Origin of the sequence: Streptomyces sp. NPDC006296 (assembly GCF_040613235.1) — a bacterium.
Lineage (GTDB): Bacteria > Actinomycetota > Actinomycetes > Streptomycetales > Streptomycetaceae > Streptomyces.
In genome coordinates, this window is record NZ_JBEXRT010000002.1 from 1 (window position 1) to 57,671 (window position 57,671).

Annotated in this window: 47 protein-coding genes, 1 tRNA gene and 3 pseudogenes (1 of these 51 running past the window's edge); 32 read left to right on the plus strand and 19 right to left on the minus strand. The window is 71.8% G+C overall.

Going from position 1 to position 57,671, the window contains the following annotated elements; all coding sequences use genetic code 11:
- Positions 1–51 precede the first annotated feature (51 nt).
- From ABZ172_RS01355 to ABZ172_RS01365, 3 genes are all read right to left on the minus strand, one after another.
- Positions 52–888: an aldo/keto reductase gene (locus ABZ172_RS01355; protein WP_356878908.1), complete on the minus strand. Its 837-nt coding sequence runs from the start codon at positions 886–888 to the stop codon at positions 52–54.
- Positions 889–1,020: 132 nt separating this feature from the next.
- On the minus strand, positions 1,021–2,820 hold the full coding sequence (locus ABZ172_RS01360; protein ID WP_356878910.1) for a long-chain fatty acid--CoA ligase: 1,800 nt from the start codon (positions 2,818–2,820) through the stop codon (positions 1,021–1,023).
- 228 nt (positions 2,821–3,048) lie between these two features.
- Positions 3,049–3,942, minus strand: a complete 894-nt coding sequence (locus ABZ172_RS01365; RefSeq protein ID WP_356878912.1) for a LysR substrate-binding domain-containing protein — start codon at positions 3,940–3,942, stop codon at positions 3,049–3,051.
- 114 nt (positions 3,943–4,056) lie between these two features.
- On the opposite strand from ABZ172_RS01365, the gene ABZ172_RS01370 reads away from it, so the two are divergent.
- Positions 4,057–5,094, plus strand: coding sequence for a bile acid:sodium symporter family protein (locus tag ABZ172_RS01370; RefSeq protein ID WP_356878914.1), 1,038 nt, complete (start codon positions 4,057–4,059; stop codon positions 5,092–5,094).
- 109 nt (positions 5,095–5,203) lie between these two features.
- Here the strand turns inward: ABZ172_RS01370 and ABZ172_RS01375 are convergent, their stop codons facing one another.
- Positions 5,204–6,049, minus strand: a complete 846-nt coding sequence (locus ABZ172_RS01375; protein ID WP_356878916.1) for a helix-turn-helix transcriptional regulator — start codon at positions 6,047–6,049, stop codon at positions 5,204–5,206.
- A gap of 134 nt (positions 6,050–6,183) precedes the next feature.
- Here ABZ172_RS01375 and ABZ172_RS01380 point away from each other — a divergent pair, with 134 nt between their 5' ends.
- On the plus strand, positions 6,184–6,630 hold the full coding sequence (locus ABZ172_RS01380; RefSeq protein ID WP_356878918.1) for a nuclear transport factor 2 family protein: 447 nt from the start codon (positions 6,184–6,186) through the stop codon (positions 6,628–6,630).
- Entirely contained in the window at positions 6,627–7,487 is an 861-nt protein-coding gene (locus ABZ172_RS01385) for an NAD(P)H-binding protein (protein ID WP_356878920.1), read from the plus strand. The genes ABZ172_RS01380 and ABZ172_RS01385 overlap by 4 nt, the downstream gene beginning before the upstream one ends.
- A gap of 330 nt (positions 7,488–7,817) precedes the next feature.
- On the opposite strand, the pseudogene ABZ172_RS01390 reads toward ABZ172_RS01385, so the two are convergent.
- Positions 7,818–8,093, minus strand: a pseudogene (locus ABZ172_RS01390) (hypothetical protein); the annotation flags it as partial.
- A 174-nt stretch (positions 8,094–8,267) separates the two neighbouring features.
- Here ABZ172_RS01390 and ABZ172_RS01395 point away from each other — a divergent pair.
- The 3 genes from ABZ172_RS01395 to ABZ172_RS01405 all read left to right on the plus strand — a co-directional run bounded on the left by ABZ172_RS01395 (position 8,268) and on the right by ABZ172_RS01405 (position 9,721).
- Complete coding sequence (locus tag ABZ172_RS01395; RefSeq protein WP_356878922.1) at positions 8,268–9,110, plus strand: helix-turn-helix transcriptional regulator; 843 nt, start codon at positions 8,268–8,270, stop codon at positions 9,108–9,110.
- The gene (locus ABZ172_RS01400) at positions 9,092–9,301 is read left to right on the plus strand and encodes a DUF397 domain-containing protein (protein ID WP_356878924.1); all 210 of its coding nucleotides are present in this window, start codon (positions 9,092–9,094) and stop codon (positions 9,299–9,301) included. Before ABZ172_RS01395 ends, ABZ172_RS01400 begins: the two co-directional genes overlap by 19 nt.
- A 210-nt stretch (positions 9,302–9,511) precedes the next feature.
- On the plus strand, positions 9,512–9,721 hold the full coding sequence (locus ABZ172_RS01405) for a DUF397 domain-containing protein (protein ID WP_356878926.1): 210 nt from the start codon (positions 9,512–9,514) through the stop codon (positions 9,719–9,721).
- A 60-nt stretch (positions 9,722–9,781) separates the two neighbouring features.
- Here the strand turns inward: ABZ172_RS01405 and fdhD are convergent, their stop codons facing one another.
- Positions 9,782–10,630, minus strand: coding sequence for a formate dehydrogenase accessory sulfurtransferase FdhD (fdhD, locus tag ABZ172_RS01410; RefSeq protein WP_356878928.1), 849 nt, complete (start codon positions 10,628–10,630; stop codon positions 9,782–9,784).
- A gap of 383 nt (positions 10,631–11,013) precedes the next feature.
- Between fdhD and ABZ172_RS01415 the strand changes: the two genes are divergently transcribed.
- From ABZ172_RS01415 to ABZ172_RS01495, 17 genes are all read left to right on the plus strand, one after another.
- Complete coding sequence (locus ABZ172_RS01415) at positions 11,014–11,964, plus strand: beta-ketoacyl-ACP synthase III (protein WP_356878930.1); 951 nt, start codon at positions 11,014–11,016, stop codon at positions 11,962–11,964.
- Between the two features lie 75 nt (positions 11,965–12,039).
- Complete coding sequence (locus ABZ172_RS01420) at positions 12,040–12,717, plus strand: GntR family transcriptional regulator (RefSeq protein WP_356878932.1); 678 nt, start codon at positions 12,040–12,042, stop codon at positions 12,715–12,717.
- A 508-nt stretch (positions 12,718–13,225) separates the two neighbouring features.
- Positions 13,226–14,407: an ROK family transcriptional regulator gene (locus ABZ172_RS01425; RefSeq protein ID WP_356878934.1), complete on the plus strand. Its 1,182-nt coding sequence runs from the start codon at positions 13,226–13,228 to the stop codon at positions 14,405–14,407.
- Positions 14,408–14,629: 222 nt separating this feature from the next.
- A complete protein-coding gene (locus tag ABZ172_RS01430; RefSeq protein WP_356878936.1) occupies positions 14,630–16,153 on the plus strand; it encodes a sugar ABC transporter ATP-binding protein in 1,524 nt (507 codons plus the stop codon).
- The gene (locus ABZ172_RS01435; RefSeq protein WP_356878938.1) at positions 16,150–17,202 is read left to right on the plus strand and encodes an ABC transporter permease; all 1,053 of its coding nucleotides are present in this window, start codon (positions 16,150–16,152) and stop codon (positions 17,200–17,202) included. Before ABZ172_RS01430 ends, ABZ172_RS01435 begins: the two co-directional genes overlap by 4 nt.
- An 86-nt stretch (positions 17,203–17,288) precedes the next feature.
- Complete coding sequence (locus ABZ172_RS01440; RefSeq protein ID WP_356878940.1) at positions 17,289–18,326, plus strand: substrate-binding domain-containing protein; 1,038 nt, start codon at positions 17,289–17,291, stop codon at positions 18,324–18,326.
- Between the two features lie 47 nt (positions 18,327–18,373).
- Entirely contained in the window at positions 18,374–19,594 is a 1,221-nt protein-coding gene (locus ABZ172_RS01445) for a Gfo/Idh/MocA family oxidoreductase (RefSeq protein WP_356878942.1), read from the plus strand.
- A gap of 12 nt (positions 19,595–19,606) precedes the next feature.
- Complete coding sequence (locus ABZ172_RS01450) at positions 19,607–20,611, plus strand: sugar phosphate isomerase/epimerase family protein (RefSeq protein ID WP_356878944.1); 1,005 nt, start codon at positions 19,607–19,609, stop codon at positions 20,609–20,611.
- A 324-nt stretch (positions 20,612–20,935) separates the two neighbouring features.
- The gene (locus tag ABZ172_RS01455; RefSeq protein ID WP_356878946.1) at positions 20,936–24,643 is read left to right on the plus strand and encodes a ThuA domain-containing protein; all 3,708 of its coding nucleotides are present in this window, start codon (positions 20,936–20,938) and stop codon (positions 24,641–24,643) included.
- Positions 24,644–24,743: 100 nt separating this feature from the next.
- A complete protein-coding gene (locus ABZ172_RS01460; protein WP_356878948.1) occupies positions 24,744–25,862 on the plus strand; it encodes an inositol-3-phosphate synthase in 1,119 nt (372 codons plus the stop codon).
- Positions 25,859–27,055 carry an SCO3242 family prenyltransferase gene (locus tag ABZ172_RS01465; protein WP_356878950.1) on the plus strand — a complete coding sequence of 399 codons (1,197 nt, stop codon included), beginning with the start codon at positions 25,859–25,861 and terminating at the stop codon, positions 27,053–27,055. The genes ABZ172_RS01460 and ABZ172_RS01465 overlap by 4 nt, the downstream gene beginning before the upstream one ends.
- Complete coding sequence (locus tag ABZ172_RS01470) at positions 27,052–27,915, plus strand: sugar phosphate isomerase/epimerase family protein (protein ID WP_356878952.1); 864 nt, start codon at positions 27,052–27,054, stop codon at positions 27,913–27,915. The genes ABZ172_RS01465 and ABZ172_RS01470 overlap by 4 nt, the downstream gene beginning before the upstream one ends.
- Positions 27,909–28,538, plus strand: a complete 630-nt coding sequence (locus ABZ172_RS01475; protein WP_356878954.1) for an EboA domain-containing protein — start codon at positions 27,909–27,911, stop codon at positions 28,536–28,538. Before ABZ172_RS01470 ends, ABZ172_RS01475 begins: the two co-directional genes overlap by 7 nt.
- Complete coding sequence (locus tag ABZ172_RS01480; RefSeq protein ID WP_356878956.1) at positions 28,538–29,386, plus strand: TatD family hydrolase; 849 nt, start codon at positions 28,538–28,540, stop codon at positions 29,384–29,386. The genes ABZ172_RS01475 and ABZ172_RS01480 overlap by 1 nt, the downstream gene beginning before the upstream one ends.
- A 3-nt stretch (positions 29,387–29,389) precedes the next feature.
- Positions 29,390–30,565 carry a metabolite traffic protein EboE gene (gene eboE / locus ABZ172_RS01485; protein ID WP_356878958.1) on the plus strand — a complete coding sequence of 392 codons (1,176 nt, stop codon included), beginning with the start codon at positions 29,390–29,392 and terminating at the stop codon, positions 30,563–30,565.
- Positions 30,562–31,947 (plus strand): nucleotide pyrophosphatase/phosphodiesterase family protein, encoded by a 1,386-nt coding sequence (locus tag ABZ172_RS01490; protein ID WP_356878960.1) that lies wholly within the window; start codon positions 30,562–30,564, stop codon positions 31,945–31,947. The genes eboE and ABZ172_RS01490 overlap by 4 nt, the downstream gene beginning before the upstream one ends.
- 41 nt (positions 31,948–31,988) lie before the next feature.
- On the plus strand, positions 31,989–33,065 hold the full coding sequence (locus ABZ172_RS01495) for a sugar phosphate isomerase/epimerase (RefSeq protein ID WP_356878962.1): 1,077 nt from the start codon (positions 31,989–31,991) through the stop codon (positions 33,063–33,065).
- Positions 33,066–33,247: 182 nt separating this feature from the next.
- Here ABZ172_RS01495 and ABZ172_RS01500 read toward each other — a convergent pair whose 3' ends face one another.
- The gene (locus ABZ172_RS01500) at positions 33,248–34,585 is read right to left on the minus strand and encodes a DUF2254 domain-containing protein (RefSeq protein ID WP_356878964.1); all 1,338 of its coding nucleotides are present in this window, start codon (positions 34,583–34,585) and stop codon (positions 33,248–33,250) included.
- A 188-nt stretch (positions 34,586–34,773) separates the two neighbouring features.
- On the opposite strand from ABZ172_RS01500, the gene ABZ172_RS01505 reads away from it, so the two are divergent.
- Positions 34,774–34,861: transfer RNA gene (locus ABZ172_RS01505), tRNA-Leu, on the plus strand.
- Positions 34,862–35,060: 199 nt separating this feature from the next.
- On the plus strand, positions 35,061–35,465 hold the full coding sequence (locus ABZ172_RS01510) for a hypothetical protein (protein ID WP_356878966.1): 405 nt from the start codon (positions 35,061–35,063) through the stop codon (positions 35,463–35,465).
- Between the two features lie 373 nt (positions 35,466–35,838).
- Here ABZ172_RS01510 and ABZ172_RS01515 read toward each other — a convergent pair whose 3' ends face one another.
- The 5 genes and pseudogenes from ABZ172_RS01515 to ABZ172_RS01535 all read right to left on the minus strand — a co-directional run bounded on the left by ABZ172_RS01515 (position 35,839) and on the right by ABZ172_RS01535 (position 42,736).
- Positions 35,839–36,576 carry a hypothetical protein gene (locus tag ABZ172_RS01515; RefSeq protein WP_356878968.1) on the minus strand — a complete coding sequence of 246 codons (738 nt, stop codon included), beginning with the start codon at positions 36,574–36,576 and terminating at the stop codon, positions 35,839–35,841.
- 37 nt (positions 36,577–36,613) lie between these two features.
- Positions 36,614–38,914, minus strand: a complete 2,301-nt coding sequence (locus tag ABZ172_RS01520; RefSeq protein WP_356878970.1) for a hypothetical protein — start codon at positions 38,912–38,914, stop codon at positions 36,614–36,616.
- Positions 38,915–38,965: 51 nt separating this feature from the next.
- Entirely contained in the window at positions 38,966–39,511 is a 546-nt protein-coding gene (locus tag ABZ172_RS01525; protein ID WP_356878972.1) for a hypothetical protein, read from the minus strand.
- Positions 39,512–40,151: 640 nt separating this feature from the next.
- Positions 40,152–40,463: pseudogene (locus ABZ172_RS01530) on the minus strand (IS3 family transposase); the annotation flags it as partial.
- 518 nt (positions 40,464–40,981) lie between these two features.
- Entirely contained in the window at positions 40,982–42,736 is a 1,755-nt protein-coding gene (locus tag ABZ172_RS01535; RefSeq protein WP_356878974.1) for a hypothetical protein, read from the minus strand.
- Positions 42,737–43,022: 286 nt separating this feature from the next.
- Between ABZ172_RS01535 and ABZ172_RS01540 the strand changes: the two genes are divergently transcribed.
- The 5 genes from ABZ172_RS01540 to rbsD are packed head-to-tail and all read left to right on the plus strand — an operon-like array spanning position 43,023 to position 48,861.
- On the plus strand, positions 43,023–44,039 hold the full coding sequence (locus ABZ172_RS01540) for a LacI family DNA-binding transcriptional regulator (protein ID WP_356878976.1): 1,017 nt from the start codon (positions 43,023–43,025) through the stop codon (positions 44,037–44,039).
- Positions 44,036–45,574: a sugar ABC transporter ATP-binding protein gene (locus tag ABZ172_RS01545; protein WP_356878978.1), complete on the plus strand. Its 1,539-nt coding sequence runs from the start codon at positions 44,036–44,038 to the stop codon at positions 45,572–45,574. Before ABZ172_RS01540 ends, ABZ172_RS01545 begins: the two co-directional genes overlap by 4 nt.
- On the plus strand, positions 45,564–47,528 hold the full coding sequence (locus ABZ172_RS01550; protein WP_356878980.1) for a substrate-binding domain-containing protein: 1,965 nt from the start codon (positions 45,564–45,566) through the stop codon (positions 47,526–47,528). Before ABZ172_RS01545 ends, ABZ172_RS01550 begins: the two co-directional genes overlap by 11 nt.
- 20 nt (positions 47,529–47,548) lie before the next feature.
- On the plus strand, positions 47,549–48,475 hold the full coding sequence (locus ABZ172_RS01555) for a ribokinase (protein ID WP_356878982.1): 927 nt from the start codon (positions 47,549–47,551) through the stop codon (positions 48,473–48,475).
- Positions 48,472–48,861, plus strand: a complete 390-nt coding sequence (gene rbsD, locus ABZ172_RS01560) for a D-ribose pyranase (RefSeq protein WP_356878984.1) — start codon at positions 48,472–48,474, stop codon at positions 48,859–48,861. The genes ABZ172_RS01555 and rbsD overlap by 4 nt, the downstream gene beginning before the upstream one ends.
- 81 nt (positions 48,862–48,942) lie before the next feature.
- Here rbsD and ABZ172_RS01565 read toward each other — a convergent pair whose 3' ends face one another.
- Positions 48,943–49,746 (minus strand): N-formylglutamate amidohydrolase, encoded by an 804-nt coding sequence (locus ABZ172_RS01565; protein WP_356878986.1) that lies wholly within the window; start codon positions 49,744–49,746, stop codon positions 48,943–48,945.
- A gap of 184 nt (positions 49,747–49,930) precedes the next feature.
- Positions 49,931–50,797 (minus strand): septum formation family protein, encoded by an 867-nt coding sequence (locus tag ABZ172_RS01570; protein WP_356878988.1) that lies wholly within the window; start codon positions 50,795–50,797, stop codon positions 49,931–49,933.
- A 355-nt stretch (positions 50,798–51,152) separates the two neighbouring features.
- Between ABZ172_RS01570 and ABZ172_RS01575 the strand changes: the two genes are divergently transcribed.
- Entirely contained in the window at positions 51,153–52,667 is a 1,515-nt protein-coding gene (locus ABZ172_RS01575; protein ID WP_356878990.1) for a hypothetical protein, read from the plus strand.
- Positions 52,668–52,985: 318 nt separating this feature from the next.
- Here the strand turns inward: ABZ172_RS01575 and ABZ172_RS01580 are convergent, their stop codons facing one another.
- From ABZ172_RS01580 to ABZ172_RS01590, 3 genes are all read right to left on the minus strand, one after another.
- Complete coding sequence (locus ABZ172_RS01580; RefSeq protein ID WP_356878992.1) at positions 52,986–53,141, minus strand: hypothetical protein; 156 nt, start codon at positions 53,139–53,141, stop codon at positions 52,986–52,988.
- Positions 53,142–53,392: 251 nt separating this feature from the next.
- Positions 53,393–54,091, minus strand: coding sequence for a pyridoxamine 5'-phosphate oxidase family protein (locus tag ABZ172_RS01585; RefSeq protein ID WP_356878994.1), 699 nt, complete (start codon positions 54,089–54,091; stop codon positions 53,393–53,395).
- Positions 54,088–55,272, minus strand: a complete 1,185-nt coding sequence (locus tag ABZ172_RS01590; protein WP_356878996.1) for a globin domain-containing protein — start codon at positions 55,270–55,272, stop codon at positions 54,088–54,090. The genes ABZ172_RS01585 and ABZ172_RS01590 overlap by 4 nt, the downstream gene beginning before the upstream one ends.
- A gap of 744 nt (positions 55,273–56,016) precedes the next feature.
- On the opposite strand from ABZ172_RS01590, the gene ABZ172_RS01595 reads away from it, so the two are divergent.
- The gene (locus ABZ172_RS01595; RefSeq protein WP_356878998.1) at positions 56,017–57,042 is read left to right on the plus strand and encodes an alpha/beta hydrolase; all 1,026 of its coding nucleotides are present in this window, start codon (positions 56,017–56,019) and stop codon (positions 57,040–57,042) included.
- A 227-nt stretch (positions 57,043–57,269) separates the two neighbouring features.
- On the opposite strand, the pseudogene ABZ172_RS01600 reads toward ABZ172_RS01595, so the two are convergent.
- Together ABZ172_RS01600 and ABZ172_RS01605 are read right to left on the minus strand one after the other, a co-directional pair.
- Positions 57,270–57,470 (minus strand): annotated as a pseudogene (locus ABZ172_RS01600) (SAM-dependent methyltransferase); the annotation flags it as partial.
- A 76-nt stretch (positions 57,471–57,546) separates the two neighbouring features.
- A protein-coding gene (locus ABZ172_RS01605; RefSeq protein WP_356879000.1) for a GNAT family N-acetyltransferase crosses the window boundary here: on the minus strand, positions 57,547–57,671 show its 3' end. The gene runs 379 nt beyond the window's last position; only the last 125 of its 504 coding nucleotides appear in the window; its start codon lies off the right edge, out of view — the gene reads right to left on this strand; the stop codon is at positions 57,547–57,549.

Sequence of the window (57,671 nt, forward strand, 5' to 3'; positions counted from 1 at the left end):
TGCCGGAGCCCCACCGCGATCGCGGTGGGGCTCCGGCACGTCCGGGGCGGCTCAGGCGCCGACGTTGAACTCGGCCGGGTCGGCGCCGGTGCGCTTGCCCTCGTCGAGCGCGGCGAACGCGGCCAGGTCGTCGGCGTCCAGCTCAAAGTCGAAGACGTCGATGTTCTCCGCGATCCGGGACGGCGTCACGGACTTGGGGATCACCACGTTTCCGGTCTGCAGGTGCCAGCGGAGCACCGCCTGGGCCGGGGTCCGGCCGTGCTTCTGCGCGACGGCGACCACCGTCGGGACCTCGAGGAGGCCCTTGCCCGAGCCGAGCGGGGACCAGGCCTCGGTGGCGATGCCGCGCTCGGCGTGGAAGGCGCGGAGCGTGGACTGCTGGAGCTGCGGGTGCAGCTCGATCTGGTTGAGCGCCGGGACGACGGACGTCTCGCCCAGCAGGCGCTCCAGGTGCTCCGGGTGGAAGTTGGACACCCCGATGGCCTTCGCCCGGCCGTCGGCGAGGATCCGCTCGAAGGCCTTGTAGGTGTCGACGTAGGCGTCCTTGACCGGGACCGGCCAGTGGATGAGATAGAGGTCGACGTGGTCCAGACCCAGCTTGTCCAGCGACGCGTCGAACGCGCGCAGGGTGGAGTCGTAGCCCTGGTCGCTGTTCCAGAGCTTCGTGGTGACGAACAGCTCCTCGCGGGGCACACCGGACGCGGCGATCGCCTTGCCCGTGCCTGACTCGTTGCCGTAGACCGCGGCGGTGTCGATGCTGCGGTACCCGGCCTCCAGGGCCGTGGCCACGGCGGTCGTCGCCTCGTCGTCCGGCACCTGCCAGACACCGAAGCCGAGCTGCGGCATCTCGATGCCGTTGTTGAGCGTGATGGTGGGGACCTGGCTCACGAGCGGTCGATCCTTACGTCGTCGGTCGGTACTCATCCTGGAACGAACGGAGAGCGCCGAGCATTCCCGCTGACCGGATCAGGTGTCCCATCGTGCACCTGTGCGAAAGGCGGCCGGGACCGGAGGCCGCGTTCACCGGTAGAGGGCGTCGACCTCGGCCGCGTACGCCGTCTCGATCGCCTTCCGCTTCAGCTTGAGCGACGGGGTCAGCAGGCCGTGCTCCTCGGTGAACTGGTGCGCGAGGATCCGGAAGGTGCGGATGGACTCCGCCTGCGAGACCGCCGTGTTCGCCGCCACCACCGCCCGCCGCACCTCCATCTCCAGGTCGGGGTCGCGCACCAGGTCCCCGGCCTTCATCGGGGCGCGGCCCTGCATGGCGAGCCAGTGCTCCACCGCCTCGTGGTCCACGGTGACCAGCGCCGCGATGTAGGGGCGGTCGTTGCCGACGACGATGCACTGCGCGACCAGGGGATGGGCGCGTACCCGTTCCTCCAGGCCGCTCGGGGCCACGCTCTTGCCCCCGGAGGTCACCAGGATCTCCTTCTTGCGCCCGGTGATGGTGAGGTAGCCGTCCTCGTCGAGGGACCCCAGGTCGCCGGTGGCCAGCCACCCGTCGTGCAGGACGGAGTCGGTGGCCTTGGGGTCGCCGAGGTAGCCGGAGAACACGTTGGCGCCGTGCACCCAGATCTCGCCGTCCTGCGCGATGTGCACCGTCGATCCCGGGATGGGCTGGCCGACGGTGCCGTAGCGGGTGCGCTCGGGCGGATTGGCCGTGGCCGCGGCGGTCGTCTCGGTGAGGCCGTAGCCCTCGAAGACCGCGACGCCCGCACCGGCGAAGAACAGCCCGAGCCGGCGGTCCATGCCGGAACCGCCCGACATGGCGTGCCGCACCCGCCCGCCCATCGCCTCACGGACCTTGCGGTACACGACCTTGTCGAAGAACTGGTGCTGCATCCGCAGCCCCGCGGACGGCCCCGGCCCCGTGCCGAAGGCCCGCTCCTCCAGCGCCTCCGCGTACTTCACCGCGATCTCGACGGCCTTGTCGAAGGCGCTGACGCGTCCCTCCGACTCCGCCTTGCGCCGGGCGCCGTTGAAGACCTTCTCGAAGATGTACGGCACCGCGAGGATGAAGCTCGGCCGGAAGGTCACGAGGTCCGGCATCAGGGCCTTCGCGGACAGCTCCGGCTGGTGCCCGAGCTTCACCCGGCCGCGCAGCGCGGCGATCTCCACCATGCGGCCGAAGACGTGGGCGAGCGGCAGGAAGAGCAGTGTCGCGGCCTCCTCGCCGGGCTTCGAGAGGAACACCGGATGCCACCGGGCGACCATGGTGTCCGCTTCGAACATGAAGCCCGCGTGGGTGATCACACAGCCCTTGGGGCGGCCCGTCGTGCCGGAGGTGTAGATCACGGTCGCCACCGAGTCGGGGGTCACCGCGCGCCGGTGCCGGTGGACGACCTGGTCGTCGACCAGGGCGCCGGCCTCCACCAGCTCCGTCACCGCGTCCGCGTCCAGCTGCCACAGCCGGTGCAGGTTCGGCAGCCGGTCGATCACCGAGCCGATCGTCATGGCGTGGTCCTCGTGCTCGACCATGACGGCCGCGACCTCGGCGTCGTGCAGCATCCACAGGACCTGCTCGGCCGACGACGTCGGGTAGATTGGCACGGACTGGGCGCCCACCGTCCAGAGGGCGAAGTCGAAGAGCGTCCACTCGTAGCGCGTGCGGGACATCAGGGCGACCCGGTCGCCGAACCGGACGCCCTGGGCGATCAGGCCCTTCGCGAGGGCCAGCACCTCGTCGCGGAAGGCCGCGGCCGTCACGTCGTGCCACCGGCCGTCCGCGTCCTTGCGCCCGAGGGCCGTCCGGTGGGGGTCCTCCTCCGCGAAGTCGAAGACGGTGTCGGCGAGACCGCCTGCCTGAGGGGCGGCCGCCATGGGTGGGACGGTGAACTCGCGCAATGACCTGCTCCTTGTGGCGCTCCGCACGGCGCCGCGACGCTACCTCACCGCACGCGGCTGCGGGAGGGCGCGAAGTGCCCGGAAAACGTGACATCCGGCCAGGCTGACCGTCGAAAACGGGCCAGATGGGCAAGGCTCGGGCGCACTTCCGACCGCGGGGTAAGTGGCTCGGGCGGGAATCTCCACCGAATCTGTACCCGGGACTTACGCCGGTCCCGGGTGCGAGGGCGGCACGGCGGCCCGGTGAAGACGGTCGCCGCCTGCCAGGATCGCCGCCGCGAGGGCGTCCGCGGCGTCCTGGGCGGCGTCCCGGCGGCGCCCGTGCAGCAGCACGAAGTCCACATCCCCCAGCTCCGGCAGACCGGCCCGGGCCGGCACCGGCACGAGCCCGGGCGGGATCAGCCCCCGGGTGTGCGCCATCACCCCCAGCCCGGCCCGCGCCGCCGCGACGAGCGCGCTCAGGCTGGCACTGGTGCACGCGAAGCGGAAGGGCCTGCCGTGCTCCTCCAGCACCTCCAGCGCCCTCGCCCTGGTGATGCCGGGCGGGGGGTAGGCGATCAGCGGGAGCGGGCGTTCGGGATCGATCCGCACCTGAGGCGCGCCGATCCAGCACAGGGTGTCGCGCCAGACCAGCTCGCCGTGGGTGTCCCCGGCGCGCCGCTTGGCCAGCACGAGATCGAGCCGCCCCGCCGCCAGCTGCCGGTGCAGCGTGCCGGACAGCTCCACCGTCAGCTCCAGCTCCACCTCGGGATGCTCGCGCCGGAAGGACTCCAGGATCTCCGGCAGCCGCGTCAGGACGAAGTCCTCGGACGCCCCGAACCGCAGCCGCCCGCGCAGCCGGGTGCCGGTGAAGAAGGCCGCCGCCCGCTCGTTGGCCTGGAGGATCGTCCGTGCGAAGCCCAGCATGGCCTCGCCGTCCTCGGTGAGATCGACCCGGTGCGTGTCCCGGGTGAACAGCTGCCGGCCGGCCTCCGACTCCAGCCGGCGGACGTGCTGGCTGACCGTGGACTGCCGGACGCCGAGCCGGCGTGCGGCCTGGGTGAAGCTCAGGGTCTGGGCGACGGCCAGGAAGGTGCGGAGCTGGACGGGATCGTACACAGGGCCAGGCTATCGCGATCCATGATGACAGTCAGTGTGGTGTACGGGATTCCCGATCGCCGACTCCGGGAGCAGGATGGAGGGCCACGACCCCACCGAGAGAGCACGGAGCACATGACCCGCCGCACCAGCCGCCGTATCCCCGCGCCGCCGTCCTGGCTGCCGGTCGACCCGTACATCCTGGCGCTGATCGGCACGGTGGCGCTGGCCGCGCTGCTGCCCGTCTCGGGGACCGGTGCGGACATCGCGGGCGGCGCGTCGACCGGAGCGGTGGCCCTGCTCTTCTTCCTCTACGGGGCGCGCCTCTCCACCGCGGAGGCGCTCGACGGCCTGAAGCACTGGCGGCTCCACCTCACGGTCCTGGCCTGCACCTTCCTGGTGTTCCCGCTGCTGGGGCTCGCCGGCCACGGACTGGTGCCCCATGTACTGACCCCGCAGCTCCAGGAGGGCTTCCTCTTCCTGTGCCTGGTGCCCTCGACCATCCAGTCGTCGATCGCCTTCACGTCGATGGCCCGCGGCAACGTGCCCGCCGCGATCTGCGCCGGCTCCTTCTCCAGCATCGCGGGGATCGTGCTCACCCCGCTGCTGGCGGCCCTGCTGCTCGGCGGGAGCGGAGGAGGTTTCTCGGCGGACTCCCTCGTGAAGATCGTCCTCCAGCTGCTGGTCCCCTTCCTCGCGGGGCAGCTGCTGCAACGCCGGATCGGCGGCTTCATCGGCCGCCACCGCGCGGTGCTGGGCCGCGTCGACCGCGGCTCGATCCTGCTCGTCGTCTACACGGCCTTCAGCGAGGGCATGGTCGCCGGGGTCTGGCACCAGGTCACCCCGCTCCGTCTGGGCGGGCTGCTCGCCGCCGAGGCCGTGCTGCTCGCGCTCATGCTGGCGGTGAGCTGGTACGGGGCCGGGCGGCTGGGCTTCGGGCGGGAGGACCGGATCGCGATCCAGTTCGCCGGCTCGAAGAAGAGCCTGGCGGCCGGCCTGCCGATGGCCAGCGTCCTGTTCGGCGCGCACGCGAGCCTCGCCGTGCTGCCCCTGATGCTCTTCCACCAGATGCAGCTGATGGTCTGCGCGGTGATCGCCAAACGCCGCTCCCGCGACCCGCTGCCGAGCGGCGGCACGGGCGTCGGGCCCGCACCGGCCGAAGCGCTGAACTGAGGGCCGCCGCAGGCCCTCGGCGCGAACACCGTGGCCCGGCGGACCGGGTGGCCCGTCGCGGCGTGCTGTGCCGGCCGCTCCGATCACGCCGCCGGGCCGGGGCCGATGCTCACGACGGCGCTTCGGGAGCGCCCAGCCGGGTCAGTGCGGTGGCGCTCGGACTGCCCGGCTCTGCGAGATAGAGCACCAGCCGCAGCCCGGAGCCGGGCAGGAGCAAGGTCCGGCGGTCCAGTTCCAGCTCGCCGAGTTCGGGATGACGCACCCGTTTGCGCAGCGCGGGCCGGGGCCGCACGTCGTGGCTGCGCCAGCCGGCGAGGAAGTCCGGGTCGTGTGCGGCGTACGCGTCGACCAGTTCGCCCAGCGCCCGGTTCGCCGGACGGCGAGCGCCGGCCGCGCGCAGGTGGGCGGCGGACTGCCGGGCGAAGGCGCCTTCCGGCTCGGCGGGTGCGGAGCAGAGGGTGCCGCCCAGCCGGATCGCGAGACGCACGGTGTTGCGCGCGTGCACGGGCAGCTGCCCGAAGTCGGTGATCAGGGCCGCCGCCGTGGCGTTCCACGCCAGGATGTCCTCCCGGTCGTTCACCAGGTAGCCGGGTACCGGCCCGAGCTGGTGCAGCATGCGGCGCGCATCGGCGGGCACCGGCTCGTCACCGGCGTCCGTACGAGGCGGGATCTGCCCGGCCAGCCGCGCCAGGTGCTCACGCTCCGGAGCGGTGAGGCGCAGCGCCGTGCCGAGTGCGCTCAGCACCTGGGGGGACGGACGCGGCGCGCGGGCCTGCTCCAGTCGCTCGTAGTAACCCGTGGACACCCCTGCCAGGGCGGCCACTTCCTCCCGCCGCAGCCCCGGGGTGCGCCGCGCCCGCAGACCGGGCGGGTGGACAGCCGTGGCCGGCACCTGGTCCGGCCGCAGCGCCTCCCGCCGACGGCGCAGGAAGTCGGCCATTTCTCCTTTGCTCACCCGGACAGGTTGGCACAACGGTGTCCGGCTCAGCCACGTACCAGTGGTCCGGGGCTCACCGGGGCGTTCCAGGGCGCCGGCCCGCACGCCAGCCTGGTCCGGTCACCTCTCCCACCGAACGCCGGAGGATCACCGTGCCGCCCCGTACCTGCGAAGAGACGTTCCGCCGACTGCTGGAGCTGCTGCTCGCCAAGGACATGGATGCCGTCGCCGATCTGTGGTCGGAACACGGCACCGCCGAATTCCCCTTCGCCGCAGGGGCCTCGCCGAGGCGGCTGACCGGACGTGAGGCCGTCAGGGATTATCTTGCCGGCTACCCGGACCTGATGGACGTGCAGACGATCGCGGCCCTCACCGTGCACCACACCGAACAGCCTGAGACCGTCGTGGCGGAGTTCACCGCGCACGGCCGCACGATCGCCACCGACGAGCCGTACCGGTTGGACTACGTCACCGTGCTCACCACCCGCCAGGGCCTGATCACCCGATACCGGGACTACTGGAGCCCCCTGGCCGTCGCCTCGGCCTCGGGCACGCTGCCCGAACTGCTCGGCTCCCTGAGCGCGGAGGCTGCGCGATGACCGGAGTGCTGATCACCGGCGGCACCGGGAAGACGGGGAGCGCCCTGGCCCGATCGCTGCGCGCGAGCGGTGTGCCGATCCGGGTGGCGAGTCGCAGCCCGTCGGCGGACGCCCGGGACGCGACCCGGTTCGACTGGAGCGAACCGACCACTCATGCGGCGGCCCTGCGCGGGATGGACCGGGTCTACCTGGTGCCCCCCGTGGACACCACGGACCCGATGCCGCTGGTCGAGCCGTTTCTGGCCGAGGCCGAACGGCTCGGCGTGCGCCGGCTGGTGCTGCTCGGCTCCGCCATCGTGCTGCCCGGCGCCCCCAGCGCGCTGGAACTGGCCGCGCACGTGCGGGCACGGCCCGGCTGGGCGGTGCTGCGCCCCTCCGGGTTCATGCAGAACTTCCTGCCTCCACACCCGCTGGGTGAGCAGATCCGGCGGCAAGGTGAGATCCGCACAGCCGCAGGGACCGGCCGGGTGGGCTGGATCGATGCCCGGGACATCGCGGCAGCGGCAGCCGCGTTGCTGACCGGTCCTGATCACCGGCCCGACGACGCGCGTGATCACCTGCTCACCGGGCCGGAGGCCCTGAGCTACGGGGACGCGGCACAGATCATCAGCCGTCGCACCGGCAGGCCGGTCCGGACCGTGCCGGTGGAGGCCGCCGAGCAGGCCTACACCTACCGGGCGTCCGGCATGCCGGACGCCTTCGCGACCGCCCTTGCCGCTGTCGACGCGGGCATCCGAACCGGACGGGAGGACCGGGTCAGCAGTGCGGTGCTGGACCTGACGGGGCGCCCGCCCCGTACCTTCGCCGATTTCGTCCAGGACCACCTGGCCCGGTGGACGAGCTCCGGGACGCCCTGACCGCCCCGGAGCGGTCGCGTCACTCCACGGCGCGGCGCAGGGTGGTCAACGTACGTCCTGTGCCGGGCCCGTGGGGGGTGAGCCCCGTATGCCGGCGAGTCCGAGGCCCGTGCGGCTGCGGGCGTTGGCCTCCGCGACCCGGGCACTGAGCAGCTCGGCCGCGTCGAGCGGCCGCAGGCGGACGGGGTCCGCGTCCCACTCGCGGCCACCGCCGAGCGGGCGGAGCTGGAGGTACGGGCCCTCGTGGCCCATGACCAGCCCCACCCGGCCGCTGTCGTCGTCGTGCACGGCCGTCCCGACGCCGAGCGCGCCGTCCGTCACCCGGCTCCACCCCTTCCTGATCACCTCGGCGAGGGCGTGCGCCACGGGGGCGGCGCAGACACCGAGGTGGACGAGGGCGTACCGGGCCGACCGTGCGGTGTCGTCGCCGTCCGTGTCCGGCCAGGGGGTGCGCACATCCAGCACCGGCAGCTGGAGACCGACGCTGCTCAGCGCGGCGGCGAGGTCGTCGCGCGCGGCCACGGCCTCCTGGATCCTGGCCGTCGCCGCGTGCCCTGACCGGGGCGTCCTGCGGGGGAGGGGCGGCTTCTGCTGCGGTGGCGTCATGGTGTTTCCCTTCGGTCGGTCTTCCGCGGATCCCTCGGTCCGCGCCTCCCCCGCGCACTACGGTGCGTGAGGGGCTCGTCACGACAATGGCCCGGTCAGGGCCGTGACACACCGACGGCGGAATGTGCTTCCCCGGCGGATGAGCCACGTTCCACACGTTCCACGGAGGGCGCGATGCCGACGAGGCGGGCGGTCACAGGCCGCAGCAAGGAACCACGGGCACGGTTCGCGGAGGAGCTGCGGCATCTGCGTACCGAACGCGGCGAGAGTCTGCGCCAGCTCGGCGAACGGCTGGGCTGGGACTGGTCGCTGTTCGGGAAGATGGAGAAGGGCGAGACGGTCGGCGGCCCGGAGGTGGTGCAGGCGCTGGACCAGTACTACGGCACACCGGGCCTGTTGCTGGCCATGTGGGAACTGGCGATCAGCGACCAGTCACAGTTCAAGGAGCGCTATCAGCGGTACATGGCGCTGGAAGCGGAAGCGACGAGCCTGTGGCACTTCGCGGTGAGCGTGCTGCCGGGACTGTTGCAGACGCCGGGGTACGCGCGGGAAATTCTGGCGGCGGGTGGCACCAAGGGCGAAGCGTTGGAGCAGCAGGTCGAGGCGCGGATGGGACGACGAGAGTTGCTGCTGGGGGACAACTCGCCACCCTTCCGCACGATCGTCTCGGAGGCAGTGTTACGGACGCCGTTGCGTGATGTAACCGAGTGGCAGAAACAGTTGGAGTATCTGGGAGAGCTCGGCGCGCGGGAGAACGTGACGCTTCATGTACTTCCGTTCCGCGCAGGGCTGTACGGCTTGGACAGTACGGCGCTGATGTTCCTGCGGCTCCCTGATGGGCGTACCGTCGCGTACACGGAGAACGCCTACAGGGGCGACCTCATCGAGGCGAACCAGCCAGTGGATCGGCTGCAACGCGCCTACGATGCGGTGCGTGACCTGGCGCTGTCCCCTGCCGAGTCGCGGAAGTTCGTATTCAGCCTGTTGGAGGAAGTACCGTGCGATCCATCGACCTGAACGCGGTTACCTGGCGCAAGAGCTCCTACAGCAACTCGGACGGCGGCGAATGCGTCGAGGTGTCCGACGACTTCGCCGCGGTCGTCCCCGTCCGTGACAGCAAGAGCCCGCACGGCCCGGCGCTCATTGTCGCGGCGGACGGCTGGTCGTCGTTCGTGTCCGCGGTGAAGGACGGCGCTCTCAGCGTCTGAGCCGTCAGCAGCGCGCCCATCTCGCTCATCTGGGCGAGATGGCGCAGCGCTCGCATCCGGCACTACAAGTGCTGTCGCAGAGTGCCGCGTTGCACGCGTTGGCGAGTAGGGGTGTCTGTTTTTTCGGCTGCCTGACGGTCAGACTGTGGCGTACTCGGAATACGGGTACAAAGAAGAACTACACGAGGAAAGCACCGCGGGAGGACTGTCGTGCGATCCGTCGACCTGAGCGCCGCGACCTGGCGCAGGAGCAGGCACAGCAACCAGGACGGTGGTGCGTGCGTCGAGGTGTCCGACGACTTCGCCGCGATCGTCCCCGTCCGTGACAGCAAGAACCCGCAGGGTCCTGCGCTCATCTTCGCGGCGGGCGGCTGGTCGTCGTTCGTGTCCGCGGTGAAGGACGGGGTCCTGGCCGTCTGAGCCGCCAAGGGCCGGTCCGGGTGGCGCTCTCCGCCGTGCGTGGTCCCGTCCCGGCGGGCCTCAGTCCCGGCTCGCTGGGGCTTCGAAGGCGATGCGGTGGTCGCCCGCGTACACGTTCATGGACTGCCCCCGCAGGAAGCCGACAAGGGTGAGCCCGCTCTCGGCCGCGAGGTCCACGGCCAGCGAGGAGGGGGCCGAGACCGCCGCGAGCACCGGGATACCGGCCATCACGGCCTTCTGCGCAAGCTCGAAGGAGGCGCGTCCCGAGACCAGCAGGATCGTCTGCGAGAGCGGCAGCCGGCCGTCGGTGAGCGCCCGCCCGACGAGCTTGTCGACCGCGTTGTGCCGACCGACGTCCTCGCGGACGTCGAGCAGCTCGCCCTCCGGTGAGAACAGTGCCGCGGCGTGCAGGCCCCCGGTGCGGTCGAACACCCGCTGCGCGGCGCGCAGCCGGTCGGGGAGCTCGGCGAGCAGGGCGGGCGTCACCCGGACCGGGGGAGTGTCGGCGACCGGGTGCCGGGTCGTGGTGCGGACGGCGTCGAGGCTCGCCTTGCCGCACAGGCCGCAGGAGGACGTGGTGTAGACGTTGCGCTCCAGCGTGATGTCGGGGACCACGACGCCCGGGGCGAGCTTCACGTCCACCACGTTGTACGTGTTCACACCGTCGGCCGTGGCCCCGGCGCAGTACACGATCGACTGCACCTCGGAGCCCTCGCCGACCACGCCCTCACTCACCAGGAACCCCGCCGCGAGCGCGAAGTCGTCGCCCGGGGTGCGCATCGTGATGGCGAGCGGCTTGCCGTTGAGCCGTATCTCCAGGGGCTCCTCCGCGACGAGCGTGTCGGGGCGGGTGGTGACCGCCCCGTCCCGGATGCGGATGGTGCGGCGACGCTCGGTGACCCGTCCCATAGCCGTGAATCCCGATTCTGTACGTGGTGGAGGCCGAGAGCGGCCCTTCCTACAGAGGTTGCCACGGCCCACCGGGTCGCCGTGCGGCGAGGCGGCGGTGAGAATCCCGCCGCTCCTCGGCCGGACCGGCGCGGGCCCGGCGGGGTGTCGACGTGGGCAAAGACTGTCTACAGTATTCCATCGCGGGTGCTGCCCGTGACAGCGGGTGCCTTCTCGGTCCGCGGTTCCGGCGTGTCGCCGGAGAGTCCGTGAGAGTTCCCGGTGAGGTGTTCGAGACGCTCCAAGCTCGGGCCCGTATTCCTGTGGGATCACGTGCCCGTGTACCGATCGGTAGCAACCAAGACTTGATGGTTCCTGCCAAACGTAGCGAGGGGAACCCGTACATGACCGGCTCACGTGTCGTGGCGCTCGGCCACTACCAGCCTGCCAAGGTCCTCACCAACCACGATCTGGCGGCCATGGTCGACACCACCGACGAGTGGATCACCAGCCGGGTCGGCATCCGGACCCGGCACGTGGGCGGCCCCGACGAACCGGTGGACGAGCTGGCCGCGCACGCCGCGTCCAAGGCGCTCGCGTCGGCGGGCCTCCAGCCCTCCGACATCGACATGGTCCTCGTCGCCACCTCCACGGCCATCGACCGCTCGCCGAGCATGTCCGCCCGGGTCGCCGCGCGCCTGGGCATGGTCGCGCCGGCCGTGATGGACATCAACGTGGTCTGCTCCGGGTTCACCCACGCGCTGGCCACCGCCGACCACGCCGTCCGGGCCGGAGCCGCCACCCGGGCCCTCGTCATCGGCGCGGACAAGATGGGCGACATCGTCGACTGGACGGACCGTTCCACCTGCGTCCTGATGGGTGACGGGGCGGGCGCCGCCGTCGTCACCGCCGACCCCGAGGGCGGCGACCGGCCCGGTATCGGCCCCGTCCTGTGGGGTTCGGTGCCCGGGATGGGCAACGCCGTACGGATCGAGGGCACGCCCCCGCGGTTCGCGCAGGAGGGGCAGTCCGTCTACCGCTGGGCGACCACCCAGCTGCCGCCGATCGCCCGCACGGTCTGCGAACGGGCCGGTGTGACGCCCGAGGACCTCGCCGCGGTGGTGCTGCACCAGGCCAACCTCAGGATCATCGAACCCGTCGCCCGCAAGATCGGCGCCGTCAACGCGGTCATCGCCCGGGACGTGGTCGACTCCGGCAACACCTCGGCCGCCTCCATCCCGATGGCGCTGTCCAAGCTGGTGGAGCGGGGCGAGGTGGAGAGCGGCGCGCCGGCCCTGCTCTTCGGTTTCGGCGGCAACCTCTCCTACGCGGGGCAAGTGATCCGCTGTCCGTGAACCCCCTCGGTGCGGCCGTGTGCTCGGTAGGCTGTCGACGGTAGGCAATGGCCCGGCGCCCGGAGGGGGACCAGGATGTCGTCCGCAGGACTGCCGCCGGGCACGATGCCGAGGCTGGAGCGCCCCGGGCCCTTGCGCGAGCGCGTCTACGAGGCGCTCCTCGAGCTGATCACCACGCGCGCGCTCCGTCCCGGCCGGCACCTGGTCGAGAGCGAGCTGGCCGGGCAGCTCGGGGTGTCGCGGCAGCCGGTCCGCGAGGCGCTCCAGCGGCTGAACACCGAGGGCTGGGTGGATCTGCGCCCCGCGCAGGGCGCGTTCGTCCACGAACCCACCGAGGAGGAGGCGGACCAGCTGCTCTCGGTCCGCACCCTGCTGGAGGCCGAGGCCGCCAGGCTCGCCGCCGCGCACGGCGGGCGACCGGGCACCGAGGAGCTGGCGGAGCTGTGCGCCCGGGGGGAACGAGCCGTCGCCGACGACGACGTGGACCTCGCCGTCGCCACGAACGCCGCGTTCCACGCCAAGGTGATGGAACTGGCCGGAAACGCGGTGCTGTCCGAGCTGGCCGCCCAGGTGGACCGCCGGGTCCGCTGGTACTACACCCCCGTGGCCATGCGGCGCGGAACCCGCTCCTGGGCCGAGCACCGTGAGCTGATCGCGGCGATCGCGGCCGGGGACGAGCGGCGGGCGGGCGAGATCATGCGGGCGCACACCGAACACACCCGCCAGGCGTACCACCAGCGCGAAGAGGCCTGATCCCGTCCGCGGAACCCGCCCCGTCCCCGGAACGGGCGGAACCCGCCCCGCCCCCGGAACGGGCGGAACCCGCCCCGCCCCCGGAACGGCGATGCCGCCCTGCGCGCGAACCCCGCCGCACCCCGGCCCCGTTCACCCCGCCCGGCCGCCCCACGCACCGCCGGCCCCGCGCACCCACCGCCCCGCGCGTCCCGCCAAGCGCCTCGCGCCCCACCCGCCCCACCCCGCGCGCGCCCCGGGGGCCGCCCCGGCCGCCGCCGAGGACCCGGGACGGCCGCTCACCCCCGTCCCGGTGCCGCGCAGCGGTACGCCCCGCGGCGGCCAACTCCCCGCTCCGTCCCGGCCGCTGGCCCGTTCCGCGCCACCGCCGGTCCATCTTTGTCCTGAGTGTGGAGAAAGTTGGGGCCGATTCCTGCTCAACTTCTTCCCACCCAGGTAAACCGCTGCTACGTTCCCCTCGAAAGCCCGACGGACTGGCCGATGTGGCGGGGAGGGACGCGTGAGACGTATGACGGCACGACCCGCGAACACGCACCAGGCTCGACTGCTCCGCCTGCTGCGCGACGGGGGTCCCAACTCCCGTGCACAGCTCGGCGATCAGATCGATCTGTCCCGTTCCAAGCTCGCCGTCGAGGTGGACCGGCTCCTGGAGACCGGGCTCGTCGTGGCCGACGGGCTCGCCGCCTCCCGCGGCGGGCGCCGCTCCCACAACATCAGGCTGGCCCCCGGACTGCGGTTCCTCGGTGTCGACATCGGAGCCACCTCCGTCGACGTCGCCGTCACCAACGCCGAGTTGGAGGTCCTCGGACACCTCAACCACCCGATGGACGTACGGGAGGGGCCGGTCGCGGTCTTCGAACAGGTGCTGGCGATGGCGGCCAAGCTCCGGGCGTCCGGGCTCGCCGAGGGGTTCGACGGCGCCGGTATCGGCGTCCCGGGCCCCGTCCGCTTCCCCGAGGGCGTGCCGGTCGCTCCGCCCATCATGCCCGGCTGGGACGGCTTCCCGGTCCGGGAGGCGCTCAGCCAGGAGCTCGGCTGCCCGGTCATGGTGGACAACGACGTGAACCTGATGGCACTGGGGGAGCAGCACGCGGGCGTCGCCCGCTCCGTGGCCGACTTCCTCTGCGTCAAGATCGGTACCGGCATCGGCTGCGGCATCGTCGTCGGCGGGGAGGTCTACCGCGGCACGACGGGCAGCGCCGGGGACATCGGCCACATCCAGGTGGAACCGGACGGGCGCGCCTGCGCCTGCGGCAACCGGGGCTGCCTGGAGGCCCACTTCAGCGGTGCCGCGCTGGCCCGGGACGCCGAGGACGCCGCCCGGGCCGGCCGCTCCAGCGAGCTGGCGGCCCGGCTCGACAGCTCCGGCACGCTCTCGTCGGTCGATGTGGCCGCCGCCGCGGCGGCCGGTGACCCCACGGCGCTCGACCTGATCCGGGAGGGCGGCCGGCAGACCGGGCAGGTCATCGCCGGACTCGTCAGCTTCTTCAACCCGGGTCTCGTCGTGATCGGCGGCGGTGTCACCGGACTCGGCCACAACCTGCTGGCCAGCGTCCGCACCCAGGTCTACCGGCAGTCCCTGCCGCTGGCCACGGGCAACCTGCCCATCGTCCTCGGTGAGCTGGGGCCCGTCGCCGGAGTGACCGGTGCGGCCAGGCTCATCAGCGACCACCTGTTCTCGCCGGCCTGATGTCCGGGCCGGCGCGCCGTTCGGCACGCGTACCACCACCTCCGTAGACAGCCCGTCCCGAGCTCCGCCCGCAGGACCGCACCGCACGCACAGCAGCACCGTCCAGCAGTTCCGTCAGCAGTACGGCACCGCCGGCACTGCGCCCTGCCCGCTCACCGGCCTTCCCGCGTCCCCGGCTCCGTCCGGGCGGGGGAAGGGCCGATCCGCCGAGGGGATCCCGTCATGGCACCAGAACCACCCCTGCTCACGATGTCCGGCATCACCAAGTCGTTCCCTGGAGTGCGCGCCCTCGACGGCGTGGACCTGGAGGTCGTCGCGGGTGAAGTCCACTGCCTCCTCGGCCAGAACGGCGCCGGCAAGTCAACCCTTATCAAGGTGCTGGCCGGGGCCCACCAGCCCGACGGCGGCGCCATCACCTGGCGCGGCGAACCCGTCCAGCTGACCACGCCGATCACCGCGATGCGCCTGGGCATCGCCACCATCTACCAGGAACTCGACCTGGTCGAGGGCCTGTCCGTGGCCGAGAACGTCTTCCTCGGGCACGAACCGACCAGTGCCGGCTTCGTCGTGCGCAGCCGTGAGGCCCGCACCCGGGCCGCCGCCCTCCTCAAGCGGCTCGGACACCCGGAGATCGACCCGGCCCGCCTCGTCGGCGACCTCTCCGCCGCCCACCAGCAGATCGTCTCCATGGCGCGGGCGCTCTCCCACGACGTACGGCTCATCGTGATGGACGAGCCGTCCGCCGCGCTCGACCCCGACGAGGTCGACAACCTCTTCCGCACCGTCGACGGGCTGACCGCCGACGGGGTGGCCGTCATCTACATCTCGCACCGGCTGGAGGAGATCCGCCGCATCGGTGACCGGGTGACCGTCCTCAAGGACGGCCGGGCCGTCGCCGTCGGACTCCCCGCGAAGTCCACCCCCACGCGGGACGTCGTCGCCCTGATGACCGGGCGCAACGTCGAGTACGTCTTCCCCGAGCGGCCCGACCCCGCCGCGCGGGCCTCCGCCGAGCCGGTGCTGAAGGTCGAAGGGCTGACCCGCAAGGGCGAGTTCGAGCCCGTCGACCTGGAGCTGCGGCCCGGCGAGATCGTCGGCCTGGCCGGGCTCGTCGGCTCCGGGCGCTCCGAGATCCTGGAGACCGTCTACGGCGCCCGCAAACCGACCGCGGGCCGGGTCCTCGTCAACGGCTCGCCGCTGCGCGCCGGCAGCGTCCGGGCGGCCGTGGCCGCCGGTATCGGGCTGGCACCCGAGGAGCGCAAGGCGCAGGCGCTGCTGCTGACGGAGTCCGTCACCCGCAACGTCTCGGTCTCCTCCCTGTCCCGCTTCGCCCGTGCCGGCTGGCTCGACCGGGGCGCCGAGCGCGAAGCCGCCCGGGCCGCGACCCGCGAGCTCTCGCTGCGGCCCGACAACCCGGACACCGCCGTCCGCACCCTCTCCGGCGGCAACCAGCAGAAGGCGGTCCTGGCCCGCTGGCTGCTGCGCGGCTGCCGGGTGCTGCTGCTCGACGAACCGACCCGCGGCGTCGACGTCGGCGCCCGCGCCGAGCTGTACGCCGTGATCCGCCGGCTGGCCGACGAAGGCCTCGCCGTCCTGCTCGTCTCCAGCGAAGTGCCCGAAGTCCTGGGCCTCGCCGACCGGGTGCTGGTGCTCCGGGAAGGCCGTGTCGTGCACACGGCCGACGCCAGGGAGCTCGACGAGCACCGTGTCCTCGACCTCGTCATGGAAGGGAGCCCGACGTCATGACACAGTCCGCACCGTCGGCGCAGAGCCACGGGCCGGAGAAGGGGACCGTAGCCGGCCCCCCGGCCGCACCACCGTCGAAGCAGGGCGGTGGCCTGCGCGCCCTCGGCCTGCGCGTCGACGTCCGCAACCTGTCGCTGCTCGGCGTCCTCGCCGTGCTGATAGCCGTCGGCGGGTTCACCGAGCCGGACGCGTTCCTGGACACCGGGAACCTCCAGCTGATCCTGACCCAGTCGTCCGTCATCGGGGTCGTCACCGTCGGTGTCACCTTCGTGATCATCAGCGGCGGCATCGACCTGTCGGTCGGCGCGATGGTCGCGCTGGCCTCCGTCTGGGCGACGACGCTGGCCACCCAGGACTTCGGCTTCGCGGGCATCCTGTTCACCGCCGTCGTCGTCGGCCTCGCCGCCGGGCTCGTCAACGGGGTCCTCATCGCCTACGGGCGCATGGTCCCCTTCATCGCGACGCTCGCCATGCTCGCCTCGGCCCGCGGGCTCGCGCTCCAGATCACCGACGGCAAGACGCAGATCGTCACCGTGCAGTCCGTGCTGGACCTGGGCCTGCCCGACAGCTACGTCCTGGGCATTCCGCCCCTGGTCCTGGTCTTCGCCGCGGTGACCGTGGCGGGCTGGCTGATCCTGAACCGGACGACCTTCGGACGCCGCACGGTCGCCGTCGGCGGCAACGCGGAGGCGGCCAGGCTCGCCGGCATCGACGTACGGCGCCAGCGCCTCTACCTCTACCTGCTCTCCGGACTCTGCTGCGGCATCGCCGCCTTCATGCTCGTCATCCTGTCCGGATCGGGCCAGAACACCAACGGCAACCTGTACGAGCTGGACGCCATCGCCGCCGCCATCATCGGAGGCACCCTCCTGAGCGGCGGGCGCGGCACCATCGTCGGCTCCGTGCTCGGTGTCCTCGTCTTCACGACGATCACCAACATCTTCGCGCTCAACAACCTCCAGAGCGACGTCCAGCAGATCGCCAAGGGCGCCATCATCGTCGCCGCCGTCCTCGTCCAGCGCCGCACCCTGCGCGGCGGCGAGACCTGAGCGACGCCCCGGTACCGGACGACACCGAAGCCACCACCCGCAGTTCCGTTTGCACCGCACCGCACCGGATGAAGGGTTTGACCGTCATGCCAGAAACCAGCCGCAGAGGACTTCTCTTCGGCACCGCGGCCGTCTCCGCGGGAGCCTTCCTCACCGCCTGCACCAGCAACGAGCCCAAGGAAAAGGCGGTCGCGCAGAGCAACCAGCCCGCCGCCGACGACAAGCCGGGCACGCCCGTCACCATCGGCTTCGCCGGCCCCCAGGCCGACCACGGCTGGCTGAACGCGATCAACGTGAACGCCAAGTCGCGGGCCGAGAAGTACTCCGAGGTCACCCTGGAGATCACCGAGGGCTCCAACGACACGGCCGCCCAGATCGGCCAGGTCAAGACCCTCATCAACAAGAAGGTCGACGTCCTCGTCGTCCTCCCCGCCGACGGCAAGGCGCTCACCCAGGTCGGCCTGGAGGCCATGCGGGCCGGCATCCCGGTCGTCAACCTGGACCGCGTCTTCGCCTCCCCGCAGGCCTACCGCTGCTGGGTCGGCGGCGACAACTACGGCATGGGCCTCAACGCCGGGCACTACATCGGCGAGCAGCTCAAGGACAAGCCGAACGCCAAGGTCGTCGAGCTCGCGGGCATCGACAACCTCGAACTCACCAAGCAGCGCAGCCAGGGCTTCGCCGACGCGCTGAAGAACTACTCCAACATCAAGCTGGTCGCCCGTCAGGCGGCCGACTTCACCGTGGAGTCCGGCCAGGCCAAGATGGCCCAGCTCCTCCAGGCACAGAAGCAGTTCGACGCCCTCTGGAACCACGACGACGACCAGGGCGTGGGCGCCCTGCGGGCCATCCAGCAGGCGGGCCGCGACGAGTTCATCATGGTCGGCGGCGCGGGCGCGAAGTCCGCCATGGACGCCATCAAGGCCGACGACAGCGTCCTGAAGGCCACCGTGCTCTACCCGCCCACGATGGCCGCCTCGGCGATCGACCTGGCCCGCGCCCTCGGCCAGAGCAAGGGCGTCGCCGGCCTCTCCGAGATGGAGATCCCCACCTCGCTGACCCTCTACTCGGCCGTGGTCACGAAGGAGAACATCGACCAGTACCTGCCGACGGGCTTCAGCTGAGCCGGAACCACCGCCGCCACCGAACCACCGACGAGGAGGAAGTCCGCATGGCCCGTAGGGAAGAGACGGAGCAGGGGACCGGTGCGCCGCCGCCGACGGCGACACTCGGCATCGGCATGGTCGGATACGCGTTCATGGGCGCCGCCCACTCCCAGGGGTGGCGCACCGCGGGACACGTCTTCGACCTGCCGGTGAAACCCGCTCTGGCCGCGATCTGCGGACGCGACCGTACGGCCGTCGAGGCCGCCGCCGCCCGGCACGGGTGGGCGGCGGCGGAGACCGACTGGCGCGCCCTGATCGCCCGGGACGACGTGCAGCTGGTCGACATCTGCACGCCCGGTGACAGTCATGCGGAGATCGCCATCGCCGCCCTCGAAGCGGGCAAGCACGTGCTGTGCGAGAAGCCGCTCGCCAACACGGTTGCCGAGGCGGAGGCGATGGCGGAGGCAGCCGAGCGGGCGGCGGCCCGCGGCCAGGTGGCGATCGTGGGCTTCAACTACCGCAAGGTGCCCGCCCTCACCTACGCCCGCACCCTGATCGAGGAGGGCCGGCTGGGGCGGCTGCGGCACGTGCGCGCCACCTACCTCCAGGACTGGCTCGTCGACCCCGAGTCGCCGCTCACCTGGCGGCTCGACCGCGACCGGGCCGGCTCCGGCGCGCTCGGCGACCTCGGGGCGCACATCGTCGACCTCGCCCAGTACCTGGCCGGGGAGCCGCTGGTCGGGGTGTCGGCGATCAGCGAGACGTTCGTCCGCGAGCGGCCCGTGCTCACCGGCGCTGCGGCCGGGCTCTCGGGCGAGGCGGACGGCACCGCGCGGGGGGCGGTCACCGTCGACGACGCCACGCTGTTCACCGGACGGCTGGCGTCGGGGGCCCTCGCCTTCTTCGAGGCGACCAGGATGGCGGCGGGACGCAAGAACGCCCTGCGGCTGGAGATCAACGGGGAACGGGGGTCGATCGCCTTCGATCTGGAGCGTCTCAACGAGCTCTCCTTCCACGACCACACCGAACCCGCCACCACCGCCGGGTTCCGCCGCATCCTCGTCACGGAGCCCCAGCACCCCTACCTGGAGGCGTGGTGGCCGCCGGGCCACGGTCTGGGCTACGAGCACACCTTCGTCCACCAGGCCCGTGACGTGGTGCGGACGATCGCCGAGGGCGGCGCCCCGGTGCCCTCGTTCGCCGACGGGCTCCAGGTGCAGCGGGTGCTCGCCGCCGTCGAGGAGAGCGCCGCCAAGAACTCCGTACACACCCCGGTCCCCTTCTAGGAGGTCCCGCGCATGCCCCGTCCCTTCACTCTCTTCACCGGCCAGTGGGCCGACCTGCCGCTGGAGGAGGTCTGCCGCCTCGCCCGGGACTTCGGTTACGACGGCCTCGAACTCGCCTGCTGGGGAGACCACTTCGAGGTCGACAAGGCCCTGTCGGACCCCGGGTACATCGAGGGCCGGCGTCAGCTCCTCGACTCGTACGGCCTCACGTGCTGGGCCATCTCGAACCACCTGGTCGGCCAGGCGGTCTGCGACAGCCCCATCGACGAGCGCCACCAGGGCATCGTGCCGGCCCGCATCTGGGGGGACGGGGAACCCGAGGGCGTACGCCGCCGGGCGGCGGAGGAGATCAAGAACACCGCCCGCGCGGCGGCCGCCCTCGGGGTGGACACGGTCATCGGCTTCACCGGGTCCTCGATCTGGCACCTGGTCGCCATGTTCCCGCCGGTCCCGCCGCACATGATCGAACGCGGCTACGAGGACTTCGCGGAGCGGTGGAACCCGATCCTGGACGTCTTCGACGCCGAGGGGGTCCGCTTCGCCCACGAGGTCCACCCCAGCGAGATCGCGTACGACTACTGGACCACGCACCGCGCCCTGGAGGCCGTCGGCCACCGTCCCGCGTTCGGGCTGAACTTCGACCCGAGCCACTTCGTGTGGCAGGACCTCGACCCGGTCGGCTTCCTGTACGACTTCCGGGACCGGATCTACCACGTGGACTGCAAGGAGGCCCGCAAGCGCCTCGACGGGCGCAACGGCCGCCTCGGCTCCCACCTGCCGTGGGGCGACCCGCGGCGCGGCTGGGACTTCGTCTCGGCGGGCCACGGCGACGTGCCCTGGGAGGACGTCTTCCGGATGCTGCGGTCCATCGGTTACGAGGGCCCGGTCTCCGTGGAGTGGGAGGACGCGGGCATGGACCGGCTGACCGGGGCGCCGGAAGCACTGGCCTCGCTCAAGCGGTTCGACTTCGACCCGCCGAGCGCGTCGTTCGACGCGGCGTTCGGCGGCAGCGACTGACCCGCGGCGGGGTACGGGCCCGTGCCCGTACCCCGCGCCCGGCCGGCGGCTCCCCGAGCCCGGCACCCCCCGGCGCCCTCCCGCAGGACGCCGGGGGGCGGTTCGGCATGCCCGGAACCGTCTTTGTCCTGGCCTCGGCAGAAGTTCGGCCCAGTCGCTGCGCAAGGGCTTTCCGTACCGGACGAACACGGCTAACGTCCCCTCCGAGTACACGAGATGACTCGCGTCACCGGGGCCCCGCGTCCCGGCGACGGGCGCGGCAGTCCCCGCGCGGAACGGCTGACCTCACCCGCCCGAACAACCGGCACTCTCCGGAGGACGCACGTGCACCGAAGCAGCAGACGGCTCCGCGCCCGAAAATCACTCGCTCTCCTCACCGGCGGACTGCTCGCCGCCGCCACCCTCACCCTGGGCTCCTCGCCCGCCGCCACCGCGGACGCCCCGCGGGCCGCGGCCGCGCAGGACGCCGCCGAGGACTTCCAGCAGGTCACCCTCGCCAAGGGAGCGGCCGAGACCGGCGAACCCATGTCGCTGGCGGTGCTGCCCGACCGCAGCGTGCTGCACACCTCCCGCAGCGGCGAGCTGCGGATCACGGACAGCGCCGGGAACACCCGGATAGCCGGCACCATCCCCGTCTACTCGCACGACGAGGAAGGCCTCCAGGGCGTCGGGATCGACCCGGACTTCGCGGAGAACCGCGCGATCTACCTCTACTACGCGCCCCCGCTGGACACCCCGGCCGGTGACGCCCCGGAGACCGGCACCGCCGCCGACTTCGCGAAGTTCGACGGCGTGAACCGCCTCTCCCGCTTCGTGCTCAAGGAGGACGGCACCCTCGACAACGCCAGCGAGAAGAAGGTCCTCGACATCCCGGCCTCGCGCGGCATCTGCTGCCACGTCGGCGGGGACATCGACTTCGACGCGCAGGGCAACCTCTACCTCTCGACGGGTGACGACTCCAACCCCTTCGCCTCCGACGGGTTCACCCCGATCGACGACCGCCCCGACCGCAACCCGGCGTTCGACGCCCGCCGCACCGCCGGCAACACCAACGACCTGCGCGGCAAGGTCCTGCGCATCAAGGTCGCGGACGACGGCTCGTACACCGTGCCCGAGGGCAACCTCTTCGCCCCCGGCACCGAGAAGACCCGCCCCGAGATCTACGCGATGGGGCTGCGCAACCCGTTCCGCTTCAGCGTCGACAAGGCCACCGGCATCGTCTACCTGGGCGACTACGGACCGGACGCCGGCGCGGCCGACCCGAACCGCGGCCCCGCCGGACAGGTCGAGTTCGCCCGGATCACCGAGGCCGGCAACTTCGGCTGGCCGTACTGCACCGGTGACAACGACCCGTTCCGGGACTACGACTTCGCCACGCAGACCTCCGGCCCGGCCTTCGACTGCGCCGCCCCGAAGAACGACTCGGCGCACAACACCGGCCTCGTCGACCTGCCGCCGTCCCAGGCCGCCTGGATCCCCTACGACGGCGGTTCGGTGCCCGAGTTCGGCACCGGCTCGGAGTCCCCGATGGGCGGACCCGTCTACCGCTACGACGCCGACCTCGACTCCCCGGTGAAGTTCCCCGAGGAGTACGACGGCGACTTCTTCGCCGGAGAGTTCGGCCGGCAGTGGATCAAGCGCATCGAGCAGGCCGCCGACGGCACCGTCCAGTCGATCAACGACGTCCCGTGGTCCGGCACCCAGATCATGGACATGGCCTTCGGCCCGGACGGCGCGCTCTACGTCCTGGACTACGGACTCGCCTGGTTCGGCGGCGACGAGAACTCGGCGCTCTACCGCATCGAGAACGCCACCGGCGGCCGCTCGCCGATCGCCGAGGCGTCCTCGGACAAGACCTCCGGTGTCGCCCCCCTCAAGGTGAAGTTCTCCTCCGCCGGCACCGCCGACGGTGACGGCGACGCCCTGACCTACGCCTGGGACTTCGGGGACGGCGGGACCTCCACGGCCGCCAACCCCACCTACACGTACAAGAAGAACGGCACCTACGTCGCCACCCTGACCGCCGAGGACCCCACCGGCCGCACCGGCTCGGCGAGCGTCCACATCACCGTCGGCAACACGGCACCCACCGTCGTGCTCCAGGCACCCGCCGACGGGCAGCCGTTCGACTTCGGCGACGAGGTCCCCTTCAAGGTGAACGTCACCGACCCGGAGGACGGCACCATCGACTGCAGCAAGGTCGAGGTCAAGTTCACCCTGGGCCATGACAGCCACGGCCACGACATCACCACCGAGCACGGCTGCGAAGGCACCATCAAGACCGCGATGGAGGGCGGCCACGACCCGAACGCCAACATCTACGGCGGGATCTCCGCGTCCTACACCGACGGCGGGGGCGGCGGACAGGCCGCACTGACCGGCCGTGACGGGGCGAAGCTCCAGCCGCGCCACCGCCAGGCCGAGCACTTCGACGACTCCTCCGGCATCACCACGCCGAGCAAGACCAGCGCGCACGGCGGCCGGACCGTCGGCGACATCGACAACGGCGACTGGATCTCCTTCAGCCCGTACATCCTCGACGGCTCCACCAAGCTCACCGCCCGCACCTCGTCGGCCGGCGCCGGCGGCTTCCTCGAAGTGCGCGCCGGATCCGCCACCGGCAAGCTCCTGGGCTCCGCGCCCGTCCCGGTGACCGGCAGCTGGGACACGTTCCAGGACGTGGACGTGCCGCTGCGCGGCGCGCCCAAGAAGGCCACGGAACTCTTCCTCGTCTTCAAGGGAGGAGCCGGAGCCCTCTACGACGTGGACGACTTCGAGCTCTCGAACACCCCGGTGGACAAGACCGCCAAGCGCGTCCTGGCCTTCTCCAAGACCGGCGGCTTCCGGCACGACTCGATCCCCGCAGGCATCGCCGCGCTGAAGGAGCTCGGCAAGGACACCGGCATCACGGTCGACTCCACCGAGGAGGCCGGCCAGTTCACCACCAACAACCTGGCCCGCTACGACGCCGTCGTCTTCCTGTCGACGACCGGTGACGTCCTGAACACCGACCAGCAGAAGGCGTTCGAGAACTTCGTCTCCACCGGCGGCGGCTACATGGGCGTCCACGCGGCGGCCGACACGGAGTACGACTGGGAGTTCTACGGCGGCCTCGTCGGCGCGTACTTCGACTCCCACCCGCAGATCCAGCCCGCGACCGTCCGGGTGGAGAACCACGACCACCCGGCGACCGCCCACCTGGACGAGGCCTGGGACCGCACCGACGAGTGGTACAACTACCGCACCAACCCGCGGGACAAGGCCCAGGTCCTCGCCACGCTCGACGAGACCACCTACACCGGCGGCACCATGAAGGGCGACCACCCGATCTCCTGGTGCCAGGCGTACCAGGGCGGCCGGTCCTTCTACACCGGTCTCGGCCACACCAAGGAGTCCTACGCCGAACCCGCCTTCCGCCAGCACCTGCTGGGCGGTCTGCGGTACGCCTCGGGACAGGTGAAGGCCAACTGCAAGCCGGACACCGGCTACCGCTCGATCTTCAACGGGAAGACGCTCGAAGGCTGGAAGCAGGCAGGCCCCGGCAAGTTCACCGTGACCGACGGCGAGCTGCGCACCGAGGGCGGCATGGGCCTGCTGACCTACCAGGCCAAGGAGCTGAAGGCCTACTCGCTGAAGCTCGACTGGAAGATGGAGGGCGACGACAACTCCGGAGTCTTCGTCGGCTTCCCCGAGTCGGACGACCCGTGGTCCGCGGTGAACAACGGCTACGAGATCCAGATCGACGCGACGGACGCCCCGGACCGCACCACCGGAGCCGTCTACACCTTCAAGTCCGCCGACATCAAGGCCCGTGACCGGGTTCTGCGGCCGCCCGGCCAGTGGAACAGCTACGAGATCAAGGTCCAGGGCGAGCGGCTCCGGGTCTTCCTGAACGGGGTGAAGATCAACGACTTCACCAACACCGACCCGGTCCGCAGCCTCAAGGACGGATACATCGGCCTCCAGAACCACGGAGCCGACGACCAGGTGTCGTTCCGCGACATCCAGCTGAAGGAACTGCCCTCGACGTAGGGCGGCCACCTCCTGCGCCGGCGGCGGGCGGGGAAGCGCGACTCTTCCCCGCCCGCCGCCCACCACCCCTCTTCACCCTTCTCTCTTTGGGAGGCAGCCCGTGACCGCTCACGCCGTCCGTACCGGAGTCTGGTTCATCGGAGCACGCGGCTCCGTCGCCACCACCGCCACCGCGGGATGCGCCGCCGTCGCGGCAGGGCTCCACCCGCCGACCGGCATGGTCACGGAGACACCACCCTTCGCGGGCGCCGGGCTGCCGCCCCTGACCTCCCTCGTCTTCGGCGGCCACGACACCCTCGACTGCCCGCTGCCCAAGCGGGCCGAGGCCCTCGCCGCCGGGGGAGTGCTCCCGCACGGCACCCCCTCGGCCGTGGGGTCCGAACTCACCGCGGCGGACGAGGAGATACGCCCCGGCGGACCGCTGCCGGGCGACACCCGCACCGACGAGGAGCTCATCGCGGCCTTCGCCGCGGACATCCAGGACTTCACCCGCCGCCACGGGCTCGCCCGCACGGTCGTCGTCAACGTCGCCTCGACGGAGCCCGCCCCCGGCGAGGACGACTCCCGGCTGCCCGCCAGCTCCCTCTACGCGGCGGCCGCACTCCGCGCCGGCTGCCCCTACGTCAACTTCACCCCGTCCACCGGGCTGCGCAGCCCGCACCTGCGGGACGCCGTCGACACCTGCGGGCTGCCGCACGCCGGACGCGACGGCAAGACCGGGCAGACCCTGCTCCGCTCCGTGCTCGCGCCGATGTTCGTCCAGCGCGCCCTGCCGGTGCGCGCCTGGTCCGGCACGAACCTGCTGGGCGGCGGGGACGGCGCGGCGCTCGCCGACCCGGCAGCGGCCGCCGCCAAGAACGCGGGCAAGGAACGCGTGCTCGCCGACACCCTCGGGGCCGCGCCGGAGGGCGAGGTGCACATCGACGACGTGCCGGCCATGGGGGACTGGAAGACGGCGTGGGACCACATCGCCTTCGACGGATTCCTCGGCTCCCGCATGATCCTCCAGACGATCTGGCAGGGCTGCGACTCCGCCCTGGCCGCACCGCTGATCCTGGACCTGGCCCGGCTCCTGGCCCGCGCCCACGAGGCGGGACTGACCGGACCTGTGCCCGGACTCGGCTTCTACTTCAAGGACCCGGACGGCGGTCCGGCCGGGCTGCCCGAGCAGTACCAGGAACTGCTGGCCCTCGCCGAACGCCTGCGGGCGGACCGATGAGCCCCCTCCGGCTGCTCGCGGACGCGGCCGGTGCGCCCCGGCTGCTCGGTGCCCGTCCGCGCGGCGCGGCCGCACCGGTCCGTGTTCCCCCAGTCAGCCTGTCCGGTGCGGGCGGGACTGCGCCCGCACCGGACAGGCCCCCCGTCCGCGCCCGCCTGCGGGCCTGGGCCGAACTGCTGCGCGTGTCCGCGCTGTTCACCGTGCCCGGCGACGCGCTCGCCGGGGCCGCGGCCACCGGACTGCGTCCCGGCCGGGGCACCGCGCTCGCCGTCGGCGCCTCGCTCTGCCTCTACGAGGCCGGCATGGCCCTCAACGACTGGGCGGACCGCGAGGAGGACGCCGTGGACCGCCCGCACCGGCCCATCCCCTCCGGCCGGATCGCGCCGGGGGCCGCGCTGGCCGCGGCCGGCACCCTGACCGCCGCCGGTCTGGCCCTCGCCGCCCGCGCGGGCCGTCCCGCCCTCGCCGTGGCGTCCGGCCTCGCCGCCACGGTCTGGGCCTACGACCTGCGCCTGAAGCACACGAGGCTGGGGCCGGCCGCGATGGCCTCGGCCCGCACCCTGGACCTGCTGCTCGGCGCGACCGCCACCGCGGCCAGGACCGGCGCACCGGCCCCGTCGGCGCGCACGGCACCCGCTGCCGGGACGGCTCCGGTCCTGGCGTCCCCCGCTGTCCCGGCGCGCACCGCGGCCCCGGCGACTCCGGCGGCCCCGGCCGTCGTGTCCCCGCCGCCCGTGTCCGCGCGGCCCTCCGCCGCCCGTACCCCCGCCGCCGCGCTCCCCGCCGCCCTCGTGCTCGGCGCGCACACCTACGCCGTCACCGCCGTCTCGCGGCACGAGGCACAGGGCGGGTCCACGGCCGCACCGCTGGCCGCGCTCGCCGGTGTCGCCGGCCTCGGGGCCGCCGTCCTGCACGGACGGCCGGGGGGAGGAGCGCCACCCGGTGCGCCCGGCCGGCTCCTGCTCCCCGCCTTCGCCGCCTCCTACCTCCGCACCTCAGCGGTCCCGCTCCTGCACGCGGCCCTCAACCCCTCCCCGCCCCTCACCCAGCGGGCCGTCGGCGGCGGCATCCGCGCGATGATCCCGCTCCAGGCGGCCCTCGCGGCCAGAGCCGGGGCGCCCCTCGCCGGGCTCGCGGTCATGGGGCTCGTCCCCCTCGCCCGGGCGCTCTCCCGGAAGGTGAGTCCCACATGACCCTCCGCCTCAGTTACGGCACCAACGGGCTGACCGACCTCCGGCTCGACGACGCCCTCGCCCTCCTCGCCGACCTCGGGTACGACGGGGTCGGCCTGACCCTCGACCACATGCACCTCGACCCGCAGGCGCCGGACCTCGCCGCCCGCACCCGCGCGGTGGCCCGCAGACTCTCCGCGCTGGGTCTCGCCGTCACCGTCGAGACCGGGGCGCGCTACGTCCTCGACCCACGGCGCAAGCACGGCCCGTCGCTGCTCGACCCCGACCCCGACGGACGCGCGGCCCGCACCGCCCTGCTCGTCCGGGCCGTCGAGGTGGCCGCCGACCTCGGGGCCCACGCCGTGCACTGCTTCAGCGGCATCACACCGCCGGACACCGCCCCGGACACCGCGTGGGAGCGGCTGACCGGTGCGCTCGGCCCCGTCCTGGACGCCGCCGACCGTGCGGGCGTGCCCCTCGCCGTCGAACCGGAACCCGGGCACCTGCTCTCCGCGCTCGCCGGCTTCCACCACCTCCGCTCCCTCCTCGGCGACCCGGAGCCCCTCGGACTCACCCTCGACATCGGCCACTGCCAGTGCCTGGAACCCGCCTCGCCCGCCGACTGCGTGAAGGAGGCCGCCCCCTGGCTGCGGCACGTCCAGATCGAGGACATGCGGCGCGGTGTCCACGAGCACCTGCCGTTCGGAGACGGCGAGATCGACTTCCCGCCGGTACTCGAAGCGCTCGCCGCCACCGGGTACACCGGCCTCACCTCCGTCGAACTGCCCCGGCACTCGCACGCGGGCCCCGAACTGGCCCGCACCTCGCTGGACTTCCTGCGCCGCGCCGCCGGGACGACGAACGGAGCCGCACCGTGCTGACCAGCCGCAAGGAGCTCGACGACCTGCTGCCCGGGGCGGCCAGGGCGTGGCTCGACGAAGCGCTCGCCGAAGCCGCGCACGCCGCGGCCCACCCCGGCACGGACCACGCGGACCCGCCCTGGGAGCTGCGGTTCGCCTCGGCCGGCCGGCACTGCGGAAGCGCACACGCGGACTCCGTACGCGCCCTGCTGCTCGTCGAGGCCCGTGCGTCGCTGCCCGCCGTGACGCGGCTCTACCACCAGGGCACCGCGGCCGAACGCCGCGCCGTCCTCCGCACCCTGCCGCTGCTCGACCTCGGCGCCACCGCGCTCCCGCTCGTCGAGGACGCCCTGCGGACCAACGACACCCGGCTGGTCGCCGCGGCCGTCGGCCCCTACGGCGCCGCCCACCTCGACGCCCACGGCTGGCGGCACGCCGTCCTGAAGTGCCTCTTCACCGAGGTGCCCGTCGAAGCCCTGGACCGGCTCGGCGAACGCGCCCGCGGCGACGCGGAACTCGCCCGCATGCTCAGCGACTTCGCGGCGGAACGCACCGCCGCGGGGCGCGTCGTCCCCGCCGGGCTGCGGACCGTCCTGGAACTCACGGCCCCGGCGCCCGCCCCCGCCCCCACGGAGGAGTCCTGATGCGCATCTTCGACCCCCACATCCACATGACGTCCCGCACCACGGACGACTACCGGGCCATGTACGACGCCGGCGTCCGCGCCCTGGTCGAACCCTCCTTCTGGCTCGGCCAGCCCCGCACCTCACCGGCCAGCTTCTTCGACTACTTCGACGCCCTCCTGGGCTGGGAGCCCTTCCGCGCCTCCCAGTACGGCATCGCCCACCACTGCACGCTCGCCCTCAATCCCAAGGAGGCGAACGACCCCCGCTGCACCCCCGTCCTGGACGCGCTGCCCCGCTACCTCGTCAAGGACTCCGTCGTCGCCGTCGGCGAGATCGGCTACGACTCGATGACCCCGGCCGAGGACACCGCCCTCGCCACCCAGCTGCAGCTCGCCGCCGAACACGGGCTGCCCGCGCTCGTGCACACCCCGCACCGCGACAAGCTCGCCGGCCTGCACCGCACCATCGACGTGGTGCGCGAATCCGATCTCGCCCCCGAGCTGGTCCTGCTCGACCACCTCAACGAGACGACCGTGCGGGACGCCCTCGACAGCGGCTGCTGGGCCGGGTTCTCCATCTACCCGGACACCAAGATGGACGAGGACCGCATGATCACGGTCCTGCGCAACCACGGCACCGACCGGATCCTCGTCAACTCGGCCGCCGACTGGGGCAGGAGCGACCCGCTGAAGACCCGCAAGGTCGCCGACACCATGCTGAAGGCCGGATTCGACGAGGACGACGTCGACAAGGTGCTCTGGCGCAACCCGGTCGCCTTCTACGGGCAGAGCGGCCGGCTCCAGCTCGACGTGGCCGCCCCCGAACCGCTCCACGAGGGCAACTCCATCCTCCGCGGCGGGGAGTGACCCGTGCGCTTCCGCCACCCCGACGGCTCCACCGTCCACCTCGCCTACTGCACCAACGTGCACCCCGCCGAGACCCTCGAAGGAGTGCGCGCCCAACTGCGCGACCACTGCGAACCCGTACGCAGACGACTCGGCCGCGACCGCCTGGGTATCGGACTCTGGCTCGCCAAGGACGCCGCGGGCGCCCTCATCAACGACCCGGCCGCACTGCGCGCGCTGCGCGGCGAGCTCGAACTCCGCGGTCTCGAAGTGGTCACCCTCAACGGCTTCCCCTACGAGGGCTTCGGGGCGCAGGAGGTCAAGTACCGCGTCTACACGCCGGACTGGACCGATCCCGAGCGGCTCGCCCACACCACCGACCTGGCCCGGCTGCTCGCCGCCCTGCTGCCCGACGACGTCACCGAGGGCACCGTCTCCACCCTGCCGATCGCCTGGCGCACCCCCTACGCCGACGACCCCACGGCGGCCGACACCGCGCGCAAGGCGCTCACCACCCTCGCCCAGCGGCTCGACGCACTCGCCGAGCTGACCGGGAAGTCCATCAGGATCGGCCTCGAACCTGAACCGGGCTGCACCGTCGAGACCACCGCCGACGCCATCGGCCCCCTCACCGCGGTGGGCCACGACCGCATCGGCATCTGCGTCGACACCTGCCACCTCGCCACCTCCTTCGAGGACCCGGACACCGCCCTGGACGCCCTGCGCGCGGCCGGGATCACCATCGCCAAGACCCAGCTGTCCGCGGCCCTGCACGCCGAGGACCCGCACCTGCCGGAGGTGCGCGCCGCGCTGGGCGCCTTCGCCGAGCCGCGCTTCCTCCACCAGACGCGCACCCTCACCACCGCCGGCCTCCGGGGGACGGACGACCTCGACGAGGCGGTGTCCGGCGGTGTGCTCCCCGACGGCACCCCCTGGCGCTCGCACTTCCACGTCCCCCTGCACGCACCACCCGCACCCCCGCTCACCTCCACCCTGCCCGTGCTCCGGACCGTGCTGAACCGGCTCGTCGGCGGACCCGTGCCCCTCACCCGGCACCTGGAGATCGAGACGTACACCTGGCAGGCGCTCCCCGCCGCACTGCGGCCGCGCACCCGCACCCAGCTCGCCGACGGAATCGCCGCCGAACTCACCCTCGCCCGCGACCTCCTCGCCGACCTCGGACTGAAGGAGCTCCCGTGACGGCACCCGGTACCTCGCCCACCCCGCTGCTCGTCCTCGACGTCGTCGGCCTCACCCCGCAACTCCTCCGGCACATGCCGAACCTGCGGGCCATGGCCGGATCGCAGGCGCCCCTGTCCACCGTGCTGCCGGCCGTCACCTGCGCCGCCCAGTCCACCTTCCTCACCGGCACCACCCCCGCCGAACACGGCATCGTCGCCAACGGCTGGTACTTCCGCGAGCTCGGCGACGTCCTGCTGTGGCGCCAGCACAACGGGCTCGTCGAGGGGGACAAGCTGTGGGACGCCGCCCGGCGCGCCCACCCCGGCTACACCGTCGCCAACATCTGCTGGTGGTACGCGATGGGCGCCGACACCGACTGGACCGTCACCCCCCGCCCCGTCTACTACGCCGACGGCCGCAAGGAGCCCGACTGCTACACCCGGCCCCCGGCGCTGCACGACGAACTGACCGAGAAGCTCGGCACCTTCCCCCTCTTCCACTTCTGGGGCCCCGGCGCCGACCTGGTGTCCTCGCAGTGGATCATCGACGCCACCCGGCACCTCCTCACCACCCGCGCCCCCGACCTGGCCCTCTGCTACCTCCCGCACCTCGACTACGACCTCCAGCGCTTCGGCCCCGACGACCCCCGCTCCCACCGGGCGGCGGCCGACCTCGACCGCGCCGTCGCACCGCTGCTCGCCGACGCCGAGGCGTCCGGCCGCACCGTGGTCGCGCTCTCCGAGTACGGCATCACCCGGGTGGACCGGCCCGTCGACATCAACCGCGCCCTGCGCCGCGCCGGCCTCCTGGAGGTCCACACCCAGGACGGCATGGAGTACCTCGACCCGATGGCCTCCCGCGCCTTCGCGGTCGCCGACCACCAGCTCGCCCACGTCTACGTACGGCGTCCCGAGGACCTGGAGGCGACCCGGGAGGCCCTCGCCGACCTGCCCGGCATCGCCGAACTCCTCGACGACGAGGGCAAGAAGGCCCACCACCTGGACCACCCCCGCTCCGGTGAGCTCGTCGCCGTCGCGGAGAAGGACGCCTGGTTCACGTACTACTACTGGCTCGACGACGACCGCGCACCCGACTTCGCGCAGCTCGTGGAGATCCACCGCAAACCGGGCTACGACCCGGTGGAACTCTTCATGGACCCCCAGGACCCCTACGTCCGGGTGAAGGCCGCCTCGGCGGTGGCCCGCAAGAAGCTCGGCATGCGCTACCGCATGGCGGTCGTCCCGCTGGACCCCTCACCCATCCGCGGCAGCCACGGCCGCCTCCCCACGAGCGACGACGAAGGTCCGCTCATCCTCTGCTCCACCCCCCACGCGTTCAGCGGCCGAGTCCAGGCCACCGAGGTGAAGTCCCTGCTGCTCCGACTCGCAGGACTGCACTGACCATCCGTACCGCCCGCACGTTCACAGGGAGATTTGTGATCATGAGCCGCACCCCGAAGGACCCCGAGCTCGCGAGCAGGCTCAGCCGCCGCAACGTCCTGGGCGTCGCCGCCGGAGCGACCGCCGCGACCCTCCTCAGCGGCGCAGCCGCGCAGGCCACGAGCCCGGACAGCGTCCAGGGCAAGGATCACGGCCACGGCCACGGACACGGCCAGGACAAGGGCCGTCCCGTCCTGCCCCCCGGGCGCCTCGGCATCCAGCTCTACAGCCTCCGCGACAAGGTCTCCACGCTCGGCTTCGCCCCCGTCTTCGCGGAGCTGGAGAAGTACGGCTACGACGAGATCGAGTTCGCGGGATACACCCAGGGCTCGGCCGGCGCCATCACCCTCGCCCGGCTCAAGAGGCTGGCGAAGGACCACGGACTGAACCCCATCGGCAGCCACGTCGGCTACTACGACGACAACAATCCGGACGCCAACACCTTCGCGCAGAACCTCACCAGGGTCCTCGACGAGGCCGAGGCGCTCGGCCTCAAGCACATCGGCACGGCCTCCGGGCCCTTCCGCTACGGCTCCACGGTGGACGGCTGGAAGCGTGCGGCGGAGGACTTCAACACCTACGGCGCGGCGGCCCGCAAGCGCGGCATGAAGTTCTACCAGCACAACCACGCGGAGGAGTTCTCCTTCGCGACCGACAAGCCGAACGTGCGCCTCTACGACGTCCTGCTCGCCGAGACCGATCCCGACCTGGTCTACCTGGAGATGGACATCTACTGGGCCTTCAGCGCGCAGTTCCGCTTCGGCAAGCGGGTGGACGGCACGCCGGCGCCCTTCAACCCCATCGACTACGTGCTCAAGCAGCCCCACCGCTACCCGCTCTTCCACGTCAAGGACGGCACGCGCAACGACTCCGCCCGCGACGGCTACGACATGACCGACGTCGGTGACGGCGACCTCGACTACAAGAACTTCCTGAACCGCGTCACCAGCCGCACCCGCCAGGGCCGCACCTACCACCACTGGCAGACCGAGCACGACAACCCGGTCGACTCGCTGGCCTTCGCCCGCAAGTCCAGCGAGCACCTGCACTCGCTGCGGCAGGGCCGCTGCGGGGACTGACACCCCGGGCGCACCCACCCGCGGGGACCCGCTCCGGGAGCCGCCGTCCCGTCACCGGAGCGGCACCCGGGCCGCCACCCGGATCGCACGGGACGCGCCTCGCACGGGACGCACCTCGCACGGAACGCCCGGCCGGACCTCCGGCCGGGCGTTCCGCGTGCGCGGACACCCGGACGGGTCCGTCACGCGATGCCCTGCCGGTCCGGGTGCAGTGCGAACGCCCGGCCGACCGCTCCGGGCGCCGTGCGCTCCACCGCCTCCACCAGGAGCGCACGGTGCCTGAGCAGCGGCTTCCGCCGCTCCTCGGAGGCGAGCAGCAGCAGGTCGTCGAGCCCCGCCAGCAGCCGACGCGTGACCTGAGGGCTGTCGGCCGCGCACCCGCGGACCTCCTCGAACGCCAGGTCCACGAGATCCGTCCACCCCGGCACCCGCCGGACCAGCCGCACGTCGCCCCGCCGGTCCCGGTGGTGCAGCGTGGCGAGCGGCATGGTGACGGCGGCGGAGAGGAACTGCACGATCCGGTCCAGGCACTGCACCGCCGTGGTCGGATCGTGCACGGACGGCGACAGGGCGCGCAGCGCGATGTCCGCCAACTGCCGCAGGCCGAACGCCGGATCCTGGTACGGGGTGCGCTCCACCCCGACCGCGACCGTGCGCCGCAGGGCGCGGGCCGGCGGAGCGGGTGCGCCGTGGACGGTGAACAGCGGTGTGCCCGGCACCACGAAGTCCCCGGCCCGGGGCACCAGTCGCAGCACGACCCCGTGCCGGCGGGCCCTGCGCACCAGCCGCGCCACCGCCACGTCCCGGACCACCCCCGCCCGTCCGTGGTGCACGAGCCGCGCGGTGACGGGATCCGGCACCCGCCCCTCCGCCTCCCCGTCCGGCTGCCGCGCCAGCGCGCGCAGCGACTCCCGGGTGATGTGGTCGAGCACCGGCCCGACCTGCATGAGGCGCAGGGTGGACGAGACGTAGGCGACGAACAGCAGCAGACTCAGCCCGACCAGGAGCAGCGTCAGCAGGCTCTGCAGCAGCGGCACCGACGTCACCCGCCGGAGGTCCGGCTGCGCTCCGCCCTCGTAGGACGTCAGGACGAGCAGCGAGAACGCGAAGGTCGCCAGGAACACCGTCAGCGTGAGCTTGCTGATCCTGCTGCGCACGAAGATCCGCACGACCCGCGGGGTGAGCTGGCCGCTCGCCATCTGCACCGCCACCAGCGAGATGCTGAAGACGACACCGATGAAGGTCATCATCGCCGCGCTGACCGTGGTGACGATCGTCCGCGCGTCCGTGGCGAAGGCCAGCAGGTCCTCGAGCTCCCGGTAGGCCCCCTCCCGCTTCAGGAGCGTGACGATCCAGGTGTCCAGATCGACGAGGACCCACCACAGCGCGAAGACGGACACCAGCCCCGCGGTCGGCGCGAACCAGAAGGTGTCGCGCAGCCGCTCGCGCAGCGCGGCCGCCACCGGGGGCGGCCGGTGCACGCGTCGGCTGCCGTCGTCCGGGACGTTCTTGCCGTTCATGCCCGCGAAGGTAGCCCGGAGCGACCGTGCGCACACGGCACGCCACGACGGGCGCGTCCGCCGGCCCCGGGGCGCACGGCCGCATCCGCACCGCACTGACCACCTGAAACGCAGGTGAGGGGCACCCCGAACCCCTGGTATTGTTTTCTTCGTCGCCACGGGGAACACCCCGGGACGACAGACACCTTGTCCGGGTGGCGGAATGGCAGACGCGCTAGCTTGAGGTGCTAGTGCCCTTTATCGGGCGTGGGGGTTCAAGTCCCCCCTCGGACACCACGGTCAAACGACCAAATGGAGCCGGTCAAAGCGACACAATGTCGCTTTGACCGGCTCTGTTGTTGTGGTGGACGTGGTCTGGCCCTCTGCGGGTTCGCAGAGGGCCAGATGCGTTTGTGCTGTTCAGGTGGGGTGTGAGGGGTGGGGTGGGTCAGGCTCGCGGGGTGGTGTCGAGAAGGTAGCCGCTGGGGGTCCAGTCGTGAGGGTTCTTGAGTTTGTGACGGTTGGAGGGGTGTCGCCGGGTGGGGGGACCGTTGGTCTGGAGAGTGTCGAGCCAGCTGGCAAGTTTGCGGTGGTTGGCGTGGGCGATCTGGAAGGAGAGGAGGAGGGACTGGGCTGCGATTCCGCGGATGCGGCGGGTGCGGCTGCGTTCAATAGCTTCGTGGTCCTTCGCGTAGCCGTTGAAGTGCTCTTCACGGTTCCGAAGGCGGAACTAGTGGTGGACCCAGGGGGCGAGGCCGTGGTCGAGCTCCTGCCAGTGACGGATGCCGATGGCCTGGGTGAAGGTGAGGGACTCACGGCGGCAGACCTCGGGGTGTCCTGCCGGGGTAGGGGTGACGTCGATGAGGGGAAGGCGGGTCGCGGCCGAGGCTTCGGCGTTTGACGGGGCAGGCGACGGTGGGGTGGCTGCCTGCTGCGGGGCGGAGTATTTTTCGCGCGCCTCGGTGGTCGGGGGCGGCGGGCCTGCTCGAGGAGATCCAGCGCAAGGCCCGCCATGTACTGTTCCGCATCCCGGATTCCACAGCGCCGCCCACGTCACCCCTCTACAGGTTATTGCAGAAAGTTTAAAATGGAACATTCCCTGCGTGTCGGTGGACTGCCGCCTGACTCGCACCGGATTCTCATCATGCACATCACTGATGACAGGCTGAGAATGCAAGAAGAGCAGGCCATGAGCACGACCGCTGGTCTGTAGCCGAGCCACGGAGACGCCCGGGGGAGGTCTTCCTTCAAGGAGTCGCGCTCCTGCCTGCCGGTTACGCCGCGGGTTGGTTGCCCGAGGGGCCGGTCGAACTCTCGTGAAGGGTTCCTTCTGTAGGTCCGGATGAGTCTGCAGCAAACCTGTGAGCGTCCTTCAAGCGCTGGGAGACTTTCTCTCCCCCAAATTCTCTAGCCACAGTGCACAGGCGATCGACGACGAATTGCTTGGCGTCCGGGGCCAACCCGCCGTACCACTCGTCCAGCAGGTGAGCGGTCTGCACCCATGCTGCACCTGGGGCATAAGTACCCACGTACGCAGCGATCTTGGGAATCATCGCGAGGGTCTGGTCGGTGACAGCCGCAGGCGAATCAAGAAGCAGCTGCGCGAGAATCAACGTAGGGTCCTCGCGTAGCTGATCGCGGTAGGCCAGCGCCTGGACGACCTGCAACTGCCTGAGCTCCCTGTCCGTTTGCGCGCGGGCGCGAAGGCGTATGCGGTCCTGCGCGAGATGCAGGTCCTCCGGGCTGACATAGACCTGCGCAGTGGCCCAATTTACGCGGACTCGGTCGCCCGGTAGGTCCACACGTCGGCCAAATCGGGCATTAGCGCGGTACTGTAATTCCTTGGCGGTGACGATCGGGCAGGTGGCCGCCATTTCCGAGAACGCATCGAGTACATGGGCTGCCGCGACAGACTCAGGTGCGTGATGGAGTCGCCCTCTTCTACGCCATTGCCCCTCCGCGTGGACGGTAAAGCGGAAGCCCTCGTCGGCGCTCGCAGCGGTGAAGTCCACAGAGAACGAACCCCGTCGCGCCGACCAGGGCCAGGTTCTACTCACCCGCCGGCCCGCCCTCGCTCTGTGAGCGGCCTCGGTGCGGATCTGCTTCCCTGACACTACGCATCAAGGTGGCGTGGGACCGGTGGCGGGCCTCCTTGTTGGGTGCGTCTTCTTCAGACACCCAGTGCTCAGCAAGCCGGACTAGGTTGAGGAAGCGCAGGCCTCTCAGGTAGTCACGGGGAGAGTCATGTACTGCGCGCACCATCGTGCTGACGATCAGGTCCGCCGCACCTGGGTGCGCCACTGTCGCATCCAGCCAGGCAGCACAGGCTCGGTGGGTCAACGAAGTGGGCTCCTCGGATTCCAGGGCGATTCGCCACCCGCGGATCACCCAGTCCGGAATGGAGTCCTCGGAGTTACTCAGGAGAACGAGCCAGCCAGTGTCATCCCGCTGCAGCGCCAGATGCATGAAGGCGCTCCTTGCAGCCTGCTGCTGCCCTTTCTGGTCACTGGCGAACCAGGTGTTCAGCGTCTTGCGTAGCAAGGGGCGCAGACCGTCGTCGCCCCAAAGGGCGTCGATGGCTGCGCCAATGGCTTCCGCTACGTCGGCCCTTTGTTCGATGTCGAACTGCACCCGCTGATCGAGCGAGCTCGCCAAGTCGCCCAGACGGCGGAGCATTTGCTCGGGGTGGGCCGGGGTGACGCTCTGGAAGGCGTGGGCCAGGGTCTTCAGGAGCGGAGCGTTGCCCTTCTCAATCCAGTTGCTGGTGGCGTTCCGTGTGAGCTGGCCGATCTCCGGGTCTAGAGCTGCCGTGACCAATAGCGCGTGTGCATGCCTGTCCAGGGGGCTGTCCGCTGACCAGTTCGTCGCCACGACGAGTAACGTGCGTGTGGATCGGGCGGCCTGCGCATGGTGCAGGATCCACGGCGCCAGGCGCTCGGCGAGCTTCTCGGCCTTGTGCGCCGCCAAGTCGACGCACAACTCTGCTGTCCACCTGATGAACTTGTCGATGAGTTCGGGGCGATCCAGCAGAAAGTAGCGCACGATCGCTTCGGCGAAGCCGGGGCCGGGGAAGCGCAGTGTGCCATCGGGGCGGAGTTCCGCGTCGAGCTGGTGGGCGAGTTGGATCAAGCCTGGTCCCTGCTGCCCCGTCAGCCTGGTGGAGATGTCGTTCTTCTCACCCAACGCACGGGCAAGGGAGAGGATCCTGTCGTGCACGTTGTCGACGGGTTCGCCGTCATAGACCGCGGCCAGGAGCAAGTAGTTGCGGTCGTAGCTGGTGCGCCCATCTTTGGAGTGCCAGTCGGTCAGCACATCCATCCAACCTGAAACGGCCTTGTTTGCAGCGTCGATAGCCTCGTTGAAGCCGTCGGACCCGGCTTCGGTGCTCCGACCGGTGGTGGTCCGGTAGTCGGACTCAGCCCGCACAAGGGTCTGGGCCCACTCCCGGACTTGTCCCGGGCGTAGACCAGCCAGTTTCTCCTTGATGCGGTGGTCGTCAACCCATTGCTTCGGGTCGGCAATACCGCCGGAGCTCAGGTACTTCAAAAGGAGCGAGGCTGGTGTGGGCGGGTGCGGCCTGCGTGCGAGGTCTCCGGCGCCATGCCCGATGCGGTTCCAAAGGTCTGTACGCAGGATAACTACCAGGTACGAGCCGTCATAGCGCAAGTCGTCAGCCTGCATGAGCTCAAGCCCGAAGTCGCAAGAGGGGGGAATACTCTCCTCCCTCGGGCGCAGATCGAGGATCCACCCGGTGCGCTTGTGCCCCTTGAGCCCCTCCGCGCTGAAGCTGTCACCGGGTTCCCGGCGTATCCGGCGCAGCGTCAGCGCTTCGCCAGGCCTGGTGGCAAGCAGGTGGAGGGCTGCAGTCCAGCGGCCGCTGCCGTGGTGGTCCGCGAAAAGCACGAGGGTGCGGTTGTCCTCCAGCAGCCGGGAGAGCTCCACCCCGTTCTCGATGGAAACGTACTCCGCGAGGTCCCGCTCTACCATCTCCGGAGGCAAAGGCGCACCACTGTGACGCTGAACGGCCTCGAACCACTGCCCGATCTGGGTGCCGTGGTTGGTATCCGCATGGACACTGGCATATGCACCGGAGGGACGGCCCGCCGGTGAGGGGGCAGGATCGCGGTCAGCCGTGGAATCGGTCTCGTCCTCGGTCGCAGCGCCGAGCTCCGCGCCCCTTTGAGGGGCTGCGGCCGAACCCGTCGCTTCCCCCTCCGCGTGCGGGCCCGCAGGATCCGCAGCCACGCTTCCGGGTGCAGCATCCGAGGCCTGTCCTTCGCCGTCTGCCACGCCTTCTTCCAGGTCAGGCTCCGCGGCGGTATCGGTGTTGTCAGAAGCGGGCTCGGCCATGCACGGTCTCCTTCTGGCTGATGTGAGCGGACCCGGCGTTGGGAGGGGGCGTCAGGTTCGGCCGTCGATGACCGGTGCCCGCATGCCGACCACCCTTCCGCCTGGTTCCACGCGCTTTGCCCTGATCACGCTCGAGGCCGAACCGCGGATCGCTTCCTGTGCCTCCAAGCCGGTCACTTCGCCGGCCACCGTGTCGTAGTGCTGCTCGCTGAGCGGCCCCGATCGCTCGCGGATCTCACCCTGGAAGGTGAACCGCTGACCGTAGACGTCCTCCAAGGCCTCTCGCACACGCCCCATCATCTGCATCAGCTCGGCGTCCTCGGCGGTGATCCGTTCCGGGGCGCGCGTGTACGGCGTCATGGCGAGAGCCAAGACCTCCAGCACAGGGAGTCGGGATGCGAGGCGGTCCGGGTCGATGCGAAGCGGCAACTCCAGGTCGCCCACCAGCTCGGCGGGGATCTCCGGATCAGCCTCGGGCTCTGCCGTTTGGCCGGAACGCCGACGCTCTAAGACTGCGTCCAACCGCTGGTACAGAAACGTTAGCGTCGCTGGCAAAGCACCACCGACGACTGCGGAAAAGTCCACGACACCAGACACGAGATCCCCCTAGAAGACATGGCCCCGGACATAGAACGAGGTCCATTAGTACCGCCCCACCTCCGCCATGCACCTCAATTCAACCGAGCATGGCTTAAATTAGACCGCAGCAGATGATCAACACCGACATTGTGAAAATTGGTTCGAATGCGAATCGCCTGTGCGGCTTGCATGCGCATTGAGTGCTATCCACTCAAGGGGAAGGTGGAGCCTGATCCGTCGCGGGGTTCCGGATGACCTTCGGGCTGTGGCCGTGCTCGCGATACCCGAGCTCATCAGGGCAGTTCGCGACCCGGATGGCCCGCCAAGCCACGTCGAACGACAAGCTCCAGTCCGACTTATGCATCATGCGGACTGCCTTCAGGCTGGTGAGCGGCGAGAGAGCGAAGCGAGTCGCGATTAATTTCACGTGGTGAGTGTGCCAGGCGGCACCAGTCTCCCCTTCGGCGTTTCCAGCCAATAACCCGCTGTAAATTCAACCCCAGGAGTTAACTGCTGTCACACAAGTGAACAGCCGAAGTGCAGCGGATTCCCACTCGCACTGACTTTCGTGATCAAGACTGTGCCGTTCCACGCAGCCGACTGCCCATTTAGCTGCGTCAGCTGAAGGGGCTGATGCAGGGTTGGGCGACAGGTTCAGTCACACGGCCTGGAGGGCCGATGTGGACATGACGGCTTCGAATTCCACGGGGGGCAGTCGGCCGAGTGCGGCTTGTCGACGGCGCTGGTGGTAGGTCTTCTCGGTCCAGGTCACGATGGCGATCCACAGTTCCTGGTGGGTGGCCCATGCGCGGCGGTCGAGGACGTTCTTCTGCAGCAGGCTGAAGAAGGACCTCATGGCCGCATTGTCGCCCGCCGCTCCGACCCGTCCTATCGAGCCGACGATCTGGTGGCGGCCGAGTGCGCGGACGAATTTCCGGGACCGGAACTGCGACCCGCGATCGCTGTGCACTGCGGGAGCCCGACAGAGGGATGCGGGCGACGTGAAGCAGGCGCAGCCCAGGCTGTGACGACGGTGCTCACGTAAAAGCGGCAGCCCTCCGTACACGCGCCGCGGGGCGTCTGGCCGTCACCGGCTGGGGGTACGGGATCCGCTGGTGGAGAGGCGGGCCTGGGCGACCCGTTCGCACACCGAACGGTGGCGTCCGTATCTCCGAGCAGGCAGGTCACGCCGCCGAACGGGCGCAGTCCCCTGGGGCCGCTGGAGCGGTGAGGTCTTCCGCCTTGGCGAGCGCCGAGCCGTCGGCGACGTCATCGGTGATTGACAGCAGATGCCCTGGAAACTGATCTTGTTCGAGCCGGGAACGATCACAGCTGGCGGGCTTCATCAGTGCAGGCCAGGGGGTAGTGTCGGTTGGCCACCACACACCACGAAGAACCCCGGCCCAGCCGGGGTTCTTCGCGTTGGTGCGGGTCCGGGAGCGGGCCGGACGCCGTGTCCCGGACCGCCCCCCGATCACCTCGTGCGGGTCACGACACGGGCGTGGTGCACCTGGTCGTCGTGCCGTCGCTCAGGCAGGCCCGTACCCGGCGGCCGTCCGTCGCCTTCAGCACCCCGGCGTCGGCGACCTTCGCGTAGGTCCCGCCCGGCTGCTTGTCCTCCAGCCACACGGTGACACCCGAGGAGGCCGAGTGCGCCCAGGCGTAGTCGTCGCTCACCGACCAGTCGGGCCGGCCGCCGGACAGGGTGACGCGGGCGCCGTTCGGCAGTTCCGCCGTGTCCCAGTCCGTCGCCTTCGACGACCAGGTGGTGACCTTGTCCGGGGTGACGCCCTCGCACGCCTCACCCGGCGCGCACGGGCCGATCGGGCCCTGGACGGAGGTCTGGTAGATGTTGTTGCCCTGGTGGGTGGCGAACGCCCACTTCTTGCCGTCCGCCACCAGCCCGGCGATCTGGTCACCGGACAACGGGTCCAGGGCGATCATCTTCGTCTTGCCGGACGCGGTCAGCCGGCCGCCGGGCAGCGGCTCGGGGCGGGCGGTGCGGGAGTCGGGGCCACCGGAGGCGTGCTTCATCAGGGTGGCCGAGACACCGTCGCGGCCCGGCGGGAGTTCGGCCTCGCCCCAGTAGTAGAAGTGGTACGGATCCCAGGCGGGACGGCCCTTGTAGATCTTGAGGCGTCCGCCCTGGTAGATGTCGGCGTCCTCGACGACCTCGGGATCGTAGAGCGGCATCCACTCGGTGACGCTCGCCGGGTCGATGCCCGTGCACGGCAGCGTGGCGCACGGGGCCTGGGCCGGCGGCGTTGCCATGTCCTCCCCGTCGGTGGTGCACTCGGTGCCCGTCGAGTCGCTGACGCAGGCCCGCAGTTCGGGCAGCCAGGAGAAGGCCCGGGTGGAGCCGGTCGCCGTACGGGAGGCGCCGTCGCGCGGGAGCTCGGAGTACACCTCGCCCCAGCGGCCCGAGCCCTGCCACGCCTCCAGCCAGTAGCGTCCGCCGGCGGGGAGCACGCCCTCCGCCCAGCCCAGGTAACCGCCCTGCTTGAGGCGTCCCGAGGCCTGCTGCACGGACGCGCCCGACGGCAGCTCGACCCGGTGGTAGTCGGAACGCTCCACGTAGGACCAGTCCGACGCGGGGATCGCCTTCGGGTCGGCCTCGGCGCACCAGCCCTCGCACGGACCCCAGGGCACCACCTCGGCGCTGTACTCGGTCAGGCAGCCGCGCTCGGTGCCGTCGCTGACGCAGGCGCTGTTGGCGTACGTGCCCCGGGGGACCGAGGTCGAGTACAGGAACATCCCGGTGGTGCCGTCGGTGCCGCGGTAGGCGCGCGGATGGTCCACGGGCGTGATGATGTTGATGCCGTCGCCCCAGTTGTCGACGGCGCGCAGCCACAGCCGTCCGTTCTCCACGCCTGACCCGAAGTGCACCTCGGCCCAGGTGTAGGTCCTGCCGCTGGACGTGTCCCAGGCCGGCTTGCCGGTGTACTGGACGATCCGCGTCCCGGAGGCGAGGGTCGTCTCCTTGAAGACCTTCGGCGCCCCGCCGGACTGCCACGCGGTGACCTTGCCCGGATCCGCCCCCTCACAGGGGAGCTGCGGACAGGGAGCCGGTTCCGCCGCGCGCGCCGCCTGCGCCGTGGGAGCCGTCAGCAGCGCGGCGCTCACGGCGGCCGCGGCCAGGACGGCGCAGCGGGACCACCACCGCCGTCGGCCACCGGTGCCCGTCCGGCCGCCCTTCACGGGTCTGCGGCCGGGCGCCGAGCGTTGAGCTGCCCCGCTGTCCATCGCACCTCCAGTGCGTCGTGTCGCGTGTCCTGCCGGGCCGGGTCGGCCCGGGGCGATGGAACCGGCGGCATCTCTCCGGATCGTCTCGGACATGTCTCCGGCAGCGGATTACGGCCAGCCCCCGACGGGGCGCCCCGGGGGAGCGGCGCATCACGATCCGGCCTCGGGCGCCGTACAGGGGGTTGATTTCCGCCATGTAATCGATTCCAATCATCCGTGTAATCGATTCCACGGCATGGTCCGCCGGTTTCGAGGCCCTCGGAAACCACAAGGAGGTGGTCCGGAAATGGCGAGCATCAAGGATGTCGCGGCCCGGGCGGGCGTCTCCGTCGCCACGGTCTCCCGCGTCCTCAACAGCCATCCCTCGGTCAGCCCGGACGCACGCGCACGCGTCCTCGCCGCCGTGGACGCCCTCGGTTACCGGCCCAACGCCGTGGCCCGCTCACTGCGCACCGACCAGACGCGCACGCTGGGCCTCGTCATCAGCGACGTGCTCAACCCGTACTTCACCGCGCTGGCCCGGTCCGTCGAGGAGGAGGCCCGCGCGCTCGGCTACAGCGTGATCATCGGCAATGCCGACGAGCGCCCCGAACAGCAGGACCACCACGTGCGCACGCTCCTGGACCGCAGGATCGACGGGCTCCTGGTCTCACCCGCCGACGGGGAGTCCCCGCTGCTGCTGGACGTCGCGCGCACCGGCACCCCGATGGTCTTCGTCGACCGCTGGATCCCCGGGGTGGACATCCCCGTCGTGCGCGCGGACGGCCACCGGGCCATCCAGGACCTGGTCGCCCACCTCCACGCCCTCGGCCACCGCAGGCTCGCCATCATCGCCGGCCCGGCGGCCACCACCACCGGCGACGAGCGCGTCGAGGCCTTCCGGGAGGCGATGGCCGCCCACGGACTCGCCCTGCCGGACGCCCACATCGGACAGGGCGACTTCCAGGCCGAGAGCGGGCGCCGCGCCACCGAGCACTTCCTGGCCCTGCCCGAACCGCCCGAGATCGTCTTCGCCGCCGACAACCTCATGGCGCTCGGCGCCCTCGACGCCGTCCGCGCACACGGACTGCGCGTCCCCGAGGACATCGGGATCGCGGCCTTCGACGACATCCCCTGGTTCGTCCACACCGACCCGCCGATCACCGCGATCGCCCAGCCGACGGGCGACCTCGGCCGTGCCGCGGTGCGGGCCCTCGTCGACATCGTCGAGGGCCGGCCCCCGCAGTCCGTCACCCTGCCCGCCACCCTCGTCGTACGCAGCTCCTGCGGCGAGCGCACCTCCGTCCCCGGGAGCAACGAGTGATCCGATCAACCGAGTTGCTGCGCATCGAAGGTCTGCGCAAGACCTTCCCCGGCGTCGTCGCCCTGGACGGCGTCGACTTCGACCTGCGCAGCGGTGAGGTGCACGTCCTGCTCGGCGAGAACGGCGCCGGCAAGAGCACCCTCATCAAGATGCTCTCCGGCGCCCACCGGCCGGACGGCGGCCGGATCTTCGCCGGCGGCCGGGAGGTGCGCATCCACGGCGCGCAGGACGCCGAGAGGCTCGGGATCGCCACGATCTACCAGGAGTTCAACCTGGTACCCGATCTGACGGTCGCCGAGAACATCTTCCTCGGCCGCCAGCCGCGCCGCTTCGGCATGATCGACCGGCGGCGCATGGAGGCCGAGGCCGAGACGCTCCTGCGCCGGGTCGGGCTGCACGTCTCACCGCGGGCCCGGGTCCGTGAACTGGGCATCGCACGCCTCCAGATGGTCGAGATCGCCAAGGCGCTCAGCCTGGAGGCACGCGTCCTGATCATGGACGAGCCGACCGCCGTGCTCACCTCCGAGGAGGTGGACAGGCTCTTCGGCATCGTCCGGCAGCTGCGCGCGGACGGCGTCGGCGTCGTCTTCATCACCCACCACCTCGACGAGATCGCCGCCCTCGGCGACCGTGTCACCGTCCTGCGCGACGGCCGGAGCATCGACCAGGTGCCCGCCTCGACCCCCGAGACGGAACTCGTCCAGCTCATGGTGGGCCGCAGCATCGAGCAGCAGTACCCGCGCGAACGCCCGGAGACGGGCGAGCCGTTGCTCTCCGTCCGCGGGCTCACCCGCGACGGGGTCTTCCACGACATCAGCTTCGACGTGCGGGCCGGTGAGGTCGTCGGCCTCGCCGGACTCGTCGGAGCGGGCCGCACCGAGGTCGCCCGCGCCGTCTTCGGCGCCGACCCCTACGACTCCGGCACCGTCGACGTGAACGGCGAGCGGCTGGGCAAGCACGACGTGACCGCCGCGATGGGCGCCGGGATCGGGCTCGTCCCCGAGGACCGCAAGGGGCAGGGCCTCGTGCTCGACGCCTCGGTCCAGGACAACCTCGGCCTCGTCACCCTCCGCGCGGCGACCCGCTCGGGATTCGTCGACGTCAAGGGGCAGCGCACCGCAGCCGCGCGCATCGCGCAGCAGCTGGGCGTGCGGATGGCCGGACCCGGCCAGCACGTCCGCACGCTGTCCGGCGGCAACCAGCAGAAGGTCGTCATCGGCAAGTGGCTCCTGGCCGACACCCGGGTGCTCATCCTCGACGAGCCGACGCGCGGCATCGACGTCGGGGCGAAGGTCGAGATCTACCAGCTCGTCAACGAGCTGACGGCCTCCGGACACGCCGTCCTGATGATCTCCAGCGATCTGCCCGAGGTCCTCGGCATGAGCGACCGGGTCCTGGTCATGGCCCAGGGCCGCATCGCCGGCGAACTCCCCGCGCACGAAGCCACCCAGGACGCCGTGATGGCACTCGCCGTCAGCGCCGCACCCGTCACCACACCCACCGAGAAGGCAGAGGAGGGCCCCCGTGGCCACTGACACGCATCCGAGCACGACGGGCGGGGGCGGCGCCGGACACACCCTCCGCCGCCTCCTGCTCGACAACGGCGCCCTCAGCGCACTGGTCGTCCTCCTGGTGGCGATGTCGCTGCTCTCCGGCGACTTCCTCACCACCCAGAACCTCCTGAACGTCGGCGTCCAGGCCGCGGTGACCGCGATCCTCGCGTTCGGCGTCACCTTCGTCATCGTCTCGGCGGGCATCGACCTGTCCGTCGGTTCGGTCGCCGCGCTCTCCGCGACCGTCCTCGCCTGGTCGGCGACCTCCGCCGGCCTCCCCGTCTGGCTGGCGGTGGTCCTCGCCGTCGCGACCGGCATCGCCTGCGGCTTCGTCAGCGGCGCCCTGGTCGCCTACGGCAAACTGCCCTCGTTCATCGCGACGCTGGCCATGCTCTCGGTGGCCCGCGGGCTCGCCCTGGTCATCTCCCAGGGCCGGCCGATCCCCTTCCCCGACTCGGTCTCCGTGCTGGGTGACACGCTCGGCGGATGGCTGCCCGTCCCCGTCCTCGTGATGATCGCCATGGGCCTCATAGCGGCGCTCGTCCTGGCCCGCACCTACCTCGGCCGCTCGATGTACGCCATCGGCGGCAACGAGGAGGCCGCCCGGCTCTCCGGACTGCGCGTCAAGAAGCAGAAGCTGGCGATCTACGCCCTGTCCGGCCTCTTCGCGGCGGTCGCGGGCATCGTGCTCGCCTCCCGGCTGGTCTCCGCGCAGCCGCAGGCCGCGCAGGGGTACGAACTCGACGCGATCGCCGCGGTCGTCATCGGCGGAGCCAGCCTCGCGGGCGGCGTCGGCAAGGCCTCCGGCACCCTGATCGGCGCGCTGATTCTCGCGGTCCTGCGCAACGGCCTCAACCTGCTGTCCGTGTCCGCGTTCTGGCAGCAGGTCGTCATCGGCGTCGTCATCGCCCTCGCGGTGCTGCTCGACACGCTGCGCCGCAAGGCGGGATCCGGCGCCGCGACCGCCGGCGGCTCGTCCGCGGGGCCGGGATCACCGGGGAAGGGCCGCAGGGGAGCGTTGCAGGCCGGCGTCGCGCTGGTCTGCGTGGCCGCCGTCGTCGCCGCCGTGACCTACGCCAAGTCCGGTTCCTCCGCGGCCACCACCAAGGTCGGCATGTCGCTCTCCACCCTGAACAACCCCTTCTTCGTGCAGATGAAGGAGGGCGCGCAGGCCGAGGCCGAGGCGGCCGGCGTCGACCTGACCGTCACCGACGCCCAGAACGACGCCTCGCAGCAGGCCAACCAGCTGGAGAACTTCACCAGTTCCGGCGTGGACTCGGTCATCGTCAACCCGGTGGACTCCGACGCGGTCGGCCCGGGTGTCCGCGGGGCCGACAAGGCGGGCATCCCCGTGGTCGCCGCCGACCGCGGCGTCAACAAGGCGGAGATCGCCACCCTCGTCGCCTCCGACAACGTGGCGGGCGGCAAGCTGGCCGCGAAGGCGCTCGCCGACCGGCTCGGCGGCAAGGGCGACATCATCGTCCTGCAGGGCACCGCCGGCACCTCCGCCAGCCGCGAACGCGGCGCGGGCTTCACCGAAGGCATCGAGGCCTACCCCGGGATCAAGGTCGTGGCGAGCCAGCCGGCCGACTTCGACCGCACCAAGGGCCTGGACGTCATGACCAACCTGCTCCAGTCCCACCCCGGCATCGACGGCGTCTTCGCCGAGAACGACGAGATGGCGCTCGGCGCCGTCAAGGCACTGGGCGGCAGGGCCGGGAAGTCCGTCCCGGTCGTCGGTTTCGACGGGACCCCCGACGGCCTGACGGCGGTCGAGGCCGGCACGCTGTACGCGTCGGTCGCCCAGCAGCCCAGGGAACTGGGGAAGATCGCCGTACGGAACGCGGTCCGCGCGGCCGACGGCGAGAAGGTCGACAGCATGGTGAAGGTACCGGTCAAGGTCGTCACCCGGCAGAACGTCGCCGACTTCTCCTGATCACGGAAGGCACCACCCTGATGCACGGACACGATGACCCCGCCCCGTACGACCTCCTGGTCGTCGGTTCGGCCAACGCCGACCTGGTGGTGGGCGTCGAACGGCGCCCCGGCCCCGGCGAGACGGTGCTCGGCAGCGACCTCGCCGTCCACCCCGGCGGCAAGGGCGCCAACCAGGCGGTCGCCGCAGCCCGCCTCGGCGCCCGCACGGCGCTGCTGGCCCGGGTCGGCGACGACGCCCACGGCCTGCTGCTGCGCGCCTCGCAGCAGCAGGCGGGCGTCGACACGGGCGGGGTCCTCGTCGGCGGCGCGCCCACCGGCGTCGCCCTCATCACCGTCGACCCCTCGGGGGACAACAGCATCGTCGTCTCCCCGGGGGCCAACGCCCGGCTGACCCCGCAGGACGTCAGGGCCGCGGCCCCCCTGTTCGCGTCGGCCCGCGTCGTCTCCGTCCAGCTGGAGATCCCGCTGGACACCGTCGCGGAGACGGCCCGTGCGCTGGCGCCCGGCGCCCGGCTGGTCCTCAACCCCTCCCCGCCCGCGCCGCTCCCCGCGGAGGTGCTGACCGCCTGCGACCCGCTCGTGGTCAACGAGCACGAGGCGCGCGCCCTCCTCGGGGACGGCGCGGACGGCACCCCCGAGGACCGGGCGCGGGCGCTCGTCGCCCTGGGACCGCACTCGGTGGTGATCACCCTGGGCGCGGAGGGCGCCCTGGTCCTCGACACCCGCACCGACGGCGGTCCCGTCCGGGTGCCGAGCCCCCGGGTCGCCGCCGTGGACACCACCGGGGCGGGCGACGCGTTCACCGCCGCCCTCGCCTGGCGGCTCGGCCTGGGCGAGGACCTCGCCCGGGCGGCGGCGTTCGCCGTGCGGGTCGGCGCGGCGGCCGTCACCCGGGAGGGCGCGCAGGCGTCCTTCCCGACCGCGGAGGAGGTCGCGGCCCTGTGAAGAAGTCAGGCATCCTGAACCGGCACCTCGCCGGCGCGCTGGCCGCACTCGGCCACGGGGACGAGGTCCTGATCTGCGACGTGGGCATGCCGATCCCGCCGGGCCCCCGCCTGGTGGACCTGGCCTTCCGGGCGGGCGTCCCGTCCTTCGCCGAGGTCCTGGACGGGCTCCTGGACGAGCTCGTGGTGGAGGGCGCGACGGCGGCCGGGGAGATACGGGAGGCCAACCCGGAAGCCGCCCGCCTGCTCACCGCCCGGCTCCCCGGCCTGGAGCTGGTGACCCACGAACGGCTGAAGGAACGCACGGCCACCGCCCGGCTGGTGGTGCGCACGGGGGAGGCCCGTCCGTACGCGAACGTCCTGCTGAGGTGCGGGGTCTTCTTCTGACCCACAGGCTCTGACCCGCAGGTTCTGACACACAGGTTCTGACACACAGGTTCTGGCGCCCGGGTCCCGACGCCCGGACCGTCACCGGTCCGTGAGCGCGTCCACCAGCCCGGCCAGCGCGCCGGCGAGTGCGTCGAGTCCCGGTCCGGCCGGGCCGCCCGGCTCGGTCATGTACAGATCGCGCCTGATCTCGATCATCAGCGCGCCGACCCGCCGGTCCGTCCCGTGGTGCTTCAGCGGCACGTACGTACCGGAGAAGGGGCTGTTCAGCCCGGTGCCGCCGAATCCGGCGAACGCCTCCTCGGCCGCCGCGAGGAGCCACGGCGGGGTGTGGAAGCCGTCGGTGCCCAGACACACGGGAGGGCGCGGGCCGGTGCCGTGCAGTTCGTAGGGGAGCGCCGCCGACGGGTAGGAGTGGACGTCGACGACGACGGCGCGTCCGGCTGCCGCGAGCCGGTCGTCGACGGCCGCGGTCATGGCGTGCGCGTAGGGGTGGAAGTAGCGGTCGAGCAGGGGACCGGGATCCGCCCCGGGCGGGCGGAGCCGCTGCCCGTGCACGGTCCGGGTGTAGACCGCGCCCATCCCGGCGGCCAGCATCTCCTCACGGTCGTCGGGGAAGCGTTCGGGGTCGACGACCAGCCGTGACAGGCCGTTGACCAGACGCCAGGGCGGTACGGAGCAGAAACCGGCCGCCCGCTCCGCCAGTTCGGCCGTGTGCGCGTCGGTGAGGTGGTCGAGCTCGGCCGTCAGCGCACCGTCGTCGAGCACGATGCCGTCGCGCACCTGCCGCGGGACGACCCGCGAGGAGTGCGGGACGTGCAGCAGCACCGGAGACCCGGGCGCGCCCGGGAACGTCCGGAAGGCGGCGGGCTCCGGTGTCGGCATGGCGTCCTCGTGCGTGGGTGCGTGGGTGCGTGGGTGCGTGCGTGCGGTGTCGTGGCGGGGCCGGGACCGGCCGGTGCTCCGGAGCCCTCGTGCCCGGTCCCACCTCACCACGGGGAGCGAACCGCGCGGGACCCCGCCGGACTTCGCGGACCGGCCCGTCCACCGGACCGGCCCGCGCGCGGGGTCAGCTCGCCCAGACCTCGGCGTCGTCGGCCGGGACGGTGGCGGCGAGCTTCAGCTCCTTGCGGGCGGCGACCGTGCTGTTCGGGTCGATGCCGGTGAAGCCCAGGTCGTAGGCGACGTAGAAGTCGTCGCTGGTGGCGGCCTCGGCGGCGTCCTGCCACGCCTTCTGAGCGCCCTTCAGCTGCGTGCGGAGCTTGACCGACTCCGGCCGGTCGATCCCCTTCAGCGCGGTCAGGTGGGACTTCAGCGCCCGGGAGACGGCATCGGCCTGCGCCTTGTAGCCCGCCATGTCGTCCTCGGGCTGCTCCGCCTCGGGCTGATTGCCCCAGAAGGCCTCGTAGACGCCGTTCGAGCCCTTCAGATAGGCGCGCTGCTCCGCCGTCAGGCCCTTGCTCCTGAGCGTCCCCGAGAAGGTGCCCGACTCCTTGGCATAGGTGCAGCTCACGGCCCGGTCACCGGTCTTCCAGCTGTCGGCGGTGGGGAAGTAGTAGAAGAGGCCGACGCCTTCCGGCACCGTCCACGTGTCGGAGAGGAAGTCCTGCGACTCCGCCGGGCACCGCTTGTCCGCGATCGTCGTCGCCCCGTCCTCGCCCGGGTACTCGGACTCCCCTTCGATGTCGAACTCGGCGACGACCTGCCCCTCGTGGGCCTCGTCGCACGGCACGATCTCGACGCTCAGCTCCTCGGTGTCGGACACCCCGCTCTGCGGGTTGTAGCAGTCCCCGGGGGAGAGCGAGAAGACCGACCGGGTCCGCACCGCCGTCCTGGCGCTGTCGAAGGCGTCGGCGCAGCCCACCGCGCCGATCGCGAGGAGGGCGACAGCGGCGGACATGCCGCGCGCGGAACGGGACGTGACACCGAAGAACATGATGTGGGCATCCTCAAATGCAAAAGCTACGAACAGATGTGCGCATCGTATGGCATCGGTGTGACGAAGCCGTGCGCGGACGATCCGCCCGCGACCCGCCCGCCACCACCGCCCGGAGCCGCGCCGGTGGTTGCCGGACGCCCCGGTGCCGTGCCCGGACGCCCGGACGCCCTGACCGCCCTGCCGTGGTGCGCCTGCCGGGAGACCTGTCGTGGTGCGCCCGCCGGGAGACCGGCGAACGCGCGGAAGCAGCACGCCCACCCGGTTCCCCGGGTCCCGCGTGACTCCCGTCGCCGCTCGCTCGTTGACCCAGGCCGTGCGCCCCTTCGCGGCGCCGGTGAACACGGGAGCGGTCATGTACGGAACCCGGCCGACGCCCATGGCGCGGCCCGTCCCGGTCCTCGTCCGGCCGATCCGGCGCGGCACGGGGCCCCTGCCGTGGCTTGCGGCGGTCGGAGGGCTCTTCGCCGTGGTCCAACTGGTCTGCGTCGTACCGGGTTCGGGGCTCGCCTGGGACGAGACCGTCTATGTGAGCCAGGTAGGCGGCAGTGCCCCGGCCGCCTTCTTCAGCGCACCGCGCGCCCGGGGAATCTCCTACCTGGTGGCTCCTGTCGCGGCCTTCACCGCGTCCACCACCGCACTGCGGATCTGTCTCGCCCTGCTGTCCGCCCTCACGCTGGTCGCCGTCCTGTGGATCTGGCGCAGGCTGCTGCCCACCCCCGTACTCGTGGGCGCCGGTGCGTTGTTCGCCGGTCTGTGGCCGACCCTGTTCTACGGTCCCGCCGCGATGCCCAACCTGTGGTGCGCCCTGGGCTCGCTGGCCGCGACGGGCTGGACCGGCAGGGCGCTGCGCGGCGCCGCGGGACCCGCGGAGCGTGCCGGGGCGGGGGCGGCCGTGGCGTTCGTCGCGCTGATGCGCCCCGCGGACGGCTTCTGGCTCGCGCTGCCGCTGGCGCTCGCGGCCCTCCTCCTGACCGGCCGCCGCCTGCCGGGCCTCTGCGCCGCGCTCGTCGGCGGGCTCGTGGCGGGCTGCGCGCCCTGGACGGCCGAGGCGTACGCCCACTACGGGGGTCCGGTCGCCCGGCTGCACCGGGCCGGTGAGATCCAGGGCGGGCTCGGCTGGAACATCGCCGTCGACGACCACCTGCGGGCGCTGGCCGGACGGACCCTCTGCCGCCCCTGCGACATCGGGTGGGAGAACCCGGCCACCGCGCTGTGGTGGGCGGCGCTGCCCGTGCTCGTGGCCGGGGGGATCGTGGCGGCCCGGCGTGCGGGCCGAGGTGGCCTTGCTCTGCTGGCCACCGTGACGGGACTCTCGACGGCCGTGCCGTACCTGTTCCTGGTCGAGTACGCGGCGCCCCGCTTCCTGCTCCCCGCCTACGCGCTGCTGGCCGTGCCGGCCGCCGAGCACCTCAGGCACCTGTTCGCCCGTGCGCACCGGGCCCGCCGTCCGTCGGCAGCAGCCGGGCTGGCCCTGGCCCTGGCGGTCCACCTCGGCATCCAGCTCTCCGTGCTGAGCCATGTGACCGGCACCAGCCGGGCCACCGGCGCGCGGTTCGCCGCGGTCGCCGGAGCGCTGAACGGGATGGGGGTGCGTCCGCCGTGCGTGGTCAGCGGCGAGGACGCCGTGCCGATCGCCTACTACGCGGGGTGCGCCTCGCGGCAGACCGAGGGGCATGACGCGAGCATCACGCCGGAGGCGCTCCGCGGACTCGCGCGCCACGTGCCCGTGGCGGTCCTGGCGTCCGACGGCACCGTACCGGCGGCCCTCACCCGGGGTGCCCGGGTGGTGTCCCTGCCGACCGGCCGGGTCCTTCTGCTGCCGGGCCCCACGCCGGAGGAGTCCCCGGACGCGGAGAAGGCCGGCTGAGCGGAGCGTTCCCGCCTCGCCGAGGGGTCCGGTCCGCCGGTACCCGTGGGCAGCCGGCGTGTCCGGACGTGCCGCCCGCGACGGGGCGGGCGGGCGGCGTCGAACGTCCTCTGCCGCGCAGGACGGGGCGGGTGGTCCCGGAGTGCCGGGGGGCGAGCGCTCGGAGGGCCTCTCCCGTGGCCTCCGTGACGGACCCGCACCCCGCGGTCACTTCCCTGATCAGCGGTGTCCCGCGGCAGCCGCGGTACACACACGTGCGGCCGCCGTCCGCCGAGACCCGCTGATCACCACTGCCTGCGGCGACGGTGGTCGCCGCGTCTAGAAGTAGTGCTTGCGCCCACCGATCTTGCGGCCGCTCGCGCCGAGGATCCACAGGATCGCGCCGACCACGACGAGGATGCCACCGATGGTCGTCAGCAGCGAGACACCGACCAGCAGGCCGATGATGAGGAGGATGGCACCAAGGAGAATCATTGTCAGGTCCGTTCTTCGGGTCTCTTCGATGCGTCTCGTCGTGTCCGACGCGCACCACTCACGACCCGCCTCCCGCACCAGGCTCACCGGGCTTGACCGGGGCCGTCGTGCGTTCGGCGGTTGCACGGCCGGTGCCGTGCTTCCTCCGTGTGCCCTGCCCCCGGCCGCCCATGCACGCCGGAACGATTGCCTTCGGACAAGATTTCCGGACCCTGCTCCGAGCGGGCCGAAACGGCCCGCGGAGGCCTCCTTCAGCGGTCGTGCGAACCGATCGGCGGCGGCATGGCCGGCGGCATCGCCGGGGCCGGCCGGGTGTGCTCGAGGTAGCCGGGGACGGTGCCGTTCGCCACGGGCTGCGGGGCGGGGCCGGTGAAGTACTCGGCGTCCTTGGGGCGGGGGGCGCGCGCCAGTCCCAGGGGACGGGGCGCCGGCTCCAGGTGCGGGATGTGCTTCGAGCAGTGCACGTACGCCTCGTGGACGCTGATCAGGGTCCACATCACGGGATACCGGCCGGGGGCGCTGTCGGCGGGCACCCAGGGGTGGACGGCGCGCAGCTCCTGGTCGCTGACGAGCTGGACCCCGCCGTTGACGTGCAGTCCGATGTGGTCGCGGGTGAAGTCCATGAAGAGCAGACCGATGTGCGGGTTCTCGGTGATGTTGCCTGCACTCGCCATCACGCCGTTCCCCCGGTACTCGGGGTAGGCCAGGGTGCTGTCGTCCAGCACGGTGACGAATCCCGGAGGCCCTCCGCGGAAGGTCGAGTCGCAGTTCCCGCGGGCGTCGGCGGTCGACACGAAGACCATCGACTGGCGGCGGATGAAGTCACCCATGTCCGCGGTGAGGTACGGACGGACCTGCCGGTCGTAGAACGCGTCGGCGCGCTCGCTCGTGCCGAGGTGGCTCTGCAGCGCGCGCTCGCCCTGCGACGGGGTTGCGTGGTGACGGGTCACAGCTGGTCGTACTCCTGACCGGATCGTGGCGGTATGAGGGGAGCGGTGAGGACGGGGGAGTCGAGCGGGTCGTGGTGGATGTGGGCCCGGGGCGTGCCCTGGCGCAGCAGCGTGTGCACGGCGCTGGTGACCATGTCCGGGGGGCCGCACAGGAAGGCTTCGTGCCGGTCCCAGGGGCCGAACTCGTGCAGCACCTGCGGGAGTGTCCCCTGCTGGCCGGGAATGCTCTGGTGGGAGACGGCCGCCCGCACGGAGAGCCAGTGGTGGCGCTGGGCGAGCCGCAGCATGTCGTCGAGGCCGTACAGCTCATCGGCGGTCCGGGCTCCGACGAACAGGTCCACGTAGCGCCGCATCCCGGAGACGGCGGCCTCCTCCAGCAGGGCCCGGATCGGCGCCAGACCCGTCCCGCCCGCCACGAACAGCAGGTCGCGATCGCCTGCGGCGGCGAGTGTCATGTCACCCTGCGGCGGCCCGAGCCGCACCCGGTGGCCGGGGACCGCGTGGTGCACGAGCGCGTTGCTCACCTGGCCGCGGTGCACCGCACGCACGTGGAAGGTGAGGGTGTGGTCCGGGCGCGGCAGGTGGGCGGGGGAGTAGTGCCGCCAGGTGCGCGGGTACCAGGGGGTCTCGACGCTCACGTACTGGCCGGCCACGAAGGGGTACGGCTGGTCGGGCCGCACGGTGATCTCGGCGATGCCGTTGCCACGGTGCTCGTGCCGGACGATCTGCGCCTCCCAGGTGGCCGGACGCAGCCGCGTGTCGTCGGCGGCCGCGTCGGTCATCACCTGCGCGGCGACGGTGTAGGCACGGGTCCACGCCGCGGCGACCTCGTCGTTCCACGCGGTTCCCGCGAAGCGCTCCAGGGACGCCAGCAGGCACTCGCCGACCGCCGGGTAGTGGGCCTCCAGCGCGCCGAACTTCCGGTGGTCCCGGCCGAGACGCGAGCAGAACCGCACGAGGTTGTCGACGTCGTCGACGAGATCGATGATGCGCAGCAGCCCCCGCAGCAGACGGTCGCGCTGCGTGTCCATGTTCTCCGGGAACAGCCCGCGCACATCGGGGTACCGGGCGAACAGGATGGCGTAGAAGTACACCGTCATCTCCGTGGCCTGCGGTGCCACCACGGTGAGGCTCGTGCGGACGAGGGAGATCTCCCGGTCGGACAGCGGGCCGGACGTCATCTTCCACCTCCGCCGGAGAACGGGGGAAGGTGCGTCCGCACGCGTCGGGCGGCAACGGGGCGAGGGTCAGCCGGTGTCGCGAGCAGCGAGGGGATCACCAGGCGTACCAGATGTGCTGACAAGAAAAAGTTCGCAATCGTAGATGTACGTTTCGTGTCCTTAAGGATCAGAACTGCGAAAGTGTGATCAGCGGACGAGTCATTGTGCACATAGAGCAGCGCAACCAAACCCATTCTTGAGATCTTTTTTTCATTCGAAAAACAGGCCACAAGGGCGCAAAACGGCGGTACCCGCCCAGTTCGCAGCCCGCGGATGTGAGATCCGTGTCCGTCGCAACCTCCGGCATCCCGCCCGGCCGGGATCGGTGCGCGGGCCTCCGGCCGGCCCGCCCGGGGGAGAGATGGGGAGATTCGGTGTGCAAATATCCAAGGTGCGCGAACCGCCCGGCGGCGCCCCGCGGCCACCGGACGCCGCACCGCCCCGGCACGGCCCACGCGCCACCGCGGCGGACGCGGGCCCGTTGCCCGCGCGGACGGCACCACGACGGAGCCAGGGCGCGTCTTCCGCGGTGTCCGCGCCGCACATGTTACGAATGCCCGAGTGGTGCGCGGCCACCCGAATCGCGTCCGGGCGCCACCCGAATCCCGTCCGGGCGCCGCCCGGAACGTCCCGGGTGAGCCGGGTGGTGCGGGAGCTTCCCACCCTCGCTCGGGAATCCTCGGAGCAGCGGACGGAGGCGGTGCCGTGCCCGGCCCACCAGCACGCGGACGACGACAGGCCCAGCAGGGCGTGGGCCTGTCCCACCGGACCATCCACGGCTACCGCCGTGCCTACAGGACGGCCGGACACGGGCCCGCCGTCCTGCTCATCCACGGCATCGGCGACTCCTCCGCGACCTGGGCGCAGGTGATCCCCCGGCTGGCACGCCACTACACCGTGATCGCCCCCGACCTGCTCGGCCACGGAGACTCCGACAAGCCCCGGGCCGACTACTCGGTGGCCGGCTACGCGAACGGCATCAGGGACCTGCTGGGCGTCCTGGGCATCGAACGCGCCACCCTCGTCGGCCATTCGCTCGGCGGCGGTGTGGCCATGCAGTTCGCCTACCAGTACCCCGAACGCACCGACCGGCTCATCCTGGTGAGCGCGGGAGGCGTGGGACGGGAGGTGAACCCCGTCCTGCGCGCGGTGTCCCTCCCGGGCGCCGACCTCATGCTGTCCACGCTGCGGCTGCCCGGGATGCGCGCCCAGGTGGGACTGTTCGCCCGGCTGATCAGGTACCTCGACACCGACCTCGGCCAGGACGCCGCCGAACTGCTCGACCTCGTGGACGCCCTCCCCGACACCACCTCCCGGAGCGCGTTCATCAGCACGCTGCGCGCGGTGGTCGACTGGCGCGGCCAGGCCGTCACCATGCTGGACCGCTGCTATCTGGCCCAGGGCATGCCGACCCTCCTGCTGTGGGGCTCGCGGGACAGCGTCGTCCCCGTCCGGCACGCCCACGGCGCCCACGCGGCCATGCCCGGCAGCCGCCTGGAGATCTTCGAGGGGGCGGGGCACTTCCCCTTCCACACCGACCCGGCCCGCTTCCACACCGTGATCGCGGACTTCATCCGCACCACGGCCCCGGCCGACTGGAGCCAGGAGCACTGGCGCGAACTGCTCCGCGCCGGGCGGCCGGGCCGCACGGACGGCCCGCCCGCCGGCCCCGCGCCCGGACCCGCCGCGGACCGTGACCGGAAGGGGCCGCACGGCCCCGGCGCCCCCTGAGGACGCAGGGCCGGCGTGCGGGGGAGCGGAGGCTCCGTCGGGGCGGCGCGGGGATGGAGGGGCGCCGGGGCGCGGACGGCCCCGCCCCGGCGGACCGGGTGGGGACGCCGAGGGCCCGCTGTGGCCGTTGCCGTTGCCGTTGCTGTGTTCGTGGCTGCTGCTGCGGCCGTGGCCCGATGCGCGATCCCGGGACGCGGGCCGTCAGGCCTTGCGGGCGACGCCGCACCAGGGTCCTCGGCGTCCTTGATGTACTGGAGGATCGCCACCAGCATCAGGCCGACCGGCCGGTCGAGATCCAGGGTGCGCGAGGCCGCGTCGAGGATGGCGTCCACGTCCCGCGCGTCCGCCTGGATGTAGTCGGTCTGCCCCTCGGGTCCGCTGACCAGCAGTGCCCGGGCGTGGGTGAGCACGATCGGGTCGTTGTCGATGAGCGCCGCACACCGGGCGTGAGCGCCGGGCGCTCCGGGGCGGCCGGGACCAGGCGCCCCGGAGTGCGACCGGGTGTCAGGACAGCGAGCGGGTGAGCCAGACCACCTCGCCGTTGTCCTCGGTGGAGACGTGATCCCGCTCGAAGCCGAGCTTCTCGAGGACGCGGAGCGACGGCGTGTTCCGCGCGCCGACGGTCGACC

What these genes read in the sequence shown, in the direction of transcription:
- ABZ172_RS01385 (WP_356878920.1), top strand. Translation starts at nt 6,627, where the DNA reads ATGACCGGAGTGCTGATCACCGGCGGCACCGGGAAGACGGGGAGCGCC.
- ABZ172_RS01540 (WP_356878976.1), top strand. Translation starts at nt 43,023, where the DNA reads ATGGCGAGCATCAAGGATGTCGCGGCCCGGGCGGGCGTCTCCGTCGCC.
- ABZ172_RS01575 (WP_356878990.1), top strand. Translation starts at nt 51,153, where the DNA reads ATGTACGGAACCCGGCCGACGCCCATGGCGCGGCCCGTCCCGGTCCTC.
- ABZ172_RS01360 (WP_356878910.1), bottom strand. Translation starts at nt 2,820, where the DNA reads ATGGCGGCCGCCCCTCAGGCAGGCGGTCTCGCCGACACCGTCTTCGAC.
- fdhD (WP_356878928.1), bottom strand. Translation starts at nt 10,630, where the DNA reads ATGGGACGGGTCACCGAGCGTCGCCGCACCATCCGCATCCGGGACGGG.
- ABZ172_RS01370 (WP_356878914.1), top strand. Translation starts at nt 4,057, where the DNA reads ATGACCCGCCGCACCAGCCGCCGTATCCCCGCGCCGCCGTCCTGGCTG.
- ABZ172_RS01535 (WP_356878974.1), bottom strand. Translation starts at nt 42,736, where the DNA reads ATGGACAGCGGGGCAGCTCAACGCTCGGCGCCCGGCCGCAGACCCGTG.
- ABZ172_RS01415 (WP_356878930.1), top strand. Translation starts at nt 11,014, where the DNA reads ATGACCGGCTCACGTGTCGTGGCGCTCGGCCACTACCAGCCTGCCAAG.
- ABZ172_RS01465 (WP_356878950.1), top strand. Translation starts at nt 25,859, where the DNA reads ATGAGCCCCCTCCGGCTGCTCGCGGACGCGGCCGGTGCGCCCCGGCTG.
- ABZ172_RS01500 (WP_356878964.1), bottom strand. Translation starts at nt 34,585, where the DNA reads ATGAACGGCAAGAACGTCCCGGACGACGGCAGCCGACGCGTGCACCGG.
- ABZ172_RS01565 (WP_356878986.1), bottom strand. Translation starts at nt 49,746, where the DNA reads ATGCCGACACCGGAGCCCGCCGCCTTCCGGACGTTCCCGGGCGCGCCC.
- ABZ172_RS01580 (WP_356878992.1), bottom strand. Translation starts at nt 53,141, where the DNA reads ATGATTCTCCTTGGTGCCATCCTCCTCATCATCGGCCTGCTGGTCGGT.
- ABZ172_RS01435 (WP_356878938.1), top strand. Translation starts at nt 16,150, where the DNA reads ATGACACAGTCCGCACCGTCGGCGCAGAGCCACGGGCCGGAGAAGGGG.
- ABZ172_RS01430 (WP_356878936.1), top strand. Translation starts at nt 14,630, where the DNA reads ATGGCACCAGAACCACCCCTGCTCACGATGTCCGGCATCACCAAGTCG.
- ABZ172_RS01590 (WP_356878996.1), bottom strand. Translation starts at nt 55,272, where the DNA reads ATGACGTCCGGCCCGCTGTCCGACCGGGAGATCTCCCTCGTCCGCACG.
- ABZ172_RS01450 (WP_356878944.1), top strand. Translation starts at nt 19,607, where the DNA reads ATGCCCCGTCCCTTCACTCTCTTCACCGGCCAGTGGGCCGACCTGCCG.
- ABZ172_RS01495 (WP_356878962.1), top strand. Translation starts at nt 31,989, where the DNA reads ATGAGCCGCACCCCGAAGGACCCCGAGCTCGCGAGCAGGCTCAGCCGC.
- ABZ172_RS01520 (WP_356878970.1), bottom strand. Translation starts at nt 38,914, where the DNA reads ATGGCCGAGCCCGCTTCTGACAACACCGATACCGCCGCGGAGCCTGAC.
- ABZ172_RS01555 (WP_356878982.1), top strand. Translation starts at nt 47,549, where the DNA reads ATGCACGGACACGATGACCCCGCCCCGTACGACCTCCTGGTCGTCGGT.
- ABZ172_RS01395 (WP_356878922.1), top strand. Translation starts at nt 8,268, where the DNA reads ATGCCGACGAGGCGGGCGGTCACAGGCCGCAGCAAGGAACCACGGGCA.
- ABZ172_RS01470 (WP_356878952.1), top strand. Translation starts at nt 27,052, where the DNA reads ATGACCCTCCGCCTCAGTTACGGCACCAACGGGCTGACCGACCTCCGG.
- ABZ172_RS01420 (WP_356878932.1), top strand. Translation starts at nt 12,040, where the DNA reads ATGTCGTCCGCAGGACTGCCGCCGGGCACGATGCCGAGGCTGGAGCGC.
- ABZ172_RS01570 (WP_356878988.1), bottom strand. Translation starts at nt 50,797, where the DNA reads ATGTTCTTCGGTGTCACGTCCCGTTCCGCGCGCGGCATGTCCGCCGCT.
- ABZ172_RS01445 (WP_356878942.1), top strand. Translation starts at nt 18,374, where the DNA reads ATGGCCCGTAGGGAAGAGACGGAGCAGGGGACCGGTGCGCCGCCGCCG.
- ABZ172_RS01425 (WP_356878934.1), top strand. Translation starts at nt 13,226, where the DNA reads ATGACGGCACGACCCGCGAACACGCACCAGGCTCGACTGCTCCGCCTG.
- ABZ172_RS01440 (WP_356878940.1), top strand. Translation starts at nt 17,289, where the DNA reads ATGCCAGAAACCAGCCGCAGAGGACTTCTCTTCGGCACCGCGGCCGTC.
- ABZ172_RS01480 (WP_356878956.1), top strand. Translation starts at nt 28,538, where the DNA reads ATGCGCATCTTCGACCCCCACATCCACATGACGTCCCGCACCACGGAC.